Raw genomic sequence first — 57,671 nt, 5'->3', positions numbered from 1 at the left:
ACAAGTTAATTCCTAAAAATGGAGTTTATATTGTAAAATCTACAATTAATGAAAAAGAAGTTTATGGGATGATGAATATTGGCCTTAACCCAACTGTAGGCGGTCAATCTCAATCTATTGAAATTCATTTCTTAGATTTTAATCAAGATATTTACGATTTAGAAATTGCCGTTTCATTATTACAATATATTCGTGAAGAACAGAAATTCGGTTCTGTAACTCTTTTAAAAGAACAATTAGAAGACGATAAAAAAACAACTTTAGATTTTATAAATAAATTATAACCCAATATTTTTTTGTTGTATTCATAATGACAACGTAGCATTTTTTTTAGTAAATTTGATAATCATATCACTGTATATCAATTAAATAGTACTAACTTCTTAAAAATTATCGTTATGAAACTTTCAAAAGAATTGTACAACGGAATTCTCATATTCCTTGGCATTGGTGTTTATTTTTTATTAATGAATGTTTTAGGTCTTGCTCATATACTTTACTTACGCGCACTTAACGTAGCTTTTGTAGTTTATGGAGTAAACAGAACTATTAAGATGAATCTTGCTGAAGGAGAAAACAATGCTGTTTCTAATGCCATTTCGGCTATGACAACATCAGTAATTGGTGTTTGCCTCAGTATCCTTGGATTACTTATTTACAGTTATGCGAAAGGTGGAGATGCTTACGTAAAAACCTTATCTGCTACTTTCATGTTCGGTGGCAATCCCTCTGTACCCACTTATTGCATTTGTTTATTATTTGAAGGTATTGCTTCTTCGGTGGTTGTAACCATGTTATTAATGCTATATTGGAATAACAAATATGCAGCAGATTGATCTTTTTTTTTTGTAACTGTCTAAAAAAAATTCTCAATAAATAGATAGATTTCAGAAGAATAAATTATTGTTTTTGAGATTTAATTGCTAACATGCATCTAAAATCCATGTCTTAAAATATAATTACAAAAACTTTTAACACACTGAATTTTAAATACTGAAATTTATTTTACGGAATAGTACATTGATTCATTAGAACAATTTAACTACTTTTGGAGCATCAAAAAATCGCATAGATGAACAGTACAAAACACAATTGGACGAAAGACGAGATTATCGCTATATATAATAAACCAATGATGGATTTGCTTTATGAAGCAGCATCAATTCACAGAGTAAATCATGATCCAAATGTAGTTCAGGTATCTACTTTGCTATCTATTAAAACTGGTGGTTGTCCAGAAGATTGTGGTTATTGCCCTCAAGCTGCACGTTATCATACTGGAGTAGAAGGAAATGACTTAATGTCGGTTAGCCAAGTAAAAGCTCAAGCTTTGCGTGCAAAATCTGGTGGTTCATCTCGTGTATGTATGGGAGCTGCTTGGAGAAACGTAAAAGACGGCCCTGAATTTGACCAAGTTCTAGAAATGGTTCGTACCATTAACAAATTAGACATGGAAGTATGTTGTACTCTTGGTATGATAACTGAAAACCAAGCACAACGTTTGGCTGAAGCAGGTTTATATGCTTACAATCATAACTTAGATACATCTGAAGAATATTATAAAGAGGTTATTTCGACTCGTGGTTTCGAAGATCGTTTACAAACTATCGAGAATGTTCGTAAAACCAATGTTACAGTTTGTAGTGGAGGAATTATTGGTATGGGAGAAAGTATCGAAGATCGTGCTGGAATGCTAGTTGCTCTTTCTACTTTAAATCCTCAACCAGAATCAGTGCCAATTAATGCACTAGTTGCTGTAGAAGGAACTCCAATGGAAGAAGAGAAACCAGTTGAAATTTGGGAAATGATTCGTATGGTTGCTACAACTAGAATCATTATGCCAGAAACTCAAGTACGTTTATCGGCTGGAAGAACTAATATGAGTCGCGAAGGACAGGCAATGTGCTTTTTTGCTGGAGCTAATTCAATCTTTGCAGGTGATAAATTACTTACCACGCCAAATCCTGATGTACACGAAGACATGAAAATGTTTGACCTATTAGGATTGATTCCTCAAAAACCTTTTACTAAAATTTCTCAACCTGAAACTGTAGAAGCAGAGGATTCTCAATACGCACCACTTGGTGAAAAACCAAAATGGTCTAGACCTGGACATGCTATCGAAAGAAACTTAGAAGCTTCAGGTAAATCTAAATAATCATAATTAGACGACATATAAAATCCCCATCAAATTAAAATTTGATGGGGATTTTTCATTACAGAAAACCATTTATTTTTCGCCAAATGCTCTTGAAATAAAATTTTATACTACTAAAAAAATACTTTCTTGGTTTCTGTACGATTGTCATCAAGAACAACTTTTACTAACAAAATCTGATTACTCGATTTTAAATTTTCTATAATCAATTTAGAGTTTTCTACTTTTTCTTTCTTATAAATTAATTTACCTGATATATCATAAACAAAAATCTTATCTATAATTTGATCAAATCCATTTACTTTAATTTCTTGATTATCGACAACTACCGAAATGGATTTTTTTGAACTATCAAATCCATCTGTACCCAATGTTTTATTTGAATAAAATAATGTAAATCTCTCATCAAAAGTCCCTATTTCCGTTGCAAAAGTATAACCTGTCTCTGTCAAATTATGTATTATACCTAATGTCTTGTCCTCTAAGTAAACGTCTTGATTTGCTAACAATCCATCAGAATGATCAATTGCAATAGTATAATTGCCTATTATTTCCGAACTATATCCCAACACGACTTTGTCTGTTACATCAAAAGGCAACGCACGTCCTTGAATTGTTAATTTTCTATCTGAAATTATACTATACAAGTCTGCCATTTGTTCTACATCAAATTTAGTTCCGTCAAATTTATTTTCAAATTCGTTGGTTGCTCCGTCAATATATCCAATAAGAACTTGTTTAAAAAAACCATTCGTGTTTTTTAAATTCAACCACAAGCGAACTTCTTTAACAGCTGTTTCTTTGGTTTCTTTAGAAGATCTAAAAAACTGAGCATTATTTCCCACGACCCTCATATCATTATTAAAAACAATAGCACCACTTGAAGCTACACTATAAGCAAAAAAAGACTGCCCAGAAGCTATTAAACCTAACGGAACAGCGTTATTAACTCCCGGATTCAATGCCGCTGATGTTGCTGTTCCTCCTGTAAAATTGTAAACAGCATAATCATTTGCAGTATAAATTTTTTCAAAAGCTCCATCATAAGCAATAGGAGTATTATGTGTCCAAAAATATAGCGTTCCTTCTAAAACAAGTTCGTTTGCTGTTAGAAAAGCTTTCGCATCAATTGCCGAAGGGTATGGATTTCCAATTAAATAAGAGTCGTCTAATACTGTAATTGCTTCTCCTGTAATATTTCCATTATTTGGAGTACCTACAAACGAAACTGATTGTGAATAGGGATAACTAACCACCTCACCATTTGGCCATGTACCAACTCTTGGTACTCGAATAATGTACCCTTTACCTATTTTCATCGTATTGGTAGGTGCCTCAGATATCCAACCACTATTATATGAATACAACTTCTGAGGATCTGAATTTGGCGATAGTGAATTAAATTTTTGTCCAGATACTGGAGAGGACCAATAGCTATAATCAAGTGCATTCATTGCAGTCGATGTACGGTTATAAATAATATTACCCGAATTAGAAACATTGTCCGTTTGAAGCAAACTTGCGTTATTCATAAAAGTTAAACTAGTACCTACTGCTGTACTAACATTAACTGCTTTTACGATAGACAATGTCGCTCCTGAATTGAAGGTAACCTTAACACCCGAATTTACCTGGCATGAACATCCATTTAAATCACCTGCACTTCCTGCTTGAGAATCATAATTTCCTTCAAAAACAATATTCTGATTTATATTAGGGGTACTGTTTGCCCAATTCGAACCATCCCAATAATTGGTCACTAAATCTCCGACTGTAGCAGTAGCTGAAGCCATAGATGTACAACCTGTAACTAAATTACTTACTGTAAAAGTATATGTATTGGGCGCAAGATTTGTAATAACAGTGCTTGATCCAGAGCCAGTTGTGGTAACTGTAACTGGATTAGTTACTATTGACCAATTACCTGAAGGCAGACTACTTAAAGCAACACTTCCAAAAGGAACTGTACAAGTTAAAGATGTGACCAACCCGATTACAGGAGGTATTGTTGAATTAATAGTTATAGACACTGCTTGCACGCTATTACAATTACCATTCGTAATTGTCATTATCCCCGAATAAGTCCCTCCAATAGTATTTGCAGGGATTACTATTGTATTTATATTTCCTCCAGTTGGTGAAAAAGTAAAAGATGTATTAAGTTGATCTGCTAATAAATTTGCATTCGCAGAAGCGTCCCAATCAATGCTATATCCTGTAGGAGTTCCTGCGGTTGCACTGTATGCTAATGTTGTATTTTGCGAACTTGAAGTTGAACAAATTCCTTCCAAAACTCCTGTTGTAGTAATTGTAGGTGAAGTATTAATTGTAATTGTAAAGGTTGTACCTGAACTAATACAACCATTTGCATTGGCAACTTTTAATGTTCCTGTATAAGTACCAACTGCTGTGTTGGCGGGCACTGCAATTGTTATGGGAGAAGCTGGTAATGATGCGTTTGTAACTGCTACAAAACTATTTGAAGGAGATGCATTCCAAACAATACTATATGTAGTTGGTACACCTGTAGTAGCGCTATAACTTAAACTCGTGTTTTGAGCACTCGTATTAAAACAAACATTTGTAGCTGAGGCTGATACTGTTATTGTTGGCAAAGGATTTACCGTTACCGTAAAAGGTATACCTGAACTAATACAACCATTTGCATTTTTAACTGTTAATGTTCCTATATAAGTACCAACTGCTGTGTTGGCAGGCACTGCAATTGTTATGGGAGAAGCTGGTAATGATGCGTTTGTAACTGCTACAAAACTATTTGAAGGAGATGCATTCCAAACAATACTATATGTAGTTGGTACACCTGTAGTAGCGCTATAACTTAAACTCGTGTTTTGAGCACTCGTATTAAAACAAACATTTGTAGCTGAGGCTGATACTGTTATTGTTATTGTTGGCAAAGGATTTACCGTTACCGTAAAAGGTATACCTGAACTAATACAACCATTTGCATTTTTAACTGTTAATGTTCCTATATAAGTACCAACTGCTGTGTTGGCAGGCACTGCAATTGTTATGGGAGAAGCTGGTAATGATGCGTTTGTAACTCCTACAAAACTATTTGAAGGAGATGTATTCCAAACAATACTATATGTAGTTGGTACACCTGTAGTAGCGCTATAACTTAAACTCGTGTTTTGAGCACTCGTATTAAAACAAACATTTGTAGCTGAGGCTGATACTGTTATTGTTGGCAAAGGATTTACCGTTACCGTAAAAGGTGTACCTGAACTAATACAACCATTTGCATTGGCAACTGTCAATGTACCTGTATACGTACCTGCTGCAGTGTTGGCGGGCACTGCAATTGTTATGGGAGAAGCTGGTAATGATGCGTTTGTAACTGCTACAAAACTATTTGAAGGAGATGCATTCCAAACAATACTATATGTAGTTGGTACACCTGTAGTAGCGCTATAACTTAAACTCGTGTTTTGAGCACTCGTATTAAAACAAACATTTGTAGCTGAGGCTGAGGCTGTTATTATTGGCAAAGGATTTACCGTTACCGTAAAAGGTATACCTGAACTAATACAACCATTTGCATTTTTAACTGTCAATGTACCAGTGTAAGTGCCACCTGAAGTATTAGCAGGTACTGCAATTGGTATTGGAGAAGCTGGTAACGCTACATTGTTAATCGCTACAAAACTATTTGAAGGAGATGCATTCCAAACAATGCTATATGTAGTTGGTACACCTGTAGTAGCACTATAGCTTAAACTAGTATTTTGAGCACTCGTATTAAAACAAACATTTGTAGCCGATGCTGATGCCGTTATTGTTGGTAAAGGATTTACTGTTACTGTAAAAGGGGTACCAGAACTAATACATCCATTTGCATTGGTAACTGTTAATGTTCCTGTATAAGTACCAACTGCGGTGTTGGCGGGCACTGCAATTGTTATTGGAGAAGCTGTTAATGAAGCGTTGGTAACTGCCGTAAAACTATTACTCGGAGAAGCATTCCAAACGATACTATACGTAGTTGGAGTTCCTGTTGTAGCACTATATGTTAATGTTGTATTTTGAGCACTTGCGTTCAAACAAACATTTGCTGCAGCTGCTGATAAGGTTATCGTTGGTAAAGGATTTACAGTTACTGTAAAAGGGGTACCAGAACTAATACATCCATTTGCATTTTTAACTGTCAATGTACCAGTGTAAGTGCCACCTGAAGTATTAGCAGGTACTGCAATTGGTATTGGAGAAGCTGGTAACGCTACATTGTTAATCGCTACAAAACTATTTGAAGGAGATGCATTCCAAACTATACTATATGTAGTGGGTGTGCCTGTTGTAGCACTATAACTTAAACTCGTATTTTGGGCACTCGTATTAAAACAAACATTTGTAGCTGACGGTGATGCTGTTATTGTAGGTAAAGCGTTTACCGTTACTGTAGTTACTGCAGAAGTAGCTGTAGCACACGTTCCACTTTGAACAATCGCTCTAAACTCAGTAGTTGCTGCTAATGCTCCTGAAGTATAAGTTGTTGAAGTAGAATTCGTTATATCTATCCATGAAGAAAATGGACTGATAGCATATTGCCATTTTAGAACTGATCCTGTTTGCCCTGACAATGTTAGCAAACCACTTGAATTTCCAGAACAAATGGTAGTACCTCCATTAACTATTCCTCCAACTGCTAAAGGTGAGACTGTTACGGTTGCCGTATTATTAGTCGTTATATTAGATGAACAAGTTCCTGAAGAAAGATTAGTAATTGTTATAGTACTAGAGCCTAAAGCAGTCAATCCTGTTGCTGTAAAAGTTCCTGTACCTGCTGTTCCAACTGTCATATTTGCAGTTAACCCTGTAGCACTAGGATTACTTCTATTATAAGTCACTACATAATTACCTACAGGTAATTGTGTAATAATACTTGAACTCAATGTTACTGTCGATGTTGAACCTGTTGAAGCACATACATCTGCCGCTGCAGTACCTGTAACATTATAAGTTGGACAAGTATAAGTAATCCTTATCTGCCCATTCCCTCCATTTCCACCTTTGTTCGTAATTAAACCTAATAAACCTAAACCTCCTCCACCTCCTCCACCTGGTATATTTCCACTAGCTCCAGGACCCACTACAGCTCCTCCATTTCCACCAGCCCCACCACCAGCAACAGCCAACCCTCCATTACCACTAGCTGCATCATTCCCTTTTATAGCTGTACCTGCGCTACCTCCACCTCCACCTGAAAATATCAATCCAAGTACAGTACTTCCATTAGCCCCTTTTCCACCAGAAAAAGTTGTTCCAACACCTCCGAGACCTCCAGCACCTGAATTCCCTCCTCCAGCTCCACCATTAGCAGATACAGTTGAAAAACTAGATGCAGCACCATTAACTCCGATTTCGTTAGAACCTAAGCTCCCCAAACCAACCACATAAGAAATTGAACTATTAGGAGCCACAGAAATAGAAGCTATACTATAACCACCTCCACCTCCACCTCCTGCTGAAGTACTAGTATTAGTGCCAGAACCAGATCCTCCGGCCCCCCAACATTCTGCTGTTAATAAGTTCAAACCTGCCGGAACAGTAAATGAACCACTTGTCGAAAATGTATTTGTTGTCTGGGACCATGAATAAATACAAATAAAAATGAAAAAAAAAGATAATTTTAGTCTCATAATAGTAGGTTTTAATAATAAAAAGACAACTAATTCTTTGCAATATTTATGAGTGGTATTGAAAAAGCGACAGTACTAATTGAGGATTAATTAGTATTATAACCTTTTCCCTTAAGAAGAATCAAAATAACATTAAGTTAAAGATAATTATAAAATGCCTTACTAAATTTAATAAAAAAAAATCGAAAACTGCTCTAATTTTATTCATATCGACATGCTTTACAACGACTAAAACCACATTCTTAATAAATATTTAACAAACTAATTACTAATATCTTACAATTAAATTCATTTGCCATTACAGTATATATCTTACAAGATTGTATTTCAACACCATTATTAAGAAGATTAATTCCAAAATAGGCTTAATAGCCAGAATTAGCTTCAGAAAAAAATTAAAGTTCTACATTTGTTCTTTATTCAACACTAAAATTACAAAAGGCTATATGAAATCGGACTGTACACCTAAAGAAGCGCTACAAAAATTAGAACATTTTTGCGCTTACCAAGAACGCTGTCATGATGAAGTAATTTCTAAACTATATAGTCTAAAAATGACCTCCGACGAAATAGACGCTATTGTTGTACAGCTTATAACTGACAACTTCCTTAATGAAACTCGCTTTGCTTGTATTTTTGCTCAGGGAAAACATCGTATAAAGCAATGGGGGAAAATTCGAATTGTAAATGAACTCAAAGCCCGTCATATAACTTCTACCAATATCAATCTTGCTCTTGCAGGAATTAGTAATGAAGAATATCTAGAAACATTTGAGAATCTAACCCAAAAATATTGGAATAGCATGCAAGAGAATAATCAACTTAAAAAACGTAAAAAATTTTGTGATTACATCCTACGTCGTGGCTACGAAAGTAATATGGTATATGAAAAAGTAAAAGAACTAGAAACAGAAACGAAATAATTCTCTAGTCTACAAAAGAACAAAATTACTTAAAGAGTATCACTATTTCAGGACGGGACACTTTATAAAAACAAAGGGGCTATCTAACGATACCCCCTTTTTATTATGCTTTTTCTATTAGAATACTAACGGCATTTCCTCCAAAACCTACCGCATTAATCAAAACCTTCTTTATGGGTTTTGTTTGTTGCTGCTCTTCGGCAAAAGGGACTCCAATAAATATATTATGTTGCATCATTAAAATTGCCATTTCTACACTCAAGATTCCTGAAGCTCCAAAAGTATGCCCGATCTTCCATTTATTGGTAGTCAGCAAAGGAAGCTTAGAATCAAAGACTTTTTGGATTGCTTTATATTCTGTTAAGTCTCCTTTTATAGTTCCTGGCGCGTGCATTACAATTACATCTACATCTTCAGGATTGATTCCTTTTAAAGCCATTTTCATTGATTTTTGGAAACAAGTTGCTTCTGCCGAAATAGATATATTATGCTCCAAAACTTCTGTAGCATATCCCACTCCAGTAATATAAGCAATGGCATTTTCTTTTTCTCCAGATTCAAGACAACAAACTGCTGCTCCCTCACCCAAAACCATTGTGTTTTGAATTTTATCCAAATCAAATGCAAGATTTGGCCACTTATCAGTATTCAAATCTACTCGAGAGTAAATTTTTAAAGCGCGCATTTGTGCAATCGTAAAATCAGTCAACGGAGCTTCGCTACCACCTACCAAAAACTTATCGACCATTCCTGCTCTTAACCATGCAACACCATTTAACAAAGCATGCAATGCTGTAGAGCAAGTAATAGAATGTGATATTTCTGGCCCTGAACTCTGTAAATCATGTGCTATCCAAGAAGAGATATTCCCTAATGTAGTGGTTGGTGAAGCCAAAGTCTGCGCCTTTCCAGTTTCTAAATATTCTTGAAAATGCTTTTCGAATAAATCGGTTGCTCCACGTGAAGAACCAATATTAATTCCAAAAACAGCCTCCGAATTCCATCCAGAATTTTTTATTGCCTGTCGTGATGCTGCTAAAGCAAACAAAACACTGTTGTCTAAAAATTTATATTTAATATCAGAATTACGAACCTGATCTACAATTTGTTTAGAATCAGCATCAAGTGTAGCAACTGGCGTTTCTTGTTTGTCCAATTCTTGCAAAGTAAAACAATGTTTATTACTCAAATAATTCTCCCAAACGTCTTTTGGATTGTTTCCTAAAGGCGAGATAGAAGAAAAGGCAGTAATCGCGATTTTGTTTATGTTCAAAATAATTAATTTAACTGTAATAAATAAAATGAGCGAAGAAATAGATTTAAAAATCTACACTTATACCATCTCTATAGCTTCTTCTATAATTGAATATACTTTTTCAAGTTGCTCATCACTAATAATATATGGTGGCAAAATGTAAACTATATTCCCAACAGGTCTTAGAATAACTCCTTTATCAATAAAGAAATTATAAAGTTTGGTTCTCATCGATCCATAATAACTTTCTTCTGAATCAGATTTTATTTCTAATGCAAAAATAACTCCTAACACTCTGGTTGTAATAACTTTTGAATGATTTTTTATTTTATTCTGAAAATTAAGATGGCTTTTATTTACACGCTCGATATTGTCTTGCATTTCTTGAGTTTGCAACAGATCAATACTTGCCAAAGCTGCGGCGCATCCTGTAGGATTAGCTGTAAAAGTATGGCCATGAAATAATGCTTTATTAATATCGTCATCATAAAAAGCATCAAAAACTTCTTGAGTAAAAGTAGTAATTGCCATCGGAATTGTTCCTCCTGTTAGTGCTTTAGAAAGACACATCATATCTGGTTTTACATTCAGATAATCCATTGCGAATGTTTTACCAGTTTTACCAAAACCTGTCATAACTTCATCGGCAATTGTAAGAACATTATTTGCTACACAAATCTTAATTAAAGTCTCTAGTGCTTCTGGTTCATACATAACCATTCCCGCCGCTCCCTGAACTAATGGTTCAAAAATAAACCCGGCACAATTCTTCTCTTCTATTACTCTTTTTAATGCATCAAAACTCTCCTGCTCCTGTCCTTTTACTGGAACTGGAATTCGAACTACATCTATGAACATTCCTTGAAATGCCTGTGTATAAAATGAAATTCCACTTGCAGCCATTGCTGCAAATGTATCTCCATGAAAAGCATTTTCAAAAGCAATAATCGTAGTACGTTTTTCTCCTTTATTAAAGAAGTATTGCAAAGCAACTTTTATTGCTACTTCTACCGCTGTAGAACCATTATCTGAAAAGAAGATTTTCTGTTGGTTTTTGGGTAAGATTTCAATTAATCTTTCCGCAAGAACAATTGCTGGTTCATGCGTAAATCCACCAAACAAAACGTGTTCCAGCGTAGTTAACTGTTTGTAGATTGCATCTGCAATAAAACGATTACTATGCCCAAAAGGATTAACCCACCAAGAGGCAATCGCATCTATATATTCTTTATTATTTTCATCCCAAAGTAATGCTCCTTCTCCACGAGAAATAGCAATTGGAACTGCAGCTGTTTTATGTTGTGTATAAGGATGCCAAAGATATTGGCTGTCTTTTTCTGATAATGTCATTTTGTGAAATGTTTATTTATAAAAAGTAAAATGTGTTTTTTGTAAAATGTATACTGTAAGATGTGGAATGCATTTTACTTTCCACAAAAACATTTTACAATTCTAAAAGATTCTCTCGAAATAAATCGGCATATTCTCGAATTACATTTTGATCAAAATAAGGTTCTTCATCAATTCGCCCAATACATTTTACTCCTGTACTATTTAAAATAATAGCTTCGGAAGATTTGTTTTCGCTTCCGCTAAAAATAATTCCTGCAATATTTAATTTTCGGCTCTTCAAAGCTTCAATTGTTAACACTGTATGATTAATGCTTCCTAAATAATGTCTAGAAACCACTATAACTTTATAATTTGACTGAATTAAATCTATTACAAATTCTTCATTATTTAATGGTACAAAAACTCCTCCTGCCCCTTCAATAACCAAATGGTTATCAGTTTGTGGCTCCCTTATCTCATTCAAATCAATAGTAACTCCATCAATCTCTGCGGCCAAATGAGGGCTTGCTGGTGTATTTAATGCGTATGAATTTTTATGAAATTGAGATTTTTTATTCGAAATTTTTGACTGAACTTTTCCTGTATCTGAGTTATCTAAATCACCCGCCTGAATAGGCTTCCAATAATCAGCCTCTAATGCTTCTACGATTATAGCCGAAGCAATTGTTTTTCCAACATCAGTAGAAATACCTGTAATAAATAGTTTCATTCCCTTATTTTTATTGCGTACAAAAATACCAATAAAAACACAAAGCCCATCATAAGATGGGCTTTGTGTTTATTCTTCTTTCAATTCTTCTAAAATCTTTTTTATCTGTCTAGCATATTTTCCATAAAAGAAATATACCCAGATTTCTGTAAGTATCCCCATGATTAAAATCGTGAACATCAGAATTCCCACGATAAGGATCAATTTACTCTGCTCGATTTCTCCATTAAAATTCTGAACTGCACTTGGTGTTTTATACACGATATAACCTATCAAAAATAATATCATAAATGGAACTAGAGAAAAAGTAAATGTTTTATAAAGCTGCATATTAAGTCTAATATCATAATAGGTTTCATACAAACTATCTTTAGTACTCAACGCTACACCATTTAATCTTTTGTAGAATAAAAACAATTTCGCTAAATAATAAATACTTATTGCAAGCATTATTCCAAACAATAAATAATAAGGCAATTCCATTTTTATCGGAAAACCGCTAATTGAAGGTACAAACCCCATAAATAATAAAGCCAAAATCTGAGCGAGAAAATCCAATCGTAAGTTCTTTCTAATTTTGTCTAATGGCATGTGAACCGATTTTAATTTTTCTATCGTATTTGGAAGGACAACATCTTTAGGTTTGTCTTCATTCCACGCGTTTTGTATGTCGTTAAAATCCATATCCTTGATTCTTAATTATTTCTTTTAATTTTTCTTTTGCTCTATTTAATTTCACTCTAGCATTACCCTCCGAAATACCTAAGTTTTCTCCTATTTCTTTATGCGAAAATCCTTCAAGTTGGTAAAAGATAATAGCTTTATCAATTTTTTCTAATTTTTGAACTGCCTTATAAAAATGCTCTATCTGACTTTCTTTTATATGTGAATCCGTTTCTTCTTCTTTTATATTTTCTGAAACAATTGCATATTTATCAACCTTCTTTTTATCTTTCTTTAAAAAAACAATTGCCGTATTTACTGCCACACGATACATCCAGGTAGAAAATTGGCTTTCATTTCTAAAACTATCATACGCTTTCCAAAGCTGACAAATAATCTTCTGAAACAAATCTTGCTGATCATCATAATTATCCATGTACATTTTAGAAACTTTGTATAGGATTCCTTTATGATTTTCTATCCGGCTTAAAAACTGTTGCTCTTTCTCTTTCAAAATATTTCTATTTCATTACCGATTTAACCTTATACCCTGCCTTTTTCAATAAATTAATCACTACTTGTTCTCCAGCCAAATGCGCGGCTCCAACTGCTATAAACGTAGATTTATTTTTCATTAATTCAGGTATTTGATTTACCCAATTACTATTTCTTTTATCCAACATTTCCTCCCTTGTTCTTTCGTTCATAAACTTTTCGCCCGTAGTTCTGTTGTAAATAGCCTCAATGTTCTCTGCTTTATAATCATCTATTAAAGGAATAGATCCATCCTTTACAGATTCTGTCAACATCGAAATCATTTCATCATTTGTATAAGCATAGTCAAGAATTTCAAACTGAGCTTTAATAGTTTCTAATCCACCAACTTCAAGATTTCGCTTTTTGAAATTGATGCGGTTTTCTTAATTGCATTTTTTTGATTACGACTCGTAAGTAATTTAATTATCAAAACGTTACAAATTTTTAAATCTTTTTTAAGAAAGCGAGGAAACACAATAGTTTAGGAAGCCATGTTTTTTTTAAAAAATTATTAATTTAAAAAAAACATGAAAAAAAAGTAGAGATTCACAAAATCAACTTTGCTGTTCTTTGTAGAAGACTATTAAAACACATAGTCCCTTAACAATTCTAAAGCCTGATTTATTTCCTCTTCGGAATTATAGCTATGAATGCAAAAACGCAATCGTTCCTGCCCTTCTGGAACTGTTGGAGACAGAATTGCTTTTACATCGAATCCTTTCTCTTGTAATTTTTGAGCAACTGTCTTTACGTTTTCATTACCTGGAATAATTGCCGATTGAATTGTTGATTTACTTCTAACAAACATAGGTTGTAATCCAAGAAGTTTTTTTGTTGATTGAAGTAAACAATATTCTGGCGTAGTATTTCGATAGTTTCTTTCTCAATATCCAACTGCTGATAAGCTATAAAAATAGTAGCAACTGAATGTGGAGACAATCCTGTTGTATAAATAAAACTTCTAGCAAAATTAACGAGGTATTCTTTTAATTCTTTAGTCCCAAGAACCGCGGCCCCATGACACCCTAAACCTTTACCAAAAGTCATAATTCTAGCAAAAACTCTATTGTGTAGTCCTAAAAACTGCAATAAACCTTCGCCTTTCGCTCCAAAAACCCCTAATGCATGAGCTTCGTCAACTACAAGATAGCAATTGTATTTTTCGGATAAGAGCACTAATTCCTCTAGATTTGGACAATCTCCATCCATTGAAAAAACACTTTCTGTAACAATATAAATTATTGAGTTTTGGTATTTTACTATAAGCCGTTCTAAATCTTCAAAATCATTATGATTAAATTTATACGTTTTAGCATTCGACATTAAAATTCCGTCGCGAATAGAAGCATGACTTAACTCATCATACAAAATAACATCATTACGCTGTGGAATAGCGCTAAAAAAGCCAACATTGGCATCGTAACCCGAATTAAAAATTAAAGCCGATTCTGACTCATGAAACTGCGCTACAAAGGTTTCTGCAATTTTATACAGAGAATGGTTCCCTGAGATTAATCTTGATCCTGTTGCTCCATTTTGTACATTATTAGTATCGAGTAAATAGTGATGTGTTTTATTAAAAATTACTTCAGATTTTGAAAACCCAATATAATCATTGGAAGTAAAATCAATTGATGCATTAACATCTGGCAATTGTCTAAGTGCATTATTTTGCTTTCTTACGACTAACTTTTGAAGAAGGTTTTCTGGTAATTTCATAAATACAAAGTTATTAAATTAAGCCTGATTTTATAATCTATCATCTTTTTTAGCCCTGATGGAAACGGCATCCTTTTTTTGTTGGCCACTGCAAACAAAAAAAGATATAGTGAACAGCAGGAGATTGCTCCTAAAATTTCATCTTATAAAAACTAGTGCAATAAAAAAAGCCATTCACGATTGTGAATGGCTTTTCAACTTTATTTTAAATTGTCTTAGTCAGCTAAAACAATTATCTTATTGTCTTTCATCTCGATAGTACCTGACACAATATCCAAAGTATAAGTTTGGTCATTTACTTTCGTGAATTTATCCGCTACTTCTTTAGAAAAATTAAAGCTTGTCGCTACAATTTTAATAGTTCCTTTTTCTAAAATAGAAACAATAGGAGCGTGATGATTCAATATTTGAAAGCTTCCATCAACCCCTGGTAAAGTAACCGAAGTTACATTTCCTGAGAATAATTTTGCTTCTGGTGATACTATTTCTAAAGTCATTTTCTTTTAGTTTACAGTTTCAGTTAATAGTCTCAATATAAAATACCGCGACCCAATACTGAAAACTAGATTAAGCTTCTGCTAACATTTTCTCTCCAGCCTCGATTGCATCTTGGATAGATCCTTTCAAGTTGAAAGCTGCTTCTGGAAGGTGATCTAACTCACCATCAATAATCATGTTAAATCCTTTGATAGTATCTTTAATATCAACCAATACTCCAGGAATACCTGTAAATTGCTCCGCTACGTGGAATGGTTGAGATAAGAAACGTTGTACACGACGTGCTCTTGATACAGATAATTTATCTTCTTCAGATAATTCTTCCATACCTAGAATCGCGATGATATCTTGTAATTGTTTGTATTTTTGAAGAATTTCTTTTACTCTTTGTGCACAATCATAGTGCTCATCACCTAAGATTTGAGGAGTCAAGATTCTTGAAGTTGAATCCAATGGATCAACTGCAGGATAAATACCTAACTCAGCAATTTTACGAGACAATACTGTTGTTGCATCTAAGTGAGCAAAAGTTGTTGCTGGCGCCGGGTCAGTTAAATCATCCGCAGGTACGTAAACCGCTTGTACAGATGTAATCGAACCTTTGTTTGTAGATGTAATACGTTCCTGCATCGCACCCATTTCTGTTGCTAATGTTGGTTGGTATCCTACCGCAGATGGCATACGACCTAAAAGAGCCGAAACCTCAGAACCTGCTTGTGTAAAACGGAAGATGTTATCTACGAAAAACAATACGTCTTTACCTTGATCAGTTCCTGCTCCATCACGGAAATACTCAGCGATAGATAATCCTGAAAGTGCCACACGTGCACGAGCTCCAGGAGGCTCATTCATTTGTCCGAAAACGAAAGTAGCTTTAGACTCTCTCATTCCTGGCATATCTACTTTAGATAAATCCCATCCTCCATTTTCCATAGAGTGCATGAAATCATCACCGTATTTTATAATTCCTGACTCTAACATCTCACGAAGTAAGTCATTTCCTTCACGTGTTCTTTCTCCTACTCCTGCGAATACAGAAAGTCCACCGTGACCTTTTGCGATATTGTTAATCAACTCCTGAATCAATACTGTTTTTCCAACACCAGCACCACCGAACAATCCAATTTTACCCCCTTTTGAGTAAGGCTCGATCAAATCGATTACTTTAATACCTGTGAACAATACTTCAGATGAAGTTGACAAATCTTCGAATCTTGGAGCTTGTCTGTGAATAGACAATCCATTTTCTCCTGTTTTTGGCAAGTCCCCTAAACCATCAATTGCATCTCCAATTACATTAAATAATCGACCATATACATCTGGACCGATTGGCATTTGGATTGGGTTTCCAGTTCCAACTACTTCATATCCACGGCTCAAACCATCTGTCGAGTCCATTGATATTGTACGAACTGTATTTTCTCCGATGTGAGATTGTACTTCAAGAACTAATAACGTTCCGTCTTTTTTAGTGATTTCTAATGAATCATAAATTTTTGGAAGTTCAACATCTTTACCGTTGAAAACGACATCAACTACTGGTCCAATGATTTGGGCAACTTTTCCTATTACTTTTGACATTACTGTATGTGTTTATTAAATAGCTATTTAGGTTTAACGAAAATACCTCTTTTTTCAGTGCGCAAAGATAATTTTTAAAATATAAAATCAATAACTTTTTTTTATAAAAATACTATATTTTTTACAGTTAATAAAAATAAGCCCATTGATTGTATAAAAGACCATCCTTTCAGCCTAATAAAAAAAACCACCACATTAAAAAAACGGGTGGCTTTCTTACTAAAAAAATTGGCTTTATTTTATTATTGCTGGATATTGAATTGGATAATTTCCCAAATCAACATGTCGCAATGTAGAATTATATTTTGCATTAATAGCATCTACAAAAATATTTGCTATTAAACCATATCCTCTAGCACTTGGATGAATACCATCAAGAGAGAAAGCTCCTCCTGTTACAAAAGCAGAAGTCATATTAAAATTTCCAAAATTAATACCTCCATTAGACAATTGCGCCATAACTGCCCTTGTATCTACTAATGCTAATCCTTTTGAATCTGCAACCGCCTTGATAGCATCATTATAAGCATTAGTTGCTAAAACAACCTCTGCAACTTCATCTTTTGATAAAACCCAACTATCTGCCAAAGGAACCGAAAGACCATTTACTTTTGTCGGATCCCCACCAACAGCGGTACCTATAAAATTTCGAGCAATAAGCACCATAAAATCTCCTTTTGTCGCTTGTCTATATGACGGAATTCCATAACCTGTAAGATTAGTAAGATAACTATCATCAATAACCACAGCATTATTTCCTTCCACAAATTTTATTGTTCTGCGAACAGCCTCTTCTTCCGTTAATAATTTATTAGCAACCATAGCTTTCAATCCTCCATTATAAGTTGCATATCCTGCATTTAATTGCGCTGCTAAATCTTTCGTTAATGGTACCGGATTGTAAGGCACCGTTGTAAAATACGGCAACGCACTTACATTTGGTAAGTTTGCCACAACCCCTTTAGCTCCACTTAACATTAAACCATCTATCAAAGAAGCATAAACACTTGCAAACACAGTCGGATCTGTAATATCATTACTACCATATGTTGCTGGATTCATATTTCCTTTTTGATTTTTCCCCACTCCTCCAGATATTGCATAGCTTAAAACATCGTTTCCTCCAATAAACAAAGAGAAAAAAGTTGGTTTTTGCGCTACAGCGTCTCCTAAAATAGTAGCTGTAGACGAGCTTGCAAAGCGAGCAAAATACGGATTTGCCGCTCCCGAAGGCACACCTGCTACATTGCCATACCCAGCAGCTAGCAAATGAAAACTTTTTGCCCCTGGTACTCCCATATTATTAAACGCCCCTGTTAAATGAGTAGTTACCTCAGTTGTTGGCTTACCACTTACGGGAACTGGCCCAACCCCATTAAAATATAGTCGAGGTCCTAAAATCACATTACCTCCAAACAATAAACCTCCAATATTATCCTGCATTAATGGCGTAGTAAAAGCCCCACCCCCAGCGGGCGCAAACTGTTGCGATAATACATTAGCATACGAGCCTTGCTGTCCTTTTGCAAACAAAGCGCCATCACTATATCCTGCCGCAAATGAATCTCCCAAAGCAATATATTTTGTAAACACTGCCGAACCAGGTGTGATTGGAACTTCAGCAGGTGTTGTATCTTCATCATCATTATTACATGCTACAAAGGCCAATGAAACCAATAATAGCCATTTAAAATTTTTTATCATGATTTGTTATTTTTACATTAATATTCATTTTCCCAACTTCTTAAATTCATCAAGAAGCACATAAATTACATATTCAATAATTTATTTATGGGTTAATTGTCCACGAAGCAAACCATTGTTGCCCTATTAAACCTGCTCCTATAACCTGAAGATAATCTTTTCCAAAAAGATTTGTAGCACCAACCTTTATAACCGATTTCAACTTAGGAAATGCGTAATTTATTTGTGCATCGAAAACCGTGTTCTCAGGAATCATTCCATCAGCAAAAGAGGCCTCCCATAAATACTCAGTATTCCACCTTACATTCATATTAAATCCAAAATTTTTAAACAATTTAGCATTTCCCAATGAACCTTTAATTCTATGTTTTGGAGTATTAAAGCCTGCCACAAAACCTGGGTCTTTTGACTGATCAAAATCTAATTGCGAGTAATTATAGTTTACTCCTACTTCAAAATCTTTGTATACTTTTTTAGACAAACCAACTCCTACTCCAAAAGAAGTAACTTGAGCAGTTGTATTAGTATAAACCTGATAAACTCTTCTGTCTCCAAACGCTAACGCTTGAACACTTTTTGCTACTTCTACATCTGCAAAATTTGTACCTACAGTTCCGTAATACGGACTAATTACTCGAGCCGTATTCATGAAATTATCATAAATATTGTAATATGCATTAACATCAATCGAGAAGTCTCTTACCACAGAACGATATCCTATCTCAAAAGCCTGTACTTCTTCTGGTTTTACCAATCCGATATTAGCTACTTGAAGATCTGCAGGATTTCCAGATGCCCCAAATGCTTGCACAGAAGCCACTGTATATGCATTTTCGTAAGCTTTGTGGCCATTCATTATTACTGTAGCCGGATTATTTGCCGCTTGACCTGCTAAACTCACTTCTCTAACCTCTGTAAAACGATCTAAATTTTCTGCTGCAGAACCAATTAATGCAAATGGACCTAAATCCAAACCAATGTATTGATCTTGAGTTGTAGGATTTCTAAATCCTGTTTGATATGAAAGTCTAAAATTATGCACTTTGCTTGCCCCAGCAGAGTAAACAAAAGCAACTCTTGGCGATACATTTCCTTTAAAGTTTTGACTTTTATCATAACGAATAGACCCTGTAAATTTTAATCTATCATCCATCCATTTTTTAGCAACCTGTGCATAAGCTCCGTATTCTTTATAATTTAACGGGCCGTCATAATCTGTAAAGATTGTTCCTTCAGAATTCATTACATATTGTCTCCAAGAGCCTCCTACTTGAATTTCAGCAAACTTAACAAGGTCTTTAAAATTGTAATTCACATCAGAATGATATAATTTAGAATGATCTATAAACTTAGCTCCTTCTTTTAGATTTGGATTATTAATAACATCTGTAAAAGCACTTACAAATTGTGGCGAACCAGGTTCAAATCTGGCAGATCTAGGGGCAGTAGGATTGGCTGGATCGATATTTGGTGCTAATCCCAAACCTGGTGAAACATTGTAGTCAGCAAAAGTTCTGGCATAGTTTGCCGCATCATTTGCATTTAGCCCCAATACTGCCGAAGACAATTGAAATGACTTAGCATAATCTGTAAACCAGTTGGTATCTGATTTAGCTGCTCTATTTACATTCCAACCAGCAAAACGCATATCATATGAATCTCCAGCATTCTCATTAGTCATATAAACTCTAGCAAAAAAATTCTTTCCTTTTACTTCAAATTTAGTTTGTCCCATAAAAAAGTTCTTCAAAGAATATCTGTTTGCTCCTTGATAAATAGTACTACCTATACCTAATTTGTATTGAAAGATAAACTCAGTTTCGTTATCCCAAGGCTTAAGATGCATTGCAAAATCCGCCTTTACGCTTTCTGATTTATTATTATTCAAATCTTTTTCATGATACCCTGTTCTACTTACCTGCCCTACGTTTGGAAGAAAAGTTGTAACCTCGTCACCATAAATATTTAATCCATCATAATTCTGATTATTAGCATGCCCGATAGAACCTCCAGTTAAACTTCTTAAATCGTCGGCAATCCACTCGGTTGCTCTTACAAAGTTAAAATTTGCTTTAATTGCAAAATGCTTAGTAAATGCAGTAGCCGCTCTAAAACCAAGATCTACATAATCATTTGTTCCCGCTACATCTTGTGAAGTTTGACCATATTTAAAATAAGTACTAACCCCTTGATACGTAAATGGGCTTTTACTATTCATAAAAAGAATACCATTAAAAGCATTGGCTCCATAAAGCGCAGATGACGCTCCAGGCAAAAGTTCAACACTAGCAACATCTAAATCATTCAGACCAATTAAATTCCCTAATACAAAATTTAATGCCGGAGATGAATTATCCATACCATCTACCAATTGCATAAAACGAGTATTCGCAACTGTAGCAAAGCCTCTTGTATTTACTGATTTAAAAGAAATACTACTAGTATTAAAGACAACCTCTTTTAGATTCTCTAAACCCTCATAAAAAGACGGAGCGGTAGTACTTTTTACATCTTGAATACCCATTCTCTCAATTGTAACAGGTGACTCAATTACTCTTTCTGGAGTTCTCGAAGCCGATACCACAATTTCATTCAACATTGTTTGCTCCTCAACTAATAACACAGTAATTTTTGTGTAGCAGAAGTAATATTGACAGTCTTAGTTTCATGCCCAACTGCCGTAATTCTGATAGTTAATGGTAAATTTTTGGATGATTTTAAAACAAATGAACCGTCGAAATCAGTAGACGTACTACTAGCCTCTCCAACAACATTAATATTAGCTCCAGGAATTGCTTCTTTTTATTATCAATAACGGAACCTGAAATTGTACTCTGCGCAAAGGATACCCCGCAGAATAACAATGATAAAATAAGTAAATACATTCTCATTTGGTTAGTTTTAGATGGTTTATGTTACCAAAGTACAAATATTTTTGATATTACTAAAAAATTGTTAAGAAATATTAATATTCCTTAACTTTTTAGTAACAAAAATACATAATTCGTATTTATGTTTTTTGAACTTTTGACAACATTTAACCCATAACTCACTGAAATATACTATGCATACATATTATTTTGGAGGTAAAATTGAATATTCTATAAAAATGAATTCTTAATTTTTTGTTATAAAAAAAAGCGAGATGTAAATCTCGCTTTTTCAAATACTTATAATATTATATGTTTTATTCTACAGTAACCGACTTAGCCAAGTTTCTTGGTTGATCAACATTACAACCTCTCATAACTGCTATATAATAAGATAACAATTGCAATGGAATAGTAGTTATTAATGGCGATAAAGCATCAGATGTTTCAGGAATTTCAATCACATAGTCTGCTAATTCACGTACTTGCGTATCACCCTTAGTTACTACTGCAATAATTTTTCCACTTCTGGATTTTATTTCCTGAATATTACTTACAATTTTATCGTAATGTCCTTGCTTAGGTGCAATTACTATTACCGGCATATGCTCATCAATTAAAGCAATTGGTCCGTGCTTCATTTCTGCAGCAGGATATCCTTCTGCATGAATGTATGAGATTTCTTTAAGCTTTAAAGCTCCTTCAAGTGCTACAGGAAAATTATAACCTCTTCCTAAATACAAACAATTTGGAGAATCCTTAAAGACTCCTGCAATTTCTTTGGCAACATCATTTGTTTCCAAAACCTCTTTTACTTTATCCGGGATAAGTTCAAGCTCTTGCAAGTATCTATGAAAATCTGAACTAGACAATGTTCCTTTTGCTTTTGCCAAACGCAAAGCAATCATCGTTAACACAGTAATCTGAGTCGTAAACGCTTTTGTAGAAGCCACACCAATCTCAGGACCTGCATGCGTATAAGCGCCTGCATGAGTCTCTCTAGAAATAGAAGAACCTACAACATTACAAACACCAAATACAAATGCTCCATGCTCTTTTGCTAATTTAATAGCTGCCATAGTATCTGCAGTTTCTCCAGATTGAGAAATTGCTATAACCACATCTGTTTTGTTGATAATAGGATTACGGTATCTAAATTCTGAAGCATATTCAACCTCTACAGGAATTCGGGCAAATTCCTCAAAGATATATTCTGCAACTAAACCTGCATGCCAAGAAGTACCGCAAGCAACAATAATTATTCTGTCGGCATTAAGAAATTTCTCTAAATTATCTTCAACACCAGCTAACTGAACAATTCCTTCATTTGCATGAAGTCTTCCTCTGTAAGTATCTTTTATAACACTAGGTTGCTCATATATTTCTTTAAGCATGAAATGGTCATAACCACCTTTTTCAATTTGCTCTAAATTCATTTGAAGCTCCTGAATATAAGGATCTACTAATGAATCATCTTTAATCTTTCTGATCTTAATAGGCTTATGCAATCTAATGTTAGCCATTTCTCCATCTTCTAAATAAACTGCATTTGAGGTATATTCAATAAATGGCGAAGCATCTGATGCAACAAAATATTCACCCTCACCAACTCCAATTGCCAATGGGCTACCCAATCTAGCTGCAACAATTTCGTTAGGATTCTTTTTATCAAATACCGCAATAGCATAAGCACCTACAACTTGATTTAATGCAACTTGTACTGCCTTCCCTAATTTAAGATTTTCTTGTTTCTGAACTTCTTCAATCAAATTTACCAATACCTCAGTATCTGTATCTGAATGAAAAACATACCCTCTTTTTTTTAATTCTTCTTTAAGTGGAGCATAATTTTCGATAATACCATTATGTATTATTGCCAAATCTCCAGAATTAGACAAATGAGGATGTGAATTCACATCATTAGGAACACCATGTGTTGCCCAACGTGTATGTCCTATTCCTATAGTTCCGTTTGTTGTAAAACCTTCATTGGCTTTAGCTTCAAGATCCGAAACTTTACCTTTTGTTTTACAAAGTTTAATTGCTTCTCCATCATATAACATAACTCCAGCACTATCATAACCTCTATATTCAAGTCGTTTTAGCCCTTTAATTACAATAGGATACGCCTCTCTATATCCAATATATCCAACAATTCCACACATATATATTTAATTAATTTGGTTTCGTGTAGTAAATCTGAAGTTTTAATCTCTTACTTCCATCAGGTGAATTCCCTCCATGAAGAATTGTTCCTAAAGGACTCATTACCGATGCTCTTGGAGCCTTAGTAAATGCATCTCCTTTTACTGTCTTTATATTTGTAGCTTTTAACTTACTAGAAGCAACAACATTAATATCCTCTGTTACGACAATTCCCATTTTCACATTAGTTGAATCTTTGTTGTTAATCAAATTCTTAATATGATTTGTAAGTCGAATTTTATAAGTTGTACCTTTTTTACTAACTGGATCAACATTTAAAATACCACTAAAAACTTGCTTAATTTTTTTTGCATCATTCGTAGCACTTGGAGTTCCATCATTATAATAATCTACAATAGGTCTATTATTATTAAAATCATACAAATAAATTCTATTTGGCTCTGAACTATTTTTCATAGCATCTGAATCAATATGAAAAACCAAATTAGCCTCATTAATTAACAATTTCTTCCCATCTGCTGGATTTCTTAATCTATCCAACTCATCTGGAACATTATTTGGCCCTTGCGTTAATTTTCCATTTTTATCATACCCAATAACATCCGTTCTACCAAAAAGTTCTAATATAGCCATTGAGCCCTGACCTCCTTTTAAGTACAACTTTTCATCACCATTTACTTTTGGAGTACTTATTGCTGTATTATAACTTGAATTAAGATTAGTCTCTTGTAGTAAATTAACAGTATTATCACTTAAATTAAGGACTAAAGTTTTATCCTCCATTGTTTCATCATCATCTGTCGTTATTTCCGTTTTAGCTTTATACTTAATAGTAATCTTTCCTTTTTTAAAGTCCATAGTAGCCATTCTGCTTGCACCACCATTACTTTCTACCTTAAAGTACAAGCCTCTAAAATATTCTTTAAAAACATCATTTGAAACCAATTTTCCCGCTGGAGCCTTAAGAATTTTTCTTGAAAAACTGTAGTATTCAAATTAAGTTTCATTGCTGGCGCTCTTTTGGTCACCGTTTCTTTACCTGCATTATCTTTAGTCGTTTCGGTAATTTCTTCTGGACTGAATCTAAAATTAATATTTTCTTCATCAGGGCCGTTGTTTAAGCGCGCACCTACTTTTACATTATCAAAAAGATGATTATCATCAGTAAAAAAAAGCTTTGAACTTACAAAGTTATCATCTGGATCCAAATTAGGCATATAATACCCTGACTCATAAACACTAAGATTCATTCTACCATCTAAAGGACCATATATTGAATCTAGTATGTATATATTTTTTCCATTTTCAACCTTATCTATGTGACTATAATATGGAATTTCAAGCTCAATACTTTGAACAACAGGACTTTCTCCAATTGTTGGGTTAGGTTCCGCCAATGTTACCTGTGTAGCAAAATTAGCAACCGTTGTACTAAATGCAGAATTAACATAAATCCCTAATTGATTTGATGTCAAATTATTAGATTGTATTGCTTTTATCTGTTGATTATAACCTATCACTTCTAGATCCATTGTGGCCAAATCAAAATGATTACCACCAATTAAATCATCGCCTATAGCATTAAAATCCTTGTCGCAAGAATAAAAAAATGCAACGCTTGCTACTAAAAATATTTTCCTAAAAAAAGAAGTATTCTGCATGTGTAATAAAAAAATTAAATTTTAAAGAACCTCGTTTTTATAAAAATTTGTATACGCCTCTGCGAATGCATCTTTTGGGACGAAAGGTAAAAAAGGTTTTCCCGAAGATTCTATAAATTTTGTTAAACTTGAAGACAGATTGTTTGAGGCAATTATTACCGCATCTGAATGAAGAATACTCGCTTTTAAGATATTTTCGTAATTTGGAATCTCTAAATCTGAAACGGCTTCATGTGAAACCCCGTCAAACTTAACCTTCTTAATCATTTCAGGATCTAGTGTCTCATCAAACGATTGCGTATAAACAGAAGTAACAATTTTTGTTTCAGAAAATAAAGCTTCATGTTTATAGTAATGTTTCATATATATAGGCAACATTGCTGCCATCCATCCATGAACATGTATTATATCTGGAACCCAATTTAATTTTTTCACGGTTTCAACAACCCCTTTAGCAAAGAAGATCGCTCTTTCGTCATTATCTGGATACATTACGCCTTCTTCATCTGTAAAAGTAGCTTTTCTCTTAAAGTACTCATCGTTATCTATAAAATAAACCTGAATTCTTTCCTTAGGAATAGATGCTACCTTAATAATCAATGGCATATCTAAGTCGTTCACTACCAAATTCATTCCAGAAAGTCTAATAACTTCGTGTAACTGGTGTCTTCTTTCATTGATATTCCCATACCTTGGCATAAAAATTCTTATTTGCCCGCCTTGATCGTTAATCATCTTTGGCACATCATAAGACATTAAAGAAACCTCATTTTCAGCTAAATAAGGCACAACTTCAGATGATACATACAATATCCTCTTATCTTTCATAATAGTAATTTGCTTAATTTTTGGTAATAAAAACGATGCAAAATTACAAAATTTTATGCAGTTATTAACTAATATATTATGTTTGCATTAAATTTTAATAATACCACCATGCATATTTTCTACGGTAAAGTTGCTTTAATAGCTTATCTAAAAACTATTAAAACAGAAAATTCAAGTGTTGGTTTCGTACCAACCATGGGCGCTTTACACCAAGGTCACCTGGCATTAATGCAACGATCATTAAACGAAAATGACAACACAGTTGTAAGTATTTTTGTAAATCCAACACAGTTTAACAACCAAGAAGATTTAGCAAAATACCCCGAACTCTAGACGAAGATGTAAGAAAAATGTGTGATTTAAGCGATGAAATAATTTTATACGCTCCAACTGTCGAAGATATTTACGAAGGACATACCGTTTCTCAATCATTTGATTTTGATGGACTAGAAAATCAGATGGAAGGAAAATTCAGACCAGGTCATTTTAATGGCGTTGGTACTATCGTAAAACGTCTATTTGAAATCATTACTCCAACAAACGCTTATTTTGGAGAAAAAGATTTTCAACAATTGCAGATTGTAAAGAAAATGGTCGAAAAAAACCATCTTCCAGTAAATGTTGTTGGTTGTCCAATTTTTAGAGAACCAAACCAACTGGCAATGAGCTCTAGAAACGAACGTTTGAATAATGATGAACGTCAGGAGGCTGCTATAATTTATAAAATTCTAACTGAAGCAAAAGAAATATTTCAAACAAAAAGTCCTGAAGAGACAATTGAATTCGTGGAAAATTCTTTCAAAAATAACGATAAATTTGAACTAGAATATTTCGTAATTGCTGATGAATCTACATTATTACCTATCGATCATAAAAGTAAAGACAAAAATTACCGCGCATTTATAGCAGTATTTGTTAATTCTATTAGGTTGATCGATACTATTTCATTAAATTAATTTACTTTTGTAACATGCAAATTCAAGTAGTAAAATCAAAAATACACCGCGTTAAAGTAACTGGAGCCGATCTTAATTATATTGGCAGCATTACTATTGACGAAGCCTTACTAGACGCCTCAAACATGATTGAAGGCGAAAAAGTGGCAATTGTTAATATTAATAATGGAGAACGTTTTGAAACGTACGCCATTAAAGGAGAACGAAATTCGGGCGAAATAACCCTTAATGGGCCTGCAGCAAGAAAAGTACAAAAAGATGATATCATCATTATCATTTCTTATGCAACATTAGAGTTTGAAGAAGCCAAAACCTTCAAGCCATGGATTGTTTTCCCTAATGAAAATGACAATTCGTTAACATAAATCCATTTCTAAACCTATAAAAACTGCCCTTTTTCAAAGTTAAATTTTGTAAAAAGGGCAATTTTGCATCTATAAGTTAACCAAATTGCCATGCCATTATCAATTTGTAATTAAATAAAAAAAATAAAGTACTATATTGCTACTCTATTTTGATAATCTTAAAATTTCAGAAATCCCAAATTATGAAAAAAGTTTACCTACTGCTATTATTCATTTCTATTACCGCTTTTTCTCAAAGAAAAACAGAAACAATTAACTCAATACCATTAGGAGAAGCAAGAACAATAACAGTTGAATTGCCTGCTTCTTACGAAACCAATAAAACTCGAAAATACCCTGTACTTTATTTATTTGACGGAGAATATCTTCTAGATCCTTTTAGCGGTGCTTTAAAATATGGTGCTTATTGGGATGACTTACCAGAAACTATTATTGTAGCCATTCACCAAAACAAAAATGATGAGCGTGAAGATGATTCAACTTTTGACGGAATTAATGGTTTACCATTTGAAAAAGGAGCCAAGTTTTTTGAATTTGTTGCAGGTGAAGTAATTTCAAAAGTTGAAAAAAATTATCGTACTGCACCATTCCGAATTATTGCTGGTCATGGAGTAACTGCTGGCTATTTAAATTTCTTCTTATATAAAGAAGTACCATTATTTAATGCATACATTTCTATGAGTCCAGAGCTGGCAACTCAAATGGAAGTTCGCGTTCCTGAAAAATTTGCTAAATTAAAAACACCTCTATTTTATTATCTATCTGCTGCTGACGGAGATATTAAAAAAACCAAAGAGCCAATCCAAAAATTAGATCAAAACATTAAAATAGCTAATAATCCTTTAATAAATTACAAATACGATTTATTTAAAAACACTACTTATTATTCAGCCGTTTTATATGCAATACCTAATGCTTTAAATCAAATTTTTGAAGCCTATAAGCCTATAAATTTAACCGATTATAATGACAAGATTGTTATTCTTAAATCTGGTTATGTTGACTATCTAAGAGAAAAATATGACATAATCACAAAAACATTAGGTGTTGAAATGCCTGTTCGAATGAATGATTATATAGCTGTAGAAACTGCTATTTTAAAAAATAATGCATACGACGAATTAGGCATATTAGCGGAAATTGCCAATACTAGTTATCCTAAAGCAATGTTAGGTGAATACGAACTAGGATTGATGTACGAAAAAATGGGAGATGCAAAAAGAGCTTCTAAAAAATACCAAAACGCTTCACAAATGGAGCCTATTGGCAGATTGAACAAAGATTTGATGTACGACAAAATAGATGAAATGAATGATCTTATCAAAAAGAAATAATGTCAAAAGTTAAAACAACCTTTTTTGCCAAAATTGTGGCGCTCAATATTCTAAATGGCAAGGACAATGTAATTCTTGCAAAGAATGGAACACCATAGCTGAGGAAATTATCCAAAAACAAGAAAAAGTTGCTTGGAAAAGTGAACCTACTCCAACTGGTAAAGCACCTCGTCCTTTAAGAATAAACGAAATCGATTCTACGCAAGAAGTGCGTATGGATACCACTGATGGCGAATTAAATAGAGTTCTTGGGGGCGGTATTGTTCCTGGATCACTAACCCTTTTAGGTGGCGAACCCGGAATTGGGAAGAGTACACTTTTGCTTCAGGTTTCATTACAATTACCCTATAAAACCCTATATGTTTCGGGTGAAGAAAGCCAGAAACAAATAAAAATGCGTGCTGAAAGAATTACGCCAAATGGGGATAATTGCTATATCCTTACTGAAACCAAAACCCAAAATATCTTTAAACAAATTGAGGCCATTCAGCCAGAGATTGTTATCATTGATTCTATACAAACGCTTCATACCGATTATATAGAATCAACTGCTGGGAGTATTTCTCAAATTCGAGAAACTACAGCCGAATTAATCAAATTTGCCAAAGAAACCAATATCCCTGTAATCCTAATTGGTCACATTACTAAAGATGGAAACATTGCAGGTCCAAAGATACTGGAGCACATGGTCGATACTGTTTTACAATTTGAAGGAGACAGAAATCACGTCTATCGTATTTTACGATCTCTAAAAAACCGTTTTGGATCCACTGCTGAACTAGGAATATACGAAATGCTAGGAAGTGGTTTAAGAGAAGTATCAAACCCTTCCGAAATATTGATTTCACATAAAGACGAAGAATTATCGGGAACAGCAATTGCTTCAACACTTGAAGGAATGCGTCCGTTAATGATCGAAATACAATCCTTAGTGAGTACAGCCGTTTATGGAACACCTCAACGAAGTACAACAGGATATAACGCCAAAAGACTAAATATGATCTTGGCTGTTTTAGAAAAAAGAGCTGGATTTCGTTTGGGAGCAAAAGATGTTTTCCTAAACGTTACGGGAGGAATTTCTGTAGATGATCCTGCAATAGACCTTGCCGTTGTAGCTGCTATTTTATCTTCAAATGAAGATATTCCTGTAACAAAAGGGTTCTGTTTTGCTGGAGAAGTAGGCTTATCTGGTGAAATTCGTCCTGTTAATCGAGTAGATCAACGCATACAAGAAGCAGAAAAATTAGGATTTTCGACTATTTTTGTATCTAAATACAATAAAATTGCGTTAAAGAATACAGGAATCAAAATTGAACTTGTTGCCAAAATAGAAGACGTAGCCAGTATTCTTTTTGGATAAACTTAAATACATCAAAGAATTTATATGAAAACAAAAAAACAAAAAATAGTATTGGCTCTCAAAATTGCAGTCATACTATTTATTGTCGTACTAATTGGTGCTTATTTCTTTCGAGATGCTCTTTTGCATAAAGCAATTGCAAAAGTATCAGATAAAATGAACAATGAATACAATAGTACGTTTTCAGTAAAAACAGCTTCATTTGATGGAATTTCAGGTATAAAACTATCCAATGTAATATTAGTTCCTAAAAATGCCGATACCCTTTGTAACATCCACAATATAGAGACAAGCATTAGCTTATCACATTTATTAGTAGGTGATATCCAAATTGGAACATTAAAAATCGACAAAGGTTATATCCAATTGGTAAAAAAAGGAAACATCAAGAATTTTGATGCTTTCTTAAAGAAGGACAGTGCCAATACATCTAAAAATGAAAAAAGAGAATATGCAACGTATGCTTACCGAATTATATCAAAACTATTAAATCTTGTTCCAACCGATATGAAGTTGGAAAATTTGATTTTCAAGATTGATGACAATGGTAAAAAAGCACAAATTGCAATAAACAAACTAGTCTTGGCCGATAAAGAACTTGAAACCAATTTACATGTTCAAACCAAAACATTCGACCAACGCTGGAACATAAAAGGCTTTGCTGATCCAAGAAACAAAAAAGCTGATATTCGATTTTTTAATCTTGATACAGGAGCAATTCGAGTGCCTTACATTGATGATCGTTTTAATATGCTGGCAAGCTTCGACTCTATCCGATTGAATATTGAGAATATTAAAAAAAGTGGAAGCGAACTCCACATCGATGGATATTCTTCTATAACCAATTTAAAAATCAACCATGCAAAGATTGCCAGCAAAGATGTAATCATAAAAAATGCTCGTTTTGATTATCGTTTCTTATTGGGTTCTGATTTTATCTCAATAGATAGCACCTCAACAGTTCAATTAAACAAAATAAAACTTCATCCTTACGTATCTTATAATACCAAATCGGATACTATTTATACCTTAAAAGTTGCTATTCCTAAAATGAAAGCGCAAGATTTTATTGTCTCGCTACCAGATGGTTTATTCACCAATTTTCAAGGAATGGAAGCTACAGGTAATTTTGATTACAAACTCGATTTCAAATTCAATAAAAACAAACCAAACAGTTTAGTTTTTGATAGTAAACTAAACAAAGAAAACCTTACAATCACTAAATACGGTCAAGCAAACCTCAACAAATTAAATAGTGAATTTGTGTATCGTGCCATTATAAAAAATGTATTACAGAGACCCATTTTAGTAGGTGCTGGAAACCCAAATTACACTCCTATTGAGCAAATTTCCCCGTATCTTCAAAAAAGTGTATTAACTACAGAAGACCCATCGTTCTTCTCACATCGCGGTTTTATTAATGAAGCTTTCAAACAATCGATTTTAAAAAATATTCGAACCAAGAAATTTTCTCGTGGTGCGAGTACGATTAGTATGCAACTGGTAAAAAATGTTTTCCTTACCAGAGAAAAAACATTATCTCGTAAACTCGAAGAAATTCTATTAGTTTACATCCTCGAAAATAATCGTGTTGTAAGTAAGCAACGTATGCTCGAGGTATATTTTAATATTATCGAATGGGGACCAAATGTATATGGAATTGGTGAAGCAAGCCGTTTTTATTTCCAAAAAAGTCCTGCCGACTTAAGCTTAGACGAATGTTTATTTTTAGCTACAATTATTCCGAGCCCAAGAAAATTCACATACCAATTTAACGATCAGGGTAATTTAAAAGACTACGCTATTCGAAATCAAAAATTTCTTAGTAATCTTATGTTGCGTCGCGGTGTTATAACACCCGAAGATACTATTAACAGACTACCTGTTTATGTTTCGGGTCATGCTCGTTCATTATTACGAATAAAAGCACCAGATTCTACAGCGGTTCCTATAGATTCTATGTCTATAGATGATGAGTTTGACCTTTAAATCTTTTTAGTATTCATAATATTGCTATCCTAACAGGTTTTAAAAACCTGTTAGGTATTAGTTCACTTAAATTATCATACCTACAAAGTCAAAAAAACCTCCAAACATTTGCACTTAATTTTGATTGTGTTCACTAGCAAGACGCTCGCGTTAGCAAAAATCAAAAACTATTATAGAATTCTTACTTAAAATTCTTCAGGAAATCCTCTTTATACGTTGGAGAAACCTCGATCTCAGCCCCATCGTTTAGCATTATAATTCCTCCTTTGTTATAGGATGTTACACAATTCATATTAATGATATGCGATTTATGAACTCGTATAAATGGCAAAGGCAAAATTTCTGAAAAGTGTTTTAAGAACCTACAAACCATTTTTTTACTTCCGTCATTCAAATATAAATCAGTAAAATTTCCATTCCCTTTTAAGCGAACAATTTTTTCCATCTTCACCACTTCAAATCCTTCTAATGTTGGTAAGATAACTTGTTGTTTCTCTGGTTTTGTTTCACGAAAATTTTCAACAATAATTTTATTTCTATTAAAAATCTCATGGTTCATAATCTGATGCTGTACTTTATTTACTGCAACAATCAACTCTTCGATACTTATAGGTTTTAGCAAATAATAAGCGGCACTTTGGTTTAATGCTTTTAATGAATATTCAGAAAAAGCGGTAACAAAAATAGTCTCAAAATGTAAATCCTTGCAGGCCTCCAAGACATCAAAAGCATTTCCGAAAGGCATTTCAACATCTAAAAAAACTAATTGTGGCTGTACCTCATGCAATAACGGAACAGCTTCTTTTATGTTCTGTGCTTCCCCAATAACTTCTACCTGTGGACAATATTTACTCAAATAATTTTTGAGTACTTCTCTAGCCGCAAGCTCATCTTCGACAATTACACTTCTTATCTTTTGAAAAGTCATCATATTTTATCTATTAATGGAAAAACAATTCGAACAATAGTACCTGTCTTGGGCATTCCTTTTTCGATAATTTCAAAAGAAATATTCTTTTTATACAATTCGTTCAGTAAACTTATTCGTTCCTTAGTATTACTTAATCCTCGGGATTCATGTGCTTTTTGGTTATTAGTTTTAAGTTCACGGCTTTTGGTTAAACCAATCCCATCGTCTTCTATAATCACTACAACTTTCCCTGCTTCAAACTCAAAATTAAGAGATAGAAATCCTTTCTTATCCAAATAACGCAATCCATGCCAAATGGCATTTTCAAGATGTGGCTGAATAATCATATTAGGAATTAGAACTGTTTCAGTATCAAAAGCATCATCAACACTAATTTTAAAATCGAATTTATCCTGAAACCTCAGATGTTCTAAATCTAAATATTTTTTGAGTTGTTCAATTTCTTTATCTAATGTGACAAAATCCTTATTCGAATTCTCCATCATATTGCGCATCAGGTTAGAATAAGAAGTCAGGTATTTATTGGCCTCTAATTCTTTGTTTTCCGAAATAAATTGATTCACGCTATTCAAGCTGTTAAAAATAAAATGTGGATTCATTTCTCTTCGCAAAGACTGTAAAGCAATTTCTTTGTTTTTGGTTTTTATCGAATATAATGCTTTCACAATAAACAAGAACAATAATAACAGTAGTACTATTGACCCTAGAAGAAAGTAATTAAATGTATTTTTCTTTGTAATCAATTCGTCCTTCAATGTCTTTTCTTTTTCTAACTGACGGATTTTATCTTCGGTTACCTGAAATGTTTTGGCATCGATAAGCGTTGTGTCGGATTCAATTAACTTATCAAAATTGGCAAAGAACTGCTCATATAAAGCAATACTTTCTTTGTCATCTCCTTTGGTTTTGTAATACTGAATTAAAGCAGACAAGCTCTTTTTAGCTTCCGTAGAATTTCCATTTTTAGATGCTAGGCCATACGCTTCCTTAAGTGATACAACTGCTTTCTTGGGGTCTTCTTTTTTAAAATAAAGTTTTGCTAAGGATTGTAATTGCTTTATTTGGGTAGTATAATCTTGCTTCTTTTTGGCTTCTGCCAAAAGTCTTTCGTTTATACCAATTGCTTTCTCAAATTGATTATCAGAAGCATATACTTTGGCAATTTCATTTTTGATTTTAATAACCTCTTCTGGTTTATCTTTTGCGTAAGCGAGTGCCTTAGTATAACTCTCGATTGCAACTATTTTGTTTTTTTGCTGCAAAGAGTTTTCTGCTTTTTGAACGTATGCGGCTGCAACCTCATTAATTTTATTATCTCTTTTAAGTAACTCAATATTCGATTCTACATATCCTGCTTGTGCCATCGGACTTGCTTGCGTGCGTAATCGATTGGCATCATTTAAATTTATCTTTTCTTCATTTTTACTCTCAGCAATAGCTCCAGCGCTCTCATAGTTTTTTATCGCCGAATCAAACTTTTTTTGATTCTCTTGTACCTTTGCAATACTTCTTGTTACTCGTATTTTATCTTCGGCAAGATTTTGTTTGGTATAACTAGTTAATGCTTTTTTATAATACTCTTCAGCTTTTGCATTATCTCCTTTATTAAGGAATTCATTGGCCAATCGTTCGTAATTCTGACCTATTTGTGTCTCATCATTTACATCCAACGATTTTTGTAATTCTTTGGATACTTTGCTCATTTTAGAAATCGGCACAGCTTTTTTCTTAGCAAGAGAATCCTGTGCTATTACTCCAACAGGAAGTAACAACATTAGGAATAAAGAAAAAATAGCTAATAAACGTCTCATATATTTTATCCTTTTTAATTCTCAGTACCTTAATTTATAGACAGCTCAGAACCTTTAAATTCAATACTGTAAAGTAAAGTATTTTATATTCTGTTTACAACTCGTTTCACCAAGTCAAAATACCGTTTCACCATTTCTGCAAAAAACGAACTCTTTAAGTTTATAAGTTTGGTCTATAATCACAATCTAAAACATAGGAAATCATGAAAACATCAATCCTTATCTCAGCGCTTTTAGCAACTGTATTTTCTTTTGCAAATAGCAATCATAGTAATGCAAATCTTAAAAAGAATACTAATATTGAAAAACCGATAACTGCGGAAAAGACCAAAATACAAGTTGCATTATTACTAGACACCTCTAGTAGTATGGATGGATTAATTGATCAGGCAAAATCTAGGCTATGGAATATTGTAAATACTTTAACGACTTTAAAATATGATGGAAAAACACCCGATATCGAAATTGCTTTGTACGAATATGGCAATGATGGCTTATCTAAACAATCTAATTATATCCGACAAATAGCACCACTTTCTACAGATTTGGATTTGATTTCGGAAAAACTATTCTCTCTAAGTACCAATGGTGGTAACGAATATTGTGGAGCTGTGATTCAGGACGCAACCAAACAATTAAAATGGGCAAAGGACAACCACAATATGAAGCTTATTTATATTGCAGGAAACGAAGAATTTAATCAGGGCGAAATTAATTATAAAGAAGCTATTAGCAATGCCTTAAAGAATGACATTTATGTAAATACTATTTATTGTGGAGATAAAACTCAAGGCATAAATGAACTATGGAAAGATGGTGCCGATTATGGAAAAGGTAAATATTTTAATATCGATTCTAATCAAACAGTACGTTATATAGTAACCCCATATGATGTTGAAATTACAAAATGTAACGAAAAAATCAACAAAACGTACATAAGCTATGGTTCAAAGGGTTCTGAGAAAAAAATGAATCAGGAAATGCAAGATAAAAACGCTCAGAAAGTTTCTGCATCAAATTATGCCGAACGTGCTGTGAGTAAATCAAAAGCCGTTTATAAAAACGACAGTTGGGACTTAGTCGATAAAGTAAAAGATGATGCTACGGCTATTTCGAAAATAAAAAAGAAGAATTACCAACAGAACTCCGTAATAAATCTACTGCCGAATTAAAGGTAATTGTTGCACAAAAAACGAAAGAAAGAGAAAATATTCAAAAGGAAATTGGCGAACTTGCCAAAAAACGCCAGCAATATATCGATACTGAAGCAAAAAAGACAAAAAAACAAGACGACTTGGGGAATACGATAAACACATCGATAATTGCTTTTGCAAAAGTTAAAGGATATACGGTTGAAAAATAAATCCCATAGTGAAAAATCAATTATTTAAAAACATGAAAAAGAGCATCTTCTTTTTGATTTTTATAGGAGTCTTTTGTGTTAGCTTTAAATGCATACATAAAGAAGAAAGCCCTCAATTGTCTAGTTCAAGATCTTCTTCAGAAGAGAAACTGGCAGGCCAGATAAACGAGATTAAAAAGTTTGTAAATACATCTTCAAAATACAATACCGAAGTTGGCTTTTTTATCGATATGGGAATTGCATCTGGCAAGAAACGGTTTTTTATATATGATTTAAAAAATAACAAACTACTTAACAAAGGCTTGGTTGGTCATGGTTCTGGCTCAGAAACTGGAATTCCAGGAAAGCTAAAATTTAGCAACGTAAAGAATTCGCTTTCTACCTCGTTAGGAAAATACTCAATTGGGTATTCGTATGAAGGCACTTTTGGCAAAGCCTACAAATTATATGGCTTGGACAAATCTAATAGTAATGCCTTTGATCGAAATATTGTCTTACATAAATATTGGGAAGTCCCATTTGAAGAACAAAAAAAACCTATTTGCAACAGTCAAGGATGCCCAATGGTTAATGAAAAATTTTATGGGGTAATTGAAAAAATAATTGACAGCTCTAAAAAGAAAATCATTCTTGTTATCTATCACTAAAAACCCATTCAAATTTTCGTTATTTGTAATACATATTAGACTAAATAAATATTTTAAAATTATAATCTCATGATAAAAAACATAGTAACATCCGCTTTATTATTGATTGGCACAATTGCATTTGCACAAAAGCCAATCTTTACAACAGCAAAAGTAAAAGCCGCAACGGTATATTTTAATGCTGCCGAAATTTCCCAAACAGCAAGCGCTACTCTTCCGTTAGGAACAAGCGAAATTGTAATAAAAAATGTAGCTGTAGACTTGAACGAAAGTTCGATTCAAATAGGAACTCCATCGACAGTAACAGTTCTTTCGGTTCAGTTTACTAATAATTATATTTCAGAATATGAAGTTGACACTAAATCTCCTGCGCTAAAAAGAGTAAGAGACAGCATTGTTTTGGTTCAGAAAGAACTTCAGAAAGTTAATAACACTATAAATTCTGAAACAAAAACGATTCAGCTTTTAGACAAAAACCAACAAATTTCGGGTGTGAATTCAGGTTTGAATGTAACTGAATTAATGAAGATGGTGGAGTATTATAAAACAAAGCAACTAGAAATTGCCAATACTATTAATGCCTTTTCTGAGAAACAACAAAAGCTTAATGAAACACTTCAAAAACTAAACAACAAACTTGAAGTTGATACTAGCAAAGAAGAAAAAACATCATCTGGAAAACTAATTGTTCAGGTTATGAATGAAGTTGCTGGAGCTGTGCCTTTGGATATATCGTACTTAACAAATAATGCTACCTGGACTCCGTTTTATGACTTACGTGCCGAAAGTGTTACTTCGCCTATTAATATGATGTATAAAGCACAAGTGATTCAAAATACGGGTATCGATTGGAAAAAAGTAAAACTTACTTTATCTAGTGGCTATCCTAACCAAAACAATCAAGCGCCAATATTGAGTTCTTGGTTTTTGAGAAATAATAATGATGTTGTTCAAGCGGGTTATGCTTCTCAAAGAAATAAAATGAATCAGTTACAGGGAAGAATTGCTGAAGATAATACATTACAAGAAGTAGTTGTCACAGCTCCAGTAACAAAAAGAATGGTAAAATCATCTGTTTCTAATTACACGACAGTAGAAGAAAACCAGCTTAACGTATCTTTTGATATTGATATCCCTTATGACATTTTATCTAACGGAAAAATTCATAGCGTATCTCTAAAAGAAATAAAGCTTCCTGCATCGTATAAATATTATGCGGCTCCAAGAGTAGAGAACGAGGCTTTCCTTCTTGCTGAAATTGCAGATTATAGCAAATACAATTTATTGAGAGGTGAAGCCAATATTATCTTTGAAGGTATGTATGTAGGGAAAACTTTTATCGAGCCAAACCAAACTAGTGATACATTAAACTTGAGCATGGGGCGTGACAAAAAAGTATCTATAAAACGTGAAAAAGTAGCCGACAAATCGGGAACTAAGTTTTTATCGACTAAAAAAGAACAAACTTTTACTTATGATATCACTGTAAGAAACAACAAAAAAGAAGCTGTTGAACTTTTGCTAAAAGACCAATATCCTTTGAGTACCAATAAAGAAATTGAAGTTGAATTATTACAAAGTGATAGCGCTAAAGTAAACGCAGAAACTGGAATCTTGACTTGGCAGTTACAAATGAAGCCTAATGAAATCAAGAAATTTAGAATTAGTTATAAAGTAAGATATCCAAAAGATCAGATATTAAATTTATAAAAACCTTTTAAAAACAAATCCCGATACGTGTTTAAATGTATCGGGATTTGTTTTTTATAATCTGTGATAGAAAATTAACCGTAAAGTTCATAATACTTACAACTACTAAAACTGTAAACTGAGATTGCAAAACTGAAACTAAATTACGGTGCCGGATCTGGAATTACAGCGTGAACCGCATTGATATCGGCAATAACTTCGTCTGATAACGTAATATTAATAGAATCTATATTTTCTTTTAATTGTTCCATTGTAGTTGCTCCGATAATAGTACTAGTCACAAATGGTTGCTGATTAACAAAAGCCAACGACATTTGTGCAAAATTTAAACCATGTTTATTAGCAATTTCCTGATACATACGCGCAGCTTTAGTGCTTTGCTCGCTGCTATATCTTGTATATTGTGGGAACAAATTAAGTCTAGAGTTTGGATGTTTTTCTCCAGATAAAAATTTACCTGATAGTACCCCAAAAGCCATTGGTGAATATGCCAATAAACCAACATTTTCACGCATACAAACCTCAACTGAAGCATTTTCAAAAAGGCGGTTTAGTAGAGAATACGGATTCTGAATTGTTTTAATACGAGGCAAATTATTGTATTTGTTTTCTTCTAAAAAGCGCATAATTCCCCAAGGGTTTTCATTAGAAAGTCCTACATGTTTAATTTTCCCTTCTTTGATGAAACCCTCCATTGTTTGTAAAACTTCGTGAATATTATCTTCCCAAGCATCATCTTGGATTTTAAGCCCGCGTTGTCCAAAACAATTTGTTTTACGCTCTGGCCAATGCAGCTGATATATATCTACATAATCTGTTTGTAATCTTTGCAAACTATTATCTAAAGCATATTTTAAACTTGCTGGTGAAAAATCTATTTTCTCACGCATATAACCAAAGTTATCATTTGGTCCAGCAATTTTAGTTGCTAAAACAACATCTTCTCTTTTTCCTGATTTTTTAAACCAGGTTCCTATAATTTTCTCTGTACTTCCGTAAGTTTCCTTGCTTGCAGGAATAGAATACATCTCGGCAGTATCAAAAAAATTAACGCCTCGTTCAAGTGCATAATCCATTTGAGCATGTCCTTCGGCTTCGGTGTTTTGTTGACCAAAAGTCATCGTACCAAGGTTTATTTTACTTACTTTAATATCTGTATTGGGAATTGTAGTGTATTTCATTTTTCTTTAGTTTCTATGGTGTTGCATTGCTAAGATTGTAGCTTTTACGAATAAGGCTCAAAGGTACAAAGCAAAATTTCAAAAGAAAAAAGTTCAAAGTTAAAAAACTCTAAACCTTTTTATGTTATAGATTTGCTCGGAAGAAAGCTTATTTTACTTCTTGCCACTCCCGATAGCTATCGGGATAAAAGATTAAATGGTTTTTCAAAGCTGTTTAAACTTTATTCTAATTACTGTAAACTTGTCATTTCGACGCAGGAGAAATCTTAGCTAGTAGCTCGACAAAGATTATGGAATTTCTTGCGGAGATTTCTCCTGCGTCGAAATGACAATATTGGGCAAAACTTTGTGAACCTTGCGTAACTCTTTGCGCTCTTTGCGGTTAATTTTATCGCAATTAATTAAAAACATCTTATAGGAAAGGCCATAAACAAAAAGGTCCAGAGTATAAACTCTGAACCTTTGTCTCTTTGCACCTTAGAACCTCCGTCCCTTAGTTTAATTAATGCTATTCAACATATCTGCAATTTCATCTAATCTTGGCGTTAAGATGATTTCGATTCTACGGTTTTTAGCTTTTCCTTCAGGAGTTGCATTGCTTACCAATGGAGAGAATTCTCCACGACCTGCTGCCGTTAATTTTTGTTTGTTGATTTTACTGTTTTCACTCAAAATAGCTACAATTGCAGTCGCTCTTTTTGTTGATAGATCCCAGTTATTTGTAATTACTCCTGAACCTATATATGGATCATCATCAGTATGTCCTTCTATAAGTACCGAAAGATCTGGATTATCTCCTAATACTTTTCCAAGTTCCACAACCGCTTTTTTACCTTCGCTACCTACTGACCAACTTCCTGAATTGAAAAGTAATTTATTTTCCATAGAAACATATACCTTCCCGTTCTTTTGCTCTACAGTTAATCCTTTACCTTCAAAACCATTTAATGCCTTCGAAAGCGTTTCTTTTAACTTTTTCATAGCAGCTTCTTTAGCAGCTATCATAGCTTCAAGTTCGTCTAATCGTTTTGCTGTTTTATCTAAACGTGCTTGTTCTGCTGCCAATGCTTTTCCTTTGGCTTCAAGTTGCTCTAGCAACTCACGATTCTTGTTCATATTGTTTTTTAAGGCTTCGTCACTATTTTTCTCTAGTGCATTATAGGAGTCTTGTAAAACTTTTAATTTGTTTTGTGCAGCAGCATAATCCGCTTTTTGTTTTTCTAATTCTGCTTTGGTAGCACTAAGGCTTTTATTTAATCCGTCACGATCTAACTCTAATTGATTTTTTGCTTTAAGCAATTCCGCGTTTTCATCAGAGATTGAACGGTTTTCTTTTTTTAAATCGGCAAATTTAGTTTCTAAATCATTGTATATTTTTTTGGATACACACGATGTTGTAAGCGCTAATATCAATAATCCGATGGAGACTTTTTTAATCATTTTTATTGTGGTGTTTATTATTTGAGATATTATTATTCTTGTTATTACTGGCATTAGCCCTGATTGAAGCGGAAATCCTTTATGTTTTTGTCTTTTAAAAACATAAAGATTATAGTGCAAAGCAGGAAATAGCTCCTAAGTAAATTTTACTCAAGACCGCAATATAAGCCTAAAACCTGTGTATAACTAACAATAATGATACCATTAATCTTCAATTTCGACTAAAACTGGGCAATGATCTGAATGTACTGCATCTGGTAATATAACAGCGCGTTTTAGTTTGTCCTGCAAAGTGTCGCTAACTAAATTATAATCAATTCTCCATCCTTTGTTATTTCCTCTTGCTCCAGCTCGGTAACTCCACCAAGAATAATTGTGTGGTTCTTTATTAAAATGGCGGAAACTATCTATAAATCCAGTTTTCATGAATCCGTCTAACCAAGCGCGTTCGGCTGGTAAAAATCCTGAAACGGTTTTATTACGTACTGGATCATGAATATCTATTGCTTCGTGACAAATATTATAGTCTCCGCAAATGATAAGATTAGGTATTGTTTTTCGAAGCTCATTGATATAAGTCTGGAAGTCATCCATGAACATAAATTTATGATCCAATCGCTGAATATTTGTTCCCGATGGAAGATATAAACTCATTACCGAACAGCTATCAAAATCTACTCGAAGGTTTCTTCCCTCAAAATCCATGTGTTGAATTCCAGTTCCGTATACTACGTTATTCGGTTTTATTTTTGAAAGAATCGCTACACCGCTATATCCCTTTTTTGTAGCTGGATAATAATACTGATATGGGTAACCTGCTTTGGTAATATCCTCTACAGGAATTTGATCTTCTGTGGCTTTAATCTCCTGAAGACAAATAACATCCGGGTTTGCTTGTTGCAACCAATCGATAAATCCTTTTGAAATTGCAGCACGAATTCCGTTTACGTTATAAGAAATAATTTTCATTACAATTTTGTTTTATGTATTTCAAATGTAATAAAAAAGCGGAAAGTTTGGATAAGAAATAAGGAAAAGTAGAGTTTTTTGTTATCTTTGTTTCCTGCTCTAAAAAACAAATTGTACATGGGTTTAGTTACCGCGAAAGAAGTTGCCAAGGCAATAAATGTTGACAAGTATGGGGTTCTAGGTACTTTCTCTGGCTGGGTCCTTATGAAGGTACTAAAGATATCTACCTTGAATAAGGTTTACGATAGAAACAAACATCTAGAAGATGTTGCTTTCTTGAATGGGGTTTTGGATGATTTACAAATCAAATTCGAGATTCCTGAAGAAGATTTAAAACGATTACCAAAAGATGGTGCTTATATTACTATTTCGAACCATCCGTTAGGTGGTATCGATGGCATTTTATTGCTAAAATTAATGCTTGAAAGAGAGCCTAATTTTAAAATCATTGCCAATTTCCTATTACACCGTATCGTTCCTCTTAAAAAGTATATCATGCCTGTAAATCCTTTTGAAAATCATAAGGATGCTAAATCAAGTGTGGTAGGAATTAAAGAAACATTTCGTCATTTAAGTGATGGAAAACCTTTGGGTATTTTTCCTGCAGGTGAAGTTTCTACTTATAAAGATGGAAAACTAGTCGTGGATAAACCTTGGGAAGAAGGTGCGATTAAATTAATCCGAAAAGCCAAAGTTCCTGTTGTTCCTATTTATTTTCATGCCAAAAACAGTAAATTATTCTATTGGCTATCTAAAATAGATGACACTTTACGTACAGCAAAATTACCTTCGGAATTGCTTACTCAAAAAGATCGTGTAATTAAAGTACGTGTTGGGAAGCCTATTTCGGTTAACGAACAAAACGAAATTCAATCTTTTGAAGAATACTCTGAGTTTTTAAGAAAGAAAACTTATATGTTGGCAAATCCTTTTGAAAAGGAACATAAATTACTAGATACTGCTAACTTAAAAATTCCTAGAAGCCCTAAGGAAATTGTTACTCCAGCAAATGAGAACAAGATAAATGCCGAAGTTGAAGCTTTAAGAAGTACTGATTGCAGATTATTACAAAGTAAAAATTATGAAGTGTTTTTTGCTTCCGCCAAAAACATTCCGAATATATTACATGAAATTGGTCGCTTACGCGAAATTACTTTCCGTGAAGTTGGTGAAGGAACAAATGAGCCTATCGATATTGATAAATATGATCAATATTACCACCATATGTTTTTATGGGATGATGATGCCAAAAAAATATCTGGAGCTTACCGCATGGGACTAGGTTCTGAGATTTACCCTAAATACGGAATGGATGGTTTTTATCTAAATGACCTTTTTAGATTTGAACCTGAACTTCATGATATGATGCATAAGTCTATCGAAATGGGGCGTGCATTTATCATTAAAGAATACCAACAAAAACCAATGCCTCTTTTCTTATTATGGAAAGGAATCATTCATACAACATTACGTTATCCAGAGCACAAATATTTACTGGGTGGTGTAAGTATAAGCAATCAATTCTCTGATTTCTCAAAATCGTTGATGATTGAATTTATGAAATCAAATTATTACGATCCTTATATTGCTCAATACATTCATCCTAAAAAAGCATATAAAGTAAAACTAAAAGATGCTGATAAAGACTTTATTTTTGATGAAGCAGAATCAGATCTTAATAAGTTTGATAAAATCATCGACGAATTAGAACCAGGAAACTTACGTTTGCCTGTTCTAATTAAAAAATACATCAAGCAAAATGCACGAGTTGTAGCTTTTAATGTTGATCCATTATTCAACAATGCTATCGACGGTTTAATGTACATTCGTATTGCCGACATTCCTGAAAGCACTATGAAACCAGTAATCGAAGAATTCCAAATAGAACTAGAAAGAAAGCTAGCTGAGAAAGACGATTAAATCTTAGATATATATAAAAACAAGAATCCCGTTTCATAAAATTTGAAACGGGATTTTTTATGTTTTAAAACCAAATTGATTGATGCAAAATATCATCGAAAGAATTGTTTTTTATGAAAAAAATAATTCTTATAAAATGATAAAGTGCTAGAAAAATACCCAATCTATAAGCTAGCTTTTTATTATATAAAAGCGTAGTGAAATATTCTTTTTTTGTAATTAATTCGGTTATCAATACGATAATAGTCACCCAACAAAAGGCAATCACAAAAGGACCCAAAATATGGTAAGTAATTGACTTATATAAATCTCCCTGATAAAAATAAACTAATGATTTAGTAATTCCGCATCCGGGACAAGGAAAACCTGTGAGCATCTTGAAAGGACAAAATGACTGATCCGTTTCTAAATGATCATTATGATTATTTAACATTAAAAAAAACGGAACTATCAGTGTAATTGCTGCACCGATAATTCCGTAAATTTTACGTTTTGTTCTGATATTATTTGTATAGTCTGTTGATATCACCTTGTACAATCATTGCTGCTGCAATAGGGAAAAACAACCCTAAAAGAATTAATAAAGTCGATTGGTCTTTTTGAAGTTCTCCTGTTTTTTCATAAACCTTAGGTAATGCATCTTTTCCTGCTAGATAATAAAAATAAATATTAACTGGCATACAACATCCTGCAAAAATCGCAACAGGTTGTGATATAACCTCTTTCCCTGAAACAGCATTAAAAACTTCTGCTACTTTTATATTCCAGTAAATTAAATACAATCCACAAGTTAAAATTCCAAAAAGTAATACCATAATTGGATCAACTTTAAATACTGGGATTGGATCATTAAAATTATTTGATGTTTTTTCTAATTCCATTTTTATTTTTGAATTTGTTAATTCCTACTCTTTGGATTTTCGGTTACTCCTAGATTTTTAAAAGAAATATTATTTAGATTAATTCTTTCAAAAAAATCAGCAGCAATATTATTAAAAATTAGCAAACAAAACTAATTATTATTTGAATATTTACAAGAAAAAACTCGTTATTAAATTCAAAAAAAAATCTACTCAAAAACTCACCTAGTCTGTTATTTACAAACAAACAGCTTTAATTTTATCGACAATTACTTGCGCTAAACGCTCGTGGCTCTCAAATGTCCACCCTGCAATATGTGGCGTTAAGATTACTTTTCTTCCGTCTAATAAATATTGAAAAGCTTCTGGTGTATTCTTGTCCTGAAAAAGTGTTTCGAAAGATAATTTTTCATATTCCAAAACATCCAAACCTGCCCCAAGCACCTTCCCAGATTCCATTGCAGCTACTAAATCGGCAGTAACAATATTTTTTCCTCTTGAGGTATTAATGATCCATAGTGGTTTTTTGAACCCATTGATAAATGTTGCATCTACCATTTTATCCGTTTCTGGTGTCCACGGAATGTGCAAACTCAGCACATCTGTTTTTTCTTGAAGTTCTTGTAACGAAACTTGTTTAGCATTTTCATCACCTACATTATCTTGAATATCATAGCATAAAACTTCTACATCAAAACCTCTCAATTTTTTTGCAAATGCTTTACCCATATTTCCGTAACCTATAATTCCTACCGTTTTTCCATCAAGCTCGTGACCACGATTACTTTCTCTGTTCCATTGTCCTGAACGAATTTCACTATCAGCAAGATTTAGTTTATTAAAAAGAGAAAGAATCATCCCCAATGTATGTTCAGCAACTGCATTACGGTTTCCTTCAGGAGCGGCAATAAGTTCAATTCCTTTAGATATGGCATAATCGCAATCTATACTCTCTAGTCCTGCTCCAACTCGTGCTATAAATTTTAAATTTATTGCTTTATCGATAAATTGTTTATCGATTTTAAAACGACTTCTAATTACAATTCCTTGATAATCCTTGATTTTTGCTTCAATTTCTTCTTTGGTAGAAGTAAAATCTGCATAATTTTCAAATCCCGCTTCTTCTAATTGTTCCCAAAGAATTGGATGATTGCTATCGATATGTAAAACTTTAATTGGCATGAAATTAAGACTTAAATTAGATAAACAAAGTAACAAAAAAAATGTGGGTTATATCGGCTCTCGATCAAATTGCCAACACTAAAACTCCTCTAAAAACCAATATTTCCTATTTTATTGGTTATATTTTTTTTAACTTTGAAAATAATGCATTTTCAACCTTATTCCTAAAAATGAAATTAACAAAAACATTTAAGTCCTTTTTTCAAAGTGAAAAATCAGGAGGACTCATCTTACTCTTCGTAACGATTCTTTCTCTTTTTCTAGCCAACTCAATATTTCAAACCGAATATATTGCTTTTTGGGAAACCAATATCGGACATCACTCAATAACACATTGGATCAATGATGGCTTGATGACTATTTTCTTTTTGTTAATAGGATTAGAATTAGAACGCGAAATCTATCAAGGTGAATTAACCAGTATAAAAAATGCATCATTACCCATTTTTGGTGCTTTGGGCGGAATGTTAATTCCTGCTGGAATATTTTTATTGCTAAATTTCGGAACTGCTACCCAAAACGGAGCAGGAATCCCAATGGCTACCGATATTGCTTTTGCAATTGGAATTTTATCTCTTTTAGGGAATAGAGTTCCCTCTTCTCTTAAAGTCTTTCTTACTGCTCTTGCTGTAATCGACGATTTAGGCGCTATTATAGTTATTGCATTATTTTACACTACAAGTATATCCTTTCTATACCTGGCTCTTGCATTTGCTGTTTTAGGAGTGTTATTTATTTTTAACCGAATGAAAATTCACAATCTCTTTATTTATTTGATTGGTGGAGTTATCATGTGGTACTTTATGCTTAACTCTGGAGTTCACGCTACTATAACTGGTGTTTTATTGGCTTTTGTAATTCCGTTTGGAGATGGAGGCAAGAAAACTTCTTCTTATAAACTACAGCACTTTTTACACAAACCAGTTGCCTTTTTTATCTTGCCATTATTTGCATTGGCAAATACTTGTATTGCTATTAGCTCAGACTGGCATGAAGGATTAAGCCACCCCAATGCCTTAGGAATCATTCTAGGTTTGGTAATAGGAAAACCACTAGGAATAGCTCTATTTGCCTTCTTAGGAGTTACATTAGGAATTTGTACACTTCCAAAAGAGCTTAAATGGTCGTATGTTATAGGTGCAGGAATGCTTGGAGGAATTGGATTCACAATGTCTATATTTATAACCTTACTTGCTTTTAATGAACCTGAAGTAATTACTTTTTCTAAAATAGCCATTTTGCTGGCTTCTTTTATGGCTGGATTATTAGGTTTTATATACTTGAAATTTTCTCTCTCAAAAAAGCAAATCAAACATACTTAAAACAAAAAAAGGACTTTCAGTTTAAACCGAAAGTCCTTTTTTTATAAGTATTATTATAAAACTATCCTTTAATTTGTTTTAAAGAAGTTTTAATTCCTTTTATTAGTGATGAACTAAAGCCATTGTGTTCCATTTCGTTCAAGCCAACGATTGTACAGCCTTGTGGCGTAGTAACTCTATCGATTAACTGTTCTGGATGTACTTTTTCTTCTAACAACATTTTGGCAGCTCCTTTTACCGTTTGCGCCGCTATTGCTAATGCTGTTTGAGAATCAAATCCTATTTCGATACCTGCTTGCATCGAAGCACGAATATATCGTAATGCATATGCTGTACCGCAAGCGCCTAAAACAGTTGCCGCATCCATTAATTTTTCGTCAATAATTGGTGCTGTACCTAAATCTTCAAATAAGGATACCACTGCTAATGCTTGTGCTTTATCTTTTTCACTAAATGAAATACATGTAGCTGATTCTCCAAATTGTGCTGCAATATTGGGCATAATCCTAATCACATGATGCTCTTGACCTGTTTTATTTTGAAGCACGTCAATTGCCAACCCACTTACTGCTGAAGCTATTGTTTTATTAGAAATTACAGGTAGAATTTCGGCCAAAACCGTATCAACTTGATATGGCTTTATAGTCAAAATAATAAGATCTGCTTCTTGTATTTTGTGCTTATTATCAGATGAAACCGTAATGTCTAATTCTTGTAAATACAAAATACTAGCTGTATTTCTTCTGGTAATCGTAACTTGATTGTTCTTTGAAAATTTTGCAATTCCTAAGGCTATAGAAACCCCTAGGTTCCCTCCTCCTATTATGTGTACTTTCATTCTGGTTGTAATTTATAGTTTTTTGGTTGTTTTTTGGTTTAATAGTCTGAGTCTTAAAAGCACAAAATATAGTGGTTAATTATATTTATTTTTATGCCTTTTTTCTATAATAATCTACCTTTCAATAATATGGACGCAATCGAAAAATAAATAACTAGTCCTGTTACATCAACTAATGTTGCCACAAATGGCGCCGATGAAGTTGCTGGATCCAGCTTAAGTTTTTTTAACATAAATGGTATCATAGAGCCCGAAAGCGTTCCCCATAATACAATAAATAATAAAGAAAAAGAAACAGTAAGTGCAACAAAAAACCAATGGATTCCGTATTCATACAATCCTGTTTTTTGCCATATCATAATTCTTACAAAGCCTACTATTCCTAATATAGAACCCAATAAAAATCCTGACGCAATTTCTTTTTTCATTACATACCACCAATCTTTTAGTGTTAATTCTTTTAACGCCATGGCACGAATAATAAGTGTTGCAGCTTGTGAACCCGAATTACCTCCACTAGAAATAATCAACGGAACAAATAATGCCAAAACTACAGCTTTCTCTATTTCTCCTTCAAAAAAGCCCATTGCAGATGCAGTAAACATTTCTCCAATAAACAAAACCACTAGCCAGGTAGCTCTTTTCTTGACCATTTCAAAAAGAGTAGTTTCAACATACGGTAATTCAAGCGCCTCTAAACCCCCAAATTTCTGAATGTCTTCAGTATCTCTTTTTTCTATTTCATCTCTTATGACATCAATAACATCATCAATCGTAATGCGACCTACCAAGCGTCCCAATTCATCTACCACAGGAATTGCCTCTAAGTCGTATTTTTCCATGATACGCCCTACTTCAACATCAGGAGTTTCTACATCTACATAATGTAATTTTTTAATATAGACTTCACTAACCGGAGTTCTTGTAGAAGTAGTTAATAGATCTTTAAGCGACAAACGTCCTTTTAATCTATCTTCATCATCAACCACATAAATAGAATGTACTCTTGAAATATTCTCTGCCTGAATTCGCATTTCTTTTACACAAGTAAGTACATTCCAATTTTCATTGACCTTTACCAACTCTTTATGCATGATTCCTCCTGCAGTATTCTCAGCATAACGTAATAAATCGACAATACCCTTGGCATGCTCTACGTCCTGAAGCTCAGATATTACTTCGGCTTTTCTATCTTTCGATAATTCACCAATAATATCGGCAGCATCATTTGTTTCTAATTCGTCTAGCTCCTCGGCAATCTCTTTTGGCGATAGTCTGCTTAATATATTCTCACGCAAATCATCCTCTAACTCTAGAAGAATCTCGGCGGTTTTTTCGCTATCTAATACTTTAAATATATACGTTGCTTTATCAAAATCCAATTCATCCAGGATTTCGGCAATATCAGCATGGTGAATATCATTCAATAAAACTTCCAATTGCTTGTCGTTTTTACTTTGAATGAGATTTTCTAATTCTTGTATTAGACCTTTGCTGATTTTAAACTCCATCGGCTTCTATTTTCTGAGTTAATGCTATAAATTCTGCCACGTCTAGTTGTTCCGGACGCAAATCAAAGATAGTGTCTTCTCTTAACTTGTCTGATAAATTTAATGTTTTCAAACTGTTACGTAACGTTTTTCTACGTTGTTGAAAAGCTGTTTTCACAACTGTAAAGAATAACTTTTCGCCACAAGGCAAACTGTAATCTTCTTTTCGGGTCATTTTCATAACACCCGATTTTACTTTGGGAGGCGGAATAAATACATTTTCATCTACTGTAAACAAGTACTCAGTGTCATAAAAAGCCTGTGCTAAAACCGAAAGTATACCATAAGCTTTTGATCCTTTCTTTTCACAAATACGTTGTGCTACCTCTTTTTGGAACATACCCGAAAACTCAGGAATCTGATCACGATATTCTAATGTTTTAAAGACAATCTGAGTAGAAATATTGTATGGAAAATTACCAATTATAGCAAATTGTTTCTTTTCGAAAACTTCATTTATATCATATTTCAAAAAATCTTTTGAAATAATTTTATCTTTTAATTTTGGATAATTCTCATCCAGATAAGTTACCGATTCAGTATCGATTTCGATAACATAGGTATTGATTGGTTTTTCTAACAAATATTTTGTTAGCACACCCATTCCTGGTCCAATTTCCAGAACCTCGTCATATCCTTTTAAACTCAACGTATCTGCGATTGCCTTAGCAATGCTTTCATCCTTTAGGAAATGTTGTCCGAGATGTTTTTTGGCTTTTACTTTTTCCATTTTATTTAAATCATCAGATTGTTAGATTATTAGACTTTTCGAAATATCGAACCATCTGATATCAAATAATCAATTTCTTATTTATTAATTTATCGAAGTTGCTGAATGTCTTTGATAACCAAGAAAGTTAACTGCCGCTTCACCAACCATAAGTATTGGTACATAATCTTTATTAACTAAAGAAACACCCCAAAGGCATTTTAATTCCTCAATTTTTGACGTCTCCCTTTGGTTTTATAACAATCAAAAAATTATCTTTATTTTTATCCTGTTTGTTCTTAACGGGAAACTTGCTCACACGTTCCATCAAACAAAAAAACTATATAGTCTTCCAGTTTTAGACAACTTAAAGAAATCTTCTTGTTGCTGTTTGTTGCTCTGTTCTTTTGTTTGAAATCTAATTTCCATTTTTTTTAGATTGTTAGACTTTTCAAAATCAAATAAATCTATTAATGATCTGAGATAAACTCTAATTCTGTTCTAAAAGAAAGCATCTTATCAGCAAATAATCGCAATGCTTCCTGACTAAAAGCTGGCTCGTCTTCTAGGTAATACTTCTCTAACGTTTCCTTGCTATCGGTTACATATTGAACAGAGTAAGTAATTCCTCCCATCTCTTCATCTACTAAAACTTTTACAATTCGTGCTGATGAAAATTTTCCTGTTGCTAAAATTTCAGGAATATGTTTTTGTTGCATCCAATTTAACCATTGGTCATGCACACTTTCATGTATGTTTGTGGTAATGTTGTAAATAATCATTCTTTTTGATTTTTAGATTATTAGATCCCTTAGATTATCAGACTTTTAAAATCCAACAATCTCACAATCCAATAATCTGCTTTATAAATTAGTATCGCCTCTTAATTCCCTATATCTCTTTCTGGCATCTACAAAATAAATACTGTCCTGATGATTAAAAATTATTTTCTCGTATAAGGCTTTTGCCTTTTCGGAATCCTGTAATTTCTTATTGTAAATCTCTGCCGAAAAGAACAAAGCTTCATCAATATAGATTCCGTCACTGTGCTGATCGATAATCAATTGATATTGACTTATAGCCGAATTATAATCGCCTAAATCCTCGTAAATTTGTCCTAATCGCAGCAAAGTTACGGCTTCTATTTCTTGTCCTTTAAAAGTTTTTAATATATTTTGAAATTGTACTATTGCATCTTGGTTTCTATTTTGAAATATAAGGTAGTCTGCCTTAGCAAATTGTTTCAAAGCAGTTTGTGTAGAATCGGCAACAGTATTATCGTTTATCAATAAAAAATACTCCAAAGCATCATTTGCAATCAACTGTGTACTAGCCGATTTAAGTTCTTTAAACTGTTTTAAAGCCCAAACAAAATCGGTTTTAAAATAGCTTGTTTTGGCAGCTTTTAGACTTGCTTCGTGTGCCATAACATCATTTTTCAAGTCCAATTCTATTTGTGAGTAATACAATAACGCCTGATTAAATTTTTCTTCATAAAGCAAAATATCAGCTAATTCCATTTTAGCTTGTGCCCGTTGATAGTCATTAAGCTGCAATTCGAGTGCTTTTTTCACAATCGACTTAGCCTCTTCAGATTTTTTTAAATCAAAAGCTAAAAAATGAGCTTGAATTAATTGTAAAGATAAAGTAAAAGGACTTATACCATAAGTTGTTAACAGTCCTTGAAGCCCTGTTTGAATTACTGGATATTCTTTTTCAGTAGCCTTATCGATTTTTATTTTATACAAATAGGTATTTGCCTGCACTAGCAAATCTAAGTCTTTTGTGTTCTCTAAAACGAAAGCTAAAATCTCTTGAGCGGCTTCTGGATCATCATCATCAATAGCAAATTGTGCCAAATTTACAATACTCGAAAGCGATTCAGGATCACGCTTATAAATGGCTTTTTCCTGAATAAAAGCTTTTCCAAATTCTTTTTGTTGCACATAAAACCAACTCAAATAGTGATTCCAAAAAACATCTTGTTCTTTTTGAGTCCTTAAAATAAGGGATTTTCGCAATGCATCATTAAATGTTGTATCGGCTTCGTCAGCCATAAATCTTGATAACTGACTCTGAATAAGTGGTGTGTTCTGCTGATTGGTATAAGACTCTGTCAACAATGTTTCAATCATCATATCCGTCTTACCCATTTGTCCGTACAACAAACCGATCTGAAAATTAAAATTAAAACTAGGTTGAATTTTAGTTGCCTGCTGATATGCTTTTAGAGCATATTCCAGCAATACTTTTTTCTCAAAAGAATTGGCTATTCCAAACACTTCGTTAGGATTGGTCAAAATTTTATCTAAAGCCTGATCGTAGTATGTTTTGGCTTTAGTATCATTTTTTTGCAACTGAAAATTATATCCCAATTCTATTAAAATAGTACCTTGTTTGTACTTATTAAAACGGTTTTGGATAATTTTATCAGCTACATCAAACTGCTGTAATTGCTGATAACAGTCAATTGCTCTATAAAAATATTGTGTATTCGAAGGATTATTATCCAACAACTCCTGATAACTGATTTTTGCTTTTTCAAAATCACCTTTATCATAATAATACTGCGCTAATTGCTCATTTTGAGCTAACGCAAAAGTAGACCACAACAAAACGATATAGATAAAAATATTTTTCATATTCAGTTTTTAAGTTGTAGTCTTGGTAAGCAGTCGCAGCTCTGAAAACTGCGACTGAAAACCAAATACTAATTAATCTATAATATCAAACCCACAGTATGGACGTAATACTTCTGGAATTACGATTCCTTCTGGTGTTTGGTAGTTTTCAAGAATTCCAGCAAGAACTCTTGGTAATGCCAATGAACTTCCGTTTAATGTATGAGCCAATTGATTCTTACCGTCTTTATCTTTAAAACGTAATTTTAAACGATTTGCCTGAAAAGTTTCAAAATTAGATACTGAACTAATTTCTAACCAACGATCTTGCGCTGTAGAAAAAACCTCAAAATCATATGTTAATGCAGCGGTAAAACCCATATCACCTCCACACAAACGTAAAATTCGATATGGTAATTTTAATTCCTGTAGAATGTTTTTCACATGCTCAACCATTCCGTCAAGCGCTGCATATGAATTATCTGGATGCTCAACGCGTACAATTTCGACTTTGTCAAATTGGTGCAAGCGGTTTAATCCACGTACATGTGCTCCATAAGAACCTGCTTCACGACGGAAACAAGGTGTATAGGCAGTATGCAAAACTGGTAATTCACTTTCGCTTAAAATAACATCACGAAACAAATTCGTTACAGGAACTTCTGCAGTTGGGATTAAATATAAATCATCAATAGTCGAATGATACATTTGCCCTTCTTTGTCTGGCAATTGACCTGTTCCATAACCTGAAGCTTCATTTACCAAATGTGGTACTTGCACTTCATTATATCCTGCAGCAGTGTTTTTATCTAAAAAATAATTGATCAAAGCACGTTGTAATCTGGCGCCTTTTCCTTTATAAACAGGAAATCCTGCTCCAGCAATTTTTACACCTAACTCAAAATCGATAATATCATATTTCTTTACCAAATCCCAATGTGGTTGTGCACCTTCATGCAACACTGGAATTTCACCTTCTTCGAAAACATTTAAATTCTCTTCTGGAGTTTTTCCTGCAGGAACAATATCAGCTGGAAGATTTGGTAAAGCATATAGCTTATTCGTCAAATCTTGCGTCAAAACATCTGCTTTATCAGCTAACTCTTTACTTTTCTCTTTTAATACAACAGTTTTCTCTTTTAAGATAGCGGCTTTAGATTTTTCACCTGCTTTCATCAATTCGCCAATATCTTTGGATAATTTATTAGATTCAGACAAAATGTTATCCAACTCAACTTGAGTTGCACGACGTTTTTCGTCTAGTTGCACCACTTCTTCAACAGCACTTTTGGCATCGATATTTCGTTTTGCCAAAGCTGTAATTACTTTTTCCTGATTCTCTCTAATAAATGCGATTTGTAACATAGCTTAAATTTTGTAACTATTGTATTTTTATATATTAAGGAAGCAAATTTAAGGAAATGTTTGCTAAGAATCGGACAAAGTTTGTCACTAAACATAATTTCTTACCTCTAAAAGGGAATTATTATATAAAGTTATCACACTAAGTTGCACAAAGACTCACAAAAGTTTAATTAAATAGAGAAACAATACTTTGTCGTCCTGAGCCGAGTCGAAGGATCACATAGTTCAGCCCAATATAATTCTGATCACTTAACAGCATCATTGTCTTCAAATCTCTCTTTCTTCTTTCTCACTTCTCACAAACTTCATTTCACACAAACCCTAACCTTTGAGCCTTTGCCTCTCTGAACCTTCCTTATGCTCTCTTAATCTCATGTCCCACAAATTCCTCCAAAGTAGCAAACATATCATCTACCGAAAGGACTTCTAAATCTGGGTGAGATTTTAAAAAATTGGCATTCAACGTAACGAGATTTTCCTCTATTTCATAAAAAGTATCATTGTTAAGCAAATCCCTTATTGGGTTTACACCATCTAGTTTACCTTTCAAGAATTTACTGAGTTTTACACTACTCATTAATTTTACTTTCTTGCTTTGTTGTTGGAATAATTCCAAATGTTTCTCAGCGCCAAGTAGTGCCAAACCTTCTTCTATTAATTCATTTAATTCTGCATTCCAGCTTGAATTATATACAAATTGAGCAAAATTCCCTTCTGTGTATTGTGAAGTATAATAATCTAAATAATAACTCATTAAAGCATCTTCATGAATCAGGTCATCATCAACTTTTTCTTCGCGCATTAAATTAATTACCGAAATATTTGAGTGAATCACATCTTGAAGATTTTCACTATTCATTGCCGTTTCAGAAATTATTATTCTCCCAAATTCCATGTCCTTTATGTTTAATAAGTTTGGTACAAATTTCGGGTAAAAATTGGAAAAAAGAAATGCTTTTTATTTTAATCACAAATTGCATCAATTTATTAAGGTTCCTTTACAAAAAACCACGTCAAGACATAGAGATAAAAAAACCGTAGTAAGCATACACTCACTACGGTTAAGATTTATTTATTTTATTTTTTATTTAAAATCTATAAAAACTAAAACTACCTTCAGTTACAGCAAATGCTGTTCCTTTATTTGTTCCAGAAAAACTAAATGTTCCTTTGATTTTTTACTATCAATGACAGTAATAGTAATAGTTCCTGATGTCGCTACGGCATTATCGATTTCTGGCAAAAAACTAAAATCTGCTTGATAAGTTGTAGTAAGTTTTTTTAAATCATGAACAATTGGATAGGTTCCTGCAGTAGCATTTAAAGGCATCCACAAAGAAACTCTTCTAAATGTGTTATCTATACCTTGAAAGCCCATTAAAGCCATCGCTTCTGATTCTGATAATTCAGGTTGAAGAGAATAAGAAGCTCCATTATATTTAAATTTAATAAAATTTTCTGTGGTTACAATCTCATCCTCGTCTGAAGAATCATTATTACTACAGGAGAAAGACATTGTTAAAGCTAAAATAGCAAAAGCTAAAAAGGTAATTTTTTTAAAAATTTTCATTTGATTGGGTTAAGTTAATTTAACCGCTAAAATATATTTTTTTAACTATTAAACAGAAATTTAATTATCTATTTTGACAATTATACACATTAGTTCCAGCGATTACTCCTCTTTAATACTTAAAGATTCTAGAGTGTTTATTCTAGCAAAAAAATACCATCGGATTTATTTAGCATCCGATTCGTTACTATTCCCTTTCTGGTTCATCTTTGCAACTAATGCTTTTAAACGTAGTGCTTTTTCTTTTTTCTCTTCTTGAATTTTAGACTTTTTCCGATTTAGCAATTTGGTATGTAAAGCCTTGTTTTTAGTGTTCTTTTCAGGTCCTTTTCCCATGATTCACTTTTCTTTAATTTGCGTTTACAAATATAAGAAACTGAATGCGAATATTTTTGCGGGCGTGTCCTTCCGTAAACTTCAGGTCGGGCTATTCACTGCAAGTCCTCGCACTTCCTTCGTCAGCCTGCGGGCTATCCGCTACTACCCCTCACGCAACCCAACATCCATAAGAAACATAAATTTGTGAGAATATTAAAACAATTAAAAAAACACTATTTTAGCATAACTAGAGTAGTTTCATATAATAAATAATAACATTAAGTGTCTATCCATCACCACTAATACTACAATGAAAAATCATGAAAGAAATATATCATTTAAACTGCGTAAAAATTGTTTCACCAGTAAACGATAATGTTTGCGGACATTGTATTTTAATCAAGGAGAACGATAATCTTATTTTAATAGATACAGGAATTGGGCTTTTAGATATCCAACAACCATTAGAAAGAATAGGACAAGAACTTATTGATATGGTTGGATACCGTTTTAACGAAAATCAAACCGCTATTAGACAAATTGAAGAATTAGGGCTCGATCCTAAAAAAGTCACCGATTGCATTATATCGCATCTGGATAATGATCACATTGGTGGACTTGCTGACTTTCCTAATGCAACAGTTCATGTGGGAATTGAAGAATATGAAAACTATAATTCAGGAAGTCCAAGATATTTAAAAGCACCTTTATCCCATAATCCAACGATCAAGACATATAAAAAATCAGATTTGAATTGGTTCGGATTTGAAGCGAGAAAAGTGGCTACAAATACCGAGACAGAAATTTTCCTTATTCCACTTTTTGGACATACCTTAGGGCATTGTGGAGTAGCTTTAAAAAAAGACAATAAATGGATATTTTATATTGCAGATGCCTACTATATGAGGATAGAACTCAATGATAGTAGCCATCCCGTAAACCAATTAGCCAGAATGAGAGCCGAAGACAATGATTTAAGATTAAACTCCTTAGATAAAATCAGGACTTTAATAAATGAACACCCAGAAATTGAAGTTTTTGGATATCATGATATTGAAGAATTTAGACTTTACGA

The 57,671-nt window shown here is 33.3% G+C and carries 42 protein-coding genes and 5 pseudogenes (2 of these 47 only partly in view); 15 read left to right on the top strand and 32 right to left on the bottom strand.

All coding sequences use genetic code 11. The features are described from left to right. The 3 genes from EAG11_RS18655 to bioB all read left to right on the top strand — a co-directional run. Positions 1-284, top strand: partial view of a bifunctional riboflavin kinase/FAD synthetase gene (locus EAG11_RS18655; protein WP_129540499.1) — the final stretch only. It extends 646 nt beyond the left edge of the window; the window shows 284 of its 930 coding nt (coding positions 647-930); its start codon lies beyond the left edge, outside the window; the stop codon is at positions 282-284. 114 nt (positions 285-398) lie between these two features. Beyond that, a complete protein-coding gene (locus EAG11_RS18650; RefSeq protein WP_129540498.1) occupies positions 399-836 on the top strand; it encodes a hypothetical protein in 438 nt (145 codons plus the stop codon). A 236-nt stretch (positions 837-1,072) separates the two neighbouring features. After that, positions 1,073-2,158, top strand: a complete 1,086-nt coding sequence (bioB, locus tag EAG11_RS18645; protein ID WP_129540497.1) for a biotin synthase BioB — start codon at positions 1,073-1,075, stop codon at positions 2,156-2,158. Between the two features lie 113 nt (positions 2,159-2,271). Here the strand turns inward: bioB and EAG11_RS18640 are convergent, their stop codons facing one another. Then, the gene (locus EAG11_RS18640; protein WP_129540496.1) at positions 2,272-7,818 is read right to left on the bottom strand and encodes a T9SS sorting signal type C domain-containing protein; all 5,547 of its coding nucleotides are present in this window, start codon (positions 7,816-7,818) and stop codon (positions 2,272-2,274) included. A gap of 446 nt (positions 7,819-8,264) precedes the next feature. Here EAG11_RS18640 and EAG11_RS18635 point away from each other — a divergent pair, with 446 nt between their 5' ends. Beyond that, positions 8,265-8,741 (top strand): regulatory protein RecX, encoded by a 477-nt coding sequence (locus EAG11_RS18635; protein ID WP_129540495.1) that lies wholly within the window; start codon positions 8,265-8,267, stop codon positions 8,739-8,741. A gap of 103 nt (positions 8,742-8,844) precedes the next feature. Here the strand turns inward: EAG11_RS18635 and EAG11_RS18630 are convergent, their stop codons facing one another. The 14 genes and pseudogenes from EAG11_RS18630 to EAG11_RS18565 form a co-directional block, all read right to left on the bottom strand. Continuing rightward, complete coding sequence (locus EAG11_RS18630) at positions 8,845-10,014, bottom strand: beta-ketoacyl synthase N-terminal-like domain-containing protein (protein WP_129540494.1); 1,170 nt, start codon at positions 10,012-10,014, stop codon at positions 8,845-8,847. 60 nt (positions 10,015-10,074) lie between these two features. Next, positions 10,075-11,346 carry an adenosylmethionine--8-amino-7-oxononanoate transaminase gene (gene bioA / locus EAG11_RS18625; protein ID WP_129540493.1) on the bottom strand — a complete coding sequence of 424 codons (1,272 nt, stop codon included), beginning with the start codon at positions 11,344-11,346 and terminating at the stop codon, positions 10,075-10,077. A 94-nt stretch (positions 11,347-11,440) separates the two neighbouring features. After that, complete coding sequence (gene bioD / locus EAG11_RS18620; RefSeq protein ID WP_129540492.1) at positions 11,441-12,058, bottom strand: dethiobiotin synthase; 618 nt, start codon at positions 12,056-12,058, stop codon at positions 11,441-11,443. Between the two features lie 69 nt (positions 12,059-12,127). Next, a complete protein-coding gene (locus EAG11_RS18615; RefSeq protein ID WP_129540491.1) occupies positions 12,128-12,742 on the bottom strand; it encodes a hypothetical protein in 615 nt (204 codons plus the stop codon). After that, positions 12,732-13,235 (bottom strand): RNA polymerase sigma factor, encoded by a 504-nt coding sequence (locus tag EAG11_RS18610; protein ID WP_129540490.1) that lies wholly within the window; start codon positions 13,233-13,235, stop codon positions 12,732-12,734. The genes EAG11_RS18615 and EAG11_RS18610 overlap by 11 nt, the downstream gene beginning before the upstream one ends. Positions 13,236-13,242: 7 nt before the next feature. After that, positions 13,243-13,569, bottom strand: coding sequence for a TraB/GumN family protein (locus EAG11_RS18605; protein WP_242499373.1), 327 nt, complete (start codon positions 13,567-13,569; stop codon positions 13,243-13,245). A gap of 272 nt (positions 13,570-13,841) precedes the next feature. Beyond that, positions 13,842-14,977 (bottom strand): annotated as a pseudogene (locus tag EAG11_RS18600) (aminotransferase class I/II-fold pyridoxal phosphate-dependent enzyme). Between the two features lie 215 nt (positions 14,978-15,192). Continuing rightward, positions 15,193-15,474, bottom strand: coding sequence for a F0F1 ATP synthase subunit epsilon (locus tag EAG11_RS18595; protein ID WP_129540488.1), 282 nt, complete (start codon positions 15,472-15,474; stop codon positions 15,193-15,195). A gap of 70 nt (positions 15,475-15,544) precedes the next feature. Continuing rightward, the gene (atpD, locus tag EAG11_RS18590) at positions 15,545-17,056 is read right to left on the bottom strand and encodes a F0F1 ATP synthase subunit beta (protein ID WP_129540487.1); all 1,512 of its coding nucleotides are present in this window, start codon (positions 17,054-17,056) and stop codon (positions 15,545-15,547) included. Between the two features lie 234 nt (positions 17,057-17,290). Further along, on the bottom strand, positions 17,291-18,760 hold the full coding sequence (locus EAG11_RS18585; protein WP_129540486.1) for a G-D-S-L family lipolytic protein: 1,470 nt from the start codon (positions 18,758-18,760) through the stop codon (positions 17,291-17,293). An 85-nt stretch (positions 18,761-18,845) separates the two neighbouring features. Next, positions 18,846-21,651, bottom strand: a pseudogene (locus tag EAG11_RS18580) (TonB-dependent receptor domain-containing protein). A gap of 296 nt (positions 21,652-21,947) precedes the next feature. Further along, on the bottom strand, positions 21,948-23,795 hold the full coding sequence (gene glmS / locus EAG11_RS18575; RefSeq protein WP_129540485.1) for a glutamine--fructose-6-phosphate transaminase (isomerizing): 1,848 nt from the start codon (positions 23,793-23,795) through the stop codon (positions 21,948-21,950). 10 nt (positions 23,796-23,805) lie between these two features. Then, a pseudogene (locus tag EAG11_RS18570) lies at positions 23,806-25,328 on the bottom strand (DUF4270 domain-containing protein). Between the two features lie 150 nt (positions 25,329-25,478). Beyond that, on the bottom strand, positions 25,479-26,285 hold the full coding sequence (locus EAG11_RS18565) for a glycogen/starch synthase (RefSeq protein ID WP_129540484.1): 807 nt from the start codon (positions 26,283-26,285) through the stop codon (positions 25,479-25,481). 78 nt (positions 26,286-26,363) lie between these two features. Between EAG11_RS18565 and panC the strand changes: the two are divergent. The 5 genes and pseudogenes from panC (at position 26,364) to EAG11_RS18540 (ending at position 32,289) form a co-directional block, all read left to right on the top strand. After that, a pseudogene (gene panC / locus EAG11_RS18560) lies at positions 26,364-27,241 on the top strand (pantoate--beta-alanine ligase). A 14-nt stretch (positions 27,242-27,255) separates the two neighbouring features. After that, a complete protein-coding gene (gene panD, locus EAG11_RS18555; RefSeq protein WP_129540483.1) occupies positions 27,256-27,606 on the top strand; it encodes an aspartate 1-decarboxylase in 351 nt (116 codons plus the stop codon). Between the two features lie 182 nt (positions 27,607-27,788). After that, a complete protein-coding gene (locus EAG11_RS18550) occupies positions 27,789-28,940 on the top strand; it encodes an alpha/beta hydrolase (RefSeq protein WP_129540482.1) in 1,152 nt (383 codons plus the stop codon). Beyond that, positions 28,940-30,300 (top strand): annotated as a pseudogene (radA, locus tag EAG11_RS18545) (DNA repair protein RadA). The gene EAG11_RS18550 and the pseudogene radA overlap by 1 nt, the downstream one beginning before the upstream one ends. A 24-nt stretch (positions 30,301-30,324) precedes the next feature. Next, complete coding sequence (locus EAG11_RS18540; RefSeq protein WP_129540481.1) at positions 30,325-32,289, top strand: transglycosylase domain-containing protein; 1,965 nt, start codon at positions 30,325-30,327, stop codon at positions 32,287-32,289. A gap of 181 nt (positions 32,290-32,470) precedes the next feature. On the opposite strand, the gene EAG11_RS18535 is transcribed toward EAG11_RS18540, so the two are convergent. Both EAG11_RS18535 and EAG11_RS18530 read right to left on the bottom strand, forming a co-directional pair. Beyond that, positions 32,471-33,220 (bottom strand): LytTR family DNA-binding domain-containing protein, encoded by a 750-nt coding sequence (locus EAG11_RS18535; RefSeq protein ID WP_129540480.1) that lies wholly within the window; start codon positions 33,218-33,220, stop codon positions 32,471-32,473. Then, the gene (locus EAG11_RS18530; protein WP_129540479.1) at positions 33,217-35,031 is read right to left on the bottom strand and encodes a histidine kinase; all 1,815 of its coding nucleotides are present in this window, start codon (positions 35,029-35,031) and stop codon (positions 33,217-33,219) included. Before EAG11_RS18530 ends, EAG11_RS18535 begins: the two co-directional genes overlap by 4 nt. Positions 35,032-35,234: 203 nt before the next feature. Between EAG11_RS18530 and EAG11_RS18525 the strand changes: the two genes are divergently transcribed. The 3 genes from EAG11_RS18525 (at position 35,235) to EAG11_RS18515 (ending at position 38,751) form a co-directional block, all read left to right on the top strand. Continuing rightward, on the top strand, positions 35,235-36,203 hold the full coding sequence (locus EAG11_RS18525; protein WP_242499201.1) for a VWA domain-containing protein: 969 nt from the start codon (positions 35,235-35,237) through the stop codon (positions 36,201-36,203). A 223-nt stretch (positions 36,204-36,426) separates the two neighbouring features. Further along, positions 36,427-37,041 (top strand): murein L,D-transpeptidase catalytic domain-containing protein, encoded by a 615-nt coding sequence (locus EAG11_RS18520; RefSeq protein ID WP_129540478.1) that lies wholly within the window; start codon positions 36,427-36,429, stop codon positions 37,039-37,041. A gap of 69 nt (positions 37,042-37,110) precedes the next feature. Beyond that, positions 37,111-38,751, top strand: a complete 1,641-nt coding sequence (locus EAG11_RS18515) for a DUF4139 domain-containing protein (protein WP_129540477.1) — start codon at positions 37,111-37,113, stop codon at positions 38,749-38,751. Between the two features lie 143 nt (positions 38,752-38,894). Here EAG11_RS18515 and EAG11_RS18510 read toward each other — a convergent pair whose 3' ends face one another. The 3 genes from EAG11_RS18510 to EAG11_RS18500 form a co-directional block, all read right to left on the bottom strand. Continuing rightward, complete coding sequence (locus EAG11_RS18510) at positions 38,895-39,932, bottom strand: NADP(H)-dependent aldo-keto reductase (protein ID WP_129540476.1); 1,038 nt, start codon at positions 39,930-39,932, stop codon at positions 38,895-38,897. A gap of 498 nt (positions 39,933-40,430) precedes the next feature. After that, positions 40,431-41,372, bottom strand: coding sequence for an OmpA family protein (locus EAG11_RS18505; RefSeq protein ID WP_129540475.1), 942 nt, complete (start codon positions 41,370-41,372; stop codon positions 40,431-40,433). 204 nt (positions 41,373-41,576) lie between these two features. Continuing rightward, the gene (locus tag EAG11_RS18500) at positions 41,577-42,341 is read right to left on the bottom strand and encodes an exodeoxyribonuclease III (protein WP_129540474.1); all 765 of its coding nucleotides are present in this window, start codon (positions 42,339-42,341) and stop codon (positions 41,577-41,579) included. Positions 42,342-42,458: 117 nt separating this feature from the next. On the opposite strand from EAG11_RS18500, the gene EAG11_RS18495 reads away from it, so the two are divergent. Continuing rightward, positions 42,459-44,261 carry a lysophospholipid acyltransferase family protein gene (locus tag EAG11_RS18495; RefSeq protein ID WP_129540473.1) on the top strand — a complete coding sequence of 601 codons (1,803 nt, stop codon included), beginning with the start codon at positions 42,459-42,461 and terminating at the stop codon, positions 44,259-44,261. Between the two features lie 64 nt (positions 44,262-44,325). On the opposite strand, the gene EAG11_RS18490 is transcribed toward EAG11_RS18495, so the two are convergent. The 3 genes from EAG11_RS18490 to EAG11_RS18480 all read right to left on the bottom strand — a co-directional run bounded on the left by EAG11_RS18490 (position 44,326) and on the right by EAG11_RS18480 (position 46,303). After that, the gene (locus EAG11_RS18490) at positions 44,326-44,637 is read right to left on the bottom strand and encodes a DUF2752 domain-containing protein (protein ID WP_230728929.1); all 312 of its coding nucleotides are present in this window, start codon (positions 44,635-44,637) and stop codon (positions 44,326-44,328) included. Between the two features lie 127 nt (positions 44,638-44,764). Next, the gene (locus EAG11_RS18485) at positions 44,765-45,142 is read right to left on the bottom strand and encodes a DUF4234 domain-containing protein (RefSeq protein ID WP_129540471.1); all 378 of its coding nucleotides are present in this window, start codon (positions 45,140-45,142) and stop codon (positions 44,765-44,767) included. A 216-nt stretch (positions 45,143-45,358) separates the two neighbouring features. Further along, positions 45,359-46,303 (bottom strand): 2-hydroxyacid dehydrogenase, encoded by a 945-nt coding sequence (locus EAG11_RS18480; RefSeq protein ID WP_129540470.1) that lies wholly within the window; start codon positions 46,301-46,303, stop codon positions 45,359-45,361. Between the two features lie 170 nt (positions 46,304-46,473). Between EAG11_RS18480 and nhaA the strand changes: the two genes are divergently transcribed. Beyond that, complete coding sequence (gene nhaA, locus EAG11_RS18475; protein ID WP_129540469.1) at positions 46,474-47,625, top strand: Na+/H+ antiporter NhaA; 1,152 nt, start codon at positions 46,474-46,476, stop codon at positions 47,623-47,625. A 61-nt stretch (positions 47,626-47,686) separates the two neighbouring features. On the opposite strand, the gene proC is transcribed toward nhaA, so the two are convergent. From proC to EAG11_RS21860, 9 genes are all read right to left on the bottom strand, one after another. Beyond that, on the bottom strand, positions 47,687-48,463 hold the full coding sequence (gene proC / locus EAG11_RS18470; RefSeq protein WP_129540468.1) for a pyrroline-5-carboxylate reductase: 777 nt from the start codon (positions 48,461-48,463) through the stop codon (positions 47,687-47,689). Between the two features lie 104 nt (positions 48,464-48,567). Further along, positions 48,568-49,974: a magnesium transporter gene (mgtE, locus tag EAG11_RS18465; RefSeq protein WP_129540467.1), complete on the bottom strand. Its 1,407-nt coding sequence runs from the start codon at positions 49,972-49,974 to the stop codon at positions 48,568-48,570. Then, positions 49,964-50,743 carry a 16S rRNA (adenine(1518)-N(6)/adenine(1519)-N(6))-dimethyltransferase RsmA gene (rsmA, locus tag EAG11_RS18460; RefSeq protein WP_129540466.1) on the bottom strand — a complete coding sequence of 260 codons (780 nt, stop codon included), beginning with the start codon at positions 50,741-50,743 and terminating at the stop codon, positions 49,964-49,966. The genes mgtE and rsmA overlap by 11 nt, the downstream gene beginning before the upstream one ends. 449 nt (positions 50,744-51,192) lie before the next feature. Next, on the bottom strand, positions 51,193-51,504 hold the full coding sequence (locus EAG11_RS18455) for a DUF4286 family protein (protein ID WP_035623518.1): 312 nt from the start codon (positions 51,502-51,504) through the stop codon (positions 51,193-51,195). Between the two features lie 81 nt (positions 51,505-51,585). After that, positions 51,586-53,364 (bottom strand): tetratricopeptide repeat protein, encoded by a 1,779-nt coding sequence (locus tag EAG11_RS18450; protein WP_129540465.1) that lies wholly within the window; start codon positions 53,362-53,364, stop codon positions 51,586-51,588. 72 nt (positions 53,365-53,436) lie between these two features. Continuing rightward, complete coding sequence (gene serS / locus EAG11_RS18445) at positions 53,437-54,708, bottom strand: serine--tRNA ligase (protein WP_129540464.1); 1,272 nt, start codon at positions 54,706-54,708, stop codon at positions 53,437-53,439. Positions 54,709-55,063: 355 nt separating this feature from the next. After that, positions 55,064-55,603 carry a DUF4375 domain-containing protein gene (locus EAG11_RS18440; RefSeq protein WP_129540463.1) on the bottom strand — a complete coding sequence of 180 codons (540 nt, stop codon included), beginning with the start codon at positions 55,601-55,603 and terminating at the stop codon, positions 55,064-55,066. Between the two features lie 225 nt (positions 55,604-55,828). Continuing rightward, positions 55,829-56,278, bottom strand: coding sequence for a hypothetical protein (locus EAG11_RS18435; protein ID WP_129540462.1), 450 nt, complete (start codon positions 56,276-56,278; stop codon positions 55,829-55,831). Between the two features lie 165 nt (positions 56,279-56,443). Then, positions 56,444-56,614 carry a hypothetical protein gene (locus EAG11_RS21860; RefSeq protein ID WP_164998734.1) on the bottom strand — a complete coding sequence of 57 codons (171 nt, stop codon included), beginning with the start codon at positions 56,612-56,614 and terminating at the stop codon, positions 56,444-56,446. A gap of 302 nt (positions 56,615-56,916) precedes the next feature. Here EAG11_RS21860 and EAG11_RS18430 point away from each other — a divergent pair, with 302 nt between their 5' ends. After that, positions 56,917-57,671: the 5' portion of an MBL fold metallo-hydrolase gene (locus EAG11_RS18430; protein WP_129540461.1), read on the top strand. The gene runs 31 nt beyond the window's last position; 755 of the gene's 786 nt are visible here — the first part of the coding sequence; it begins with the start codon at positions 56,917-56,919; its stop codon lies beyond the right edge, outside the window.

Origin of the sequence: Flavobacterium sp. 140616W15 (assembly GCF_003668995.1) — a bacterium.
Lineage (GTDB): Bacteria > Bacteroidota > Bacteroidia > Flavobacteriales > Flavobacteriaceae > Flavobacterium.
Note: the sequence above shows the minus strand (reverse complement) of the source record. Positions and strands in the feature narration are given on the sequence as shown.

What these genes read in the sequence shown, in the direction of transcription:
- EAG11_RS18535 (WP_129540480.1), bottom strand. Translation starts at nt 33,220, where the DNA reads ATGATGACTTTTCAAAAGATAAGAAGTGTAATTGTCGAAGATGAGCTT.
- EAG11_RS18450 (WP_129540465.1), bottom strand. Translation starts at nt 53,364, where the DNA reads ATGAAAAATATTTTTATCTATATCGTTTTGTTGTGGTCTACTTTTGCG.
- serS (WP_129540464.1), bottom strand. Translation starts at nt 54,708, where the DNA reads ATGTTACAAATCGCATTTATTAGAGAGAATCAGGAAAAAGTAATTACA.
- EAG11_RS18520 (WP_129540478.1), top strand. Translation starts at nt 36,427, where the DNA reads ATGAAAAAGAGCATCTTCTTTTTGATTTTTATAGGAGTCTTTTGTGTT.
- EAG11_RS18640 (WP_129540496.1), bottom strand. Translation starts at nt 7,818, where the DNA reads ATGAGACTAAAATTATCTTTTTTTTTCATTTTTATTTGTATTTATTCA.
- panD (WP_129540483.1), top strand. Translation starts at nt 27,256, where the DNA reads ATGCAAATTCAAGTAGTAAAATCAAAAATACACCGCGTTAAAGTAACT.
- EAG11_RS18650 (WP_129540498.1), top strand. Translation starts at nt 399, where the DNA reads ATGAAACTTTCAAAAGAATTGTACAACGGAATTCTCATATTCCTTGGC.
- mgtE (WP_129540467.1), bottom strand. Translation starts at nt 49,974, where the DNA reads ATGGAGTTTAAAATCAGCAAAGGTCTAATACAAGAATTAGAAAATCTC.
- glmS (WP_129540485.1), bottom strand. Translation starts at nt 23,795, where the DNA reads ATGTGTGGAATTGTTGGATATATTGGATATAGAGAGGCGTATCCTATT.
- rsmA (WP_129540466.1), bottom strand. Translation starts at nt 50,743, where the DNA reads ATGGAAAAAGTAAAAGCCAAAAAACATCTCGGACAACATTTCCTAAAG.
- EAG11_RS21860 (WP_164998734.1), bottom strand. Translation starts at nt 56,614, where the DNA reads ATGGGAAAAGGACCTGAAAAGAACACTAAAAACAAGGCTTTACATACC.
- EAG11_RS18525 (WP_242499201.1), top strand. Translation starts at nt 35,235, where the DNA reads ATGAAAACATCAATCCTTATCTCAGCGCTTTTAGCAACTGTATTTTCT.
- nhaA (WP_129540469.1), top strand. Translation starts at nt 46,474, where the DNA reads ATGAAATTAACAAAAACATTTAAGTCCTTTTTTCAAAGTGAAAAATCA.
- bioB (WP_129540497.1), top strand. Translation starts at nt 1,073, where the DNA reads ATGAACAGTACAAAACACAATTGGACGAAAGACGAGATTATCGCTATA.
- EAG11_RS18480 (WP_129540470.1), bottom strand. Translation starts at nt 46,303, where the DNA reads ATGCCAATTAAAGTTTTACATATCGATAGCAATCATCCAATTCTTTGG.
- EAG11_RS18615 (WP_129540491.1), bottom strand. Translation starts at nt 12,742, where the DNA reads ATGGATTTTAACGACATACAAAACGCGTGGAATGAAGACAAACCTAAA.
- EAG11_RS18585 (WP_129540486.1), bottom strand. Translation starts at nt 18,760, where the DNA reads ATGATAAAAAATTTTAAATGGCTATTATTGGTTTCATTGGCCTTTGTA.
- EAG11_RS18435 (WP_129540462.1), bottom strand. Translation starts at nt 56,278, where the DNA reads ATGAAAATTTTTAAAAAAATTACCTTTTTAGCTTTTGCTATTTTAGCT.
- EAG11_RS18595 (WP_129540488.1), bottom strand. Translation starts at nt 15,474, where the DNA reads ATGACTTTAGAAATAGTATCACCAGAAGCAAAATTATTCTCAGGAAAT.
- EAG11_RS18495 (WP_129540473.1), top strand. Translation starts at nt 42,459, where the DNA reads ATGGGTTTAGTTACCGCGAAAGAAGTTGCCAAGGCAATAAATGTTGAC.
- proC (WP_129540468.1), bottom strand. Translation starts at nt 48,463, where the DNA reads ATGAAAGTACACATAATAGGAGGAGGGAACCTAGGGGTTTCTATAGCC.
- EAG11_RS18440 (WP_129540463.1), bottom strand. Translation starts at nt 55,603, where the DNA reads ATGGAATTTGGGAGAATAATAATTTCTGAAACGGCAATGAATAGTGAA.
- atpD (WP_129540487.1), bottom strand. Translation starts at nt 17,056, where the DNA reads ATGTCAAAAGTAATAGGAAAAGTTGCCCAAATCATTGGACCAGTAGTT.
- EAG11_RS18455 (WP_035623518.1), bottom strand. Translation starts at nt 51,504, where the DNA reads ATGATTATTTACAACATTACCACAAACATACATGAAAGTGTGCATGAC.
- EAG11_RS18550 (WP_129540482.1), top strand. Translation starts at nt 27,789, where the DNA reads ATGAAAAAAGTTTACCTACTGCTATTATTCATTTCTATTACCGCTTTT.
- EAG11_RS18540 (WP_129540481.1), top strand. Translation starts at nt 30,325, where the DNA reads ATGAAAACAAAAAAACAAAAAATAGTATTGGCTCTCAAAATTGCAGTC.
- EAG11_RS18515 (WP_129540477.1), top strand. Translation starts at nt 37,111, where the DNA reads ATGATAAAAAACATAGTAACATCCGCTTTATTATTGATTGGCACAATT.
- bioA (WP_129540493.1), bottom strand. Translation starts at nt 11,346, where the DNA reads ATGACATTATCAGAAAAAGACAGCCAATATCTTTGGCATCCTTATACA.
- EAG11_RS18530 (WP_129540479.1), bottom strand. Translation starts at nt 35,031, where the DNA reads ATGAGACGTTTATTAGCTATTTTTTCTTTATTCCTAATGTTGTTACTT.
- EAG11_RS18510 (WP_129540476.1), bottom strand. Translation starts at nt 39,932, where the DNA reads ATGAAATACACTACAATTCCCAATACAGATATTAAAGTAAGTAAAATA.
- EAG11_RS18505 (WP_129540475.1), bottom strand. Translation starts at nt 41,372, where the DNA reads ATGATTAAAAAAGTCTCCATCGGATTATTGATATTAGCGCTTACAACA.
- EAG11_RS18565 (WP_129540484.1), bottom strand. Translation starts at nt 26,285, where the DNA reads ATGAAAGATAAGAGGATATTGTATGTATCATCTGAAGTTGTGCCTTAT.
- EAG11_RS18500 (WP_129540474.1), bottom strand. Translation starts at nt 42,341, where the DNA reads ATGAAAATTATTTCTTATAACGTAAACGGAATTCGTGCTGCAATTTCA.
- EAG11_RS18490 (WP_230728929.1), bottom strand. Translation starts at nt 44,637, where the DNA reads ATGCTCACAGGTTTTCCTTGTCCCGGATGCGGAATTACTAAATCATTA.
- EAG11_RS18635 (WP_129540495.1), top strand. Translation starts at nt 8,265, where the DNA reads ATGAAATCGGACTGTACACCTAAAGAAGCGCTACAAAAATTAGAACAT.
- bioD (WP_129540492.1), bottom strand. Translation starts at nt 12,058, where the DNA reads ATGAAACTATTTATTACAGGTATTTCTACTGATGTTGGAAAAACAATT.
- EAG11_RS18485 (WP_129540471.1), bottom strand. Translation starts at nt 45,142, where the DNA reads ATGGAATTAGAAAAAACATCAAATAATTTTAATGATCCAATCCCAGTA.